Origin of the sequence: Aurantiacibacter luteus, assembly GCF_001010945.1 — a bacterium.
GTDB lineage: Bacteria > Pseudomonadota > Alphaproteobacteria > Sphingomonadales > Sphingomonadaceae > Alteraurantiacibacter > Alteraurantiacibacter luteus.
Genome location: NZ_LBHB01000002.1, coordinates 982,501 through 1,033,479 on the forward strand (window position 1 = coordinate 982,501; position 50,979 = coordinate 1,033,479).

Annotated in this window: 64 protein-coding genes, 1 tRNA gene, 1 pseudogene and 1 riboswitch (2 of these 67 cut by a window edge); of the genes and pseudogenes, 22 read left to right on the plus strand and 44 right to left on the minus strand. The window is 67.4% G+C overall.

Annotated features, from left to right (window positions below):
• Together AAW00_RS11195 and AAW00_RS11200 are read right to left on the minus strand one after the other, a co-directional pair.
• Positions 1 to 1,055: the 5' portion of a helicase HerA domain-containing protein gene (locus AAW00_RS11195; protein ID WP_241461728.1), read on the minus strand. Its footprint begins 373 nt before the window's first position; only the first 1,055 of its 1,428 coding nucleotides appear in the window; it begins with the start codon at positions 1,053 to 1,055; its stop codon lies beyond the left edge, outside the window.
• 137 nt (positions 1,056 to 1,192) lie between these two features.
• Positions 1,193 to 3,163 carry a hypothetical protein gene (locus AAW00_RS11200; protein ID WP_047004362.1) on the minus strand — a complete coding sequence of 657 codons (1,971 nt, stop codon included), beginning with the start codon at positions 3,161 to 3,163 and terminating at the stop codon, positions 1,193 to 1,195.
• A gap of 146 nt (positions 3,164 to 3,309) precedes the next feature.
• On the opposite strand from AAW00_RS11200, the gene AAW00_RS11205 reads away from it, so the two are divergent.
• The gene (locus AAW00_RS11205; RefSeq protein ID WP_047004363.1) at positions 3,310 to 4,629 is read left to right on the plus strand and encodes an alkaline phosphatase PhoX; all 1,320 of its coding nucleotides are present in this window, start codon (positions 3,310 to 3,312) and stop codon (positions 4,627 to 4,629) included.
• Positions 4,630 to 4,632: 3 nt separating this feature from the next.
• Here the strand turns inward: AAW00_RS11205 and AAW00_RS11210 are convergent, their stop codons facing one another.
• From AAW00_RS11210 to AAW00_RS11240, 7 genes are all read right to left on the minus strand, one after another.
• The gene (locus AAW00_RS11210; RefSeq protein ID WP_047004364.1) at positions 4,633 to 5,685 is read right to left on the minus strand and encodes an enoyl-CoA hydratase/isomerase family protein; all 1,053 of its coding nucleotides are present in this window, start codon (positions 5,683 to 5,685) and stop codon (positions 4,633 to 4,635) included.
• The gene (locus tag AAW00_RS11215; protein WP_156170042.1) at positions 5,682 to 6,071 is read right to left on the minus strand and encodes a VOC family protein; all 390 of its coding nucleotides are present in this window, start codon (positions 6,069 to 6,071) and stop codon (positions 5,682 to 5,684) included. The genes AAW00_RS11210 and AAW00_RS11215 overlap by 4 nt, the downstream gene beginning before the upstream one ends.
• Positions 6,068 to 7,213, minus strand: coding sequence for an acyl-CoA dehydrogenase family protein (locus tag AAW00_RS11220; RefSeq protein ID WP_047004365.1), 1,146 nt, complete (start codon positions 7,211 to 7,213; stop codon positions 6,068 to 6,070). Before AAW00_RS11220 ends, AAW00_RS11215 begins: the two co-directional genes overlap by 4 nt.
• A gap of 75 nt (positions 7,214 to 7,288) precedes the next feature.
• The gene (locus tag AAW00_RS11225; protein WP_047004366.1) at positions 7,289 to 7,642 is read right to left on the minus strand and encodes a hypothetical protein; all 354 of its coding nucleotides are present in this window, start codon (positions 7,640 to 7,642) and stop codon (positions 7,289 to 7,291) included.
• Between the two features lie 69 nt (positions 7,643 to 7,711).
• A complete protein-coding gene (locus tag AAW00_RS11230; RefSeq protein ID WP_047004367.1) occupies positions 7,712 to 8,008 on the minus strand; it encodes an I78 family peptidase inhibitor in 297 nt (98 codons plus the stop codon).
• Positions 8,009 to 8,018: 10 nt separating this feature from the next.
• On the minus strand, positions 8,019 to 8,507 hold the full coding sequence (locus AAW00_RS11235; protein WP_047004616.1) for a hypothetical protein: 489 nt from the start codon (positions 8,505 to 8,507) through the stop codon (positions 8,019 to 8,021).
• A gap of 89 nt (positions 8,508 to 8,596) precedes the next feature.
• Positions 8,597 to 9,412 carry a M90 family metallopeptidase gene (locus tag AAW00_RS11240; RefSeq protein WP_047004368.1) on the minus strand — a complete coding sequence of 272 codons (816 nt, stop codon included), beginning with the start codon at positions 9,410 to 9,412 and terminating at the stop codon, positions 8,597 to 8,599.
• 215 nt (positions 9,413 to 9,627) lie between these two features.
• On the opposite strand from AAW00_RS11240, the gene AAW00_RS11245 reads away from it, so the two are divergent.
• The 4 genes from AAW00_RS11245 to AAW00_RS11260 all read left to right on the plus strand — a co-directional run bounded on the left by AAW00_RS11245 (position 9,628) and on the right by AAW00_RS11260 (position 11,415).
• Positions 9,628 to 9,701, plus strand: a tRNA-Gly gene (locus AAW00_RS11245).
• A gap of 30 nt (positions 9,702 to 9,731) precedes the next feature.
• On the plus strand, positions 9,732 to 10,289 hold the full coding sequence (locus AAW00_RS14430; protein ID WP_156170043.1) for a hypothetical protein: 558 nt from the start codon (positions 9,732 to 9,734) through the stop codon (positions 10,287 to 10,289).
• A 33-nt stretch (positions 10,290 to 10,322) separates the two neighbouring features.
• A complete protein-coding gene (locus AAW00_RS11255) occupies positions 10,323 to 10,946 on the plus strand; it encodes a 6-phosphogluconolactonase (RefSeq protein WP_047004370.1) in 624 nt (207 codons plus the stop codon).
• A 4-nt stretch (positions 10,947 to 10,950) separates the two neighbouring features.
• Positions 10,951 to 11,415 (plus strand): NUDIX domain-containing protein, encoded by a 465-nt coding sequence (locus tag AAW00_RS11260; protein WP_047004371.1) that lies wholly within the window; start codon positions 10,951 to 10,953, stop codon positions 11,413 to 11,415.
• On the opposite strand, the gene dinB is transcribed toward AAW00_RS11260, so the two are convergent.
• Positions 11,410 to 12,528, minus strand: a complete 1,119-nt coding sequence (gene dinB, locus AAW00_RS11265; RefSeq protein WP_047004372.1) for a DNA polymerase IV — start codon at positions 12,526 to 12,528, stop codon at positions 11,410 to 11,412. The two genes, AAW00_RS11260 and dinB, sit on opposite strands and share 6 nt — an antisense overlap.
• Positions 12,529 to 12,609: 81 nt before the next feature.
• Between dinB and AAW00_RS11270 the strand changes: the two genes are divergently transcribed.
• Positions 12,610 to 13,863 carry a multidrug effflux MFS transporter gene (locus AAW00_RS11270; RefSeq protein WP_047004373.1) on the plus strand — a complete coding sequence of 418 codons (1,254 nt, stop codon included), beginning with the start codon at positions 12,610 to 12,612 and terminating at the stop codon, positions 13,861 to 13,863.
• On the plus strand, positions 13,860 to 15,341 hold the full coding sequence (locus AAW00_RS11275; protein WP_047004374.1) for a glycerol-3-phosphate dehydrogenase: 1,482 nt from the start codon (positions 13,860 to 13,862) through the stop codon (positions 15,339 to 15,341). The genes AAW00_RS11270 and AAW00_RS11275 overlap by 4 nt, the downstream gene beginning before the upstream one ends.
• A 79-nt stretch (positions 15,342 to 15,420) precedes the next feature.
• Here AAW00_RS11275 and AAW00_RS11280 read toward each other — a convergent pair whose 3' ends face one another.
• From AAW00_RS11280 to crtY, 8 genes are all read right to left on the minus strand, one after another.
• Complete coding sequence (locus AAW00_RS11280) at positions 15,421 to 17,418, minus strand: acetyl-CoA carboxylase biotin carboxylase subunit (RefSeq protein WP_047004375.1); 1,998 nt, start codon at positions 17,416 to 17,418, stop codon at positions 15,421 to 15,423.
• Positions 17,408 to 17,806: a hypothetical protein gene (locus AAW00_RS11285; protein ID WP_047004376.1), complete on the minus strand. Its 399-nt coding sequence runs from the start codon at positions 17,804 to 17,806 to the stop codon at positions 17,408 to 17,410. Before AAW00_RS11285 ends, AAW00_RS11280 begins: the two co-directional genes overlap by 11 nt.
• Positions 17,806 to 18,273, minus strand: a complete 468-nt coding sequence (locus AAW00_RS14310) for a nuclear transport factor 2 family protein (protein ID WP_082125031.1) — start codon at positions 18,271 to 18,273, stop codon at positions 17,806 to 17,808. Before AAW00_RS14310 ends, AAW00_RS11285 begins: the two co-directional genes overlap by 1 nt.
• Positions 18,274 to 18,300: 27 nt before the next feature.
• On the minus strand, positions 18,301 to 19,323 hold the full coding sequence (locus AAW00_RS11295) for a phytoene/squalene synthase family protein (protein WP_047004618.1): 1,023 nt from the start codon (positions 19,321 to 19,323) through the stop codon (positions 18,301 to 18,303).
• Positions 19,324 to 19,439: 116 nt separating this feature from the next.
• Positions 19,440 to 20,021, minus strand: a complete 582-nt coding sequence (locus tag AAW00_RS11300) for an LOG family protein (protein WP_047004377.1) — start codon at positions 20,019 to 20,021, stop codon at positions 19,440 to 19,442.
• The gene (locus tag AAW00_RS11305; RefSeq protein ID WP_047004378.1) at positions 20,022 to 20,477 is read right to left on the minus strand and encodes a hypothetical protein; all 456 of its coding nucleotides are present in this window, start codon (positions 20,475 to 20,477) and stop codon (positions 20,022 to 20,024) included.
• Positions 20,478 to 20,499: 22 nt separating this feature from the next.
• Positions 20,500 to 21,996, minus strand: coding sequence for a phytoene desaturase (locus AAW00_RS11310; RefSeq protein WP_047004379.1), 1,497 nt, complete (start codon positions 21,994 to 21,996; stop codon positions 20,500 to 20,502).
• Positions 21,993 to 23,207, minus strand: a complete 1,215-nt coding sequence (crtY, locus tag AAW00_RS11315) for a lycopene beta-cyclase CrtY (RefSeq protein ID WP_047004380.1) — start codon at positions 23,205 to 23,207, stop codon at positions 21,993 to 21,995. The genes AAW00_RS11310 and crtY overlap by 4 nt, the downstream gene beginning before the upstream one ends.
• 95 nt (positions 23,208 to 23,302) lie before the next feature.
• Between crtY and AAW00_RS11320 the strand changes: the two genes are divergently transcribed.
• Both AAW00_RS11320 and AAW00_RS11325 read left to right on the plus strand, forming a co-directional pair.
• On the plus strand, positions 23,303 to 23,902 hold the full coding sequence (locus AAW00_RS11320; protein WP_047004381.1) for a DUF2585 domain-containing protein: 600 nt from the start codon (positions 23,303 to 23,305) through the stop codon (positions 23,900 to 23,902).
• A gap of 67 nt (positions 23,903 to 23,969) precedes the next feature.
• Entirely contained in the window at positions 23,970 to 24,845 is an 876-nt protein-coding gene (locus tag AAW00_RS11325; protein WP_052761894.1) for a MipA/OmpV family protein, read from the plus strand.
• 58 nt (positions 24,846 to 24,903) lie between these two features.
• On the opposite strand, the gene AAW00_RS11330 is transcribed toward AAW00_RS11325, so the two are convergent.
• The 3 genes from AAW00_RS11330 to AAW00_RS11340 all read right to left on the minus strand — a co-directional run bounded on the left by AAW00_RS11330 (position 24,904) and on the right by AAW00_RS11340 (position 28,304).
• The gene (locus AAW00_RS11330) at positions 24,904 to 26,949 is read right to left on the minus strand and encodes an alpha/beta hydrolase family protein (protein WP_047004382.1); all 2,046 of its coding nucleotides are present in this window, start codon (positions 26,947 to 26,949) and stop codon (positions 24,904 to 24,906) included.
• 95 nt (positions 26,950 to 27,044) lie between these two features.
• Positions 27,045 to 27,725 (minus strand): DUF6445 family protein, encoded by a 681-nt coding sequence (locus AAW00_RS11335; RefSeq protein WP_156170044.1) that lies wholly within the window; start codon positions 27,723 to 27,725, stop codon positions 27,045 to 27,047.
• Positions 27,726 to 27,788: 63 nt separating this feature from the next.
• On the minus strand, positions 27,789 to 28,304 hold the full coding sequence (locus AAW00_RS11340; RefSeq protein WP_047004384.1) for a hemerythrin domain-containing protein: 516 nt from the start codon (positions 28,302 to 28,304) through the stop codon (positions 27,789 to 27,791).
• Positions 28,305 to 28,405: 101 nt separating this feature from the next.
• Positions 28,406 to 28,511: riboswitch (TPP riboswitch) on the plus strand.
• Positions 28,512 to 28,556: 45 nt separating this feature from the next.
• Between AAW00_RS11340 and thiC the strand changes: the two genes are divergently transcribed.
• The 3 genes and pseudogenes from thiC to AAW00_RS15515 form a co-directional block, all read left to right on the plus strand.
• A complete protein-coding gene (gene thiC / locus AAW00_RS11345; protein ID WP_047004385.1) occupies positions 28,557 to 30,458 on the plus strand; it encodes a phosphomethylpyrimidine synthase ThiC in 1,902 nt (633 codons plus the stop codon).
• Complete coding sequence (gene arr, locus AAW00_RS11350; RefSeq protein ID WP_047004386.1) at positions 30,458 to 30,868, plus strand: NAD(+)--rifampin ADP-ribosyltransferase; 411 nt, start codon at positions 30,458 to 30,460, stop codon at positions 30,866 to 30,868. Before thiC ends, arr begins: the two co-directional genes overlap by 1 nt.
• Before the next feature lie 13 nt (positions 30,869 to 30,881).
• A pseudogene (locus tag AAW00_RS15515) lies at positions 30,882 to 31,178 on the plus strand (phosphomethylpyrimidine synthase ThiC); the annotation flags it as partial.
• Positions 31,179 to 31,340: 162 nt separating this feature from the next.
• On the opposite strand, the gene AAW00_RS15025 reads toward AAW00_RS15515, so the two are convergent.
• From AAW00_RS15025 to AAW00_RS14315, 3 genes are read right to left on the minus strand one after another with little or no spacing between them, the layout of a single operon-like run.
• Entirely contained in the window at positions 31,341 to 31,754 is a 414-nt protein-coding gene (locus AAW00_RS15025) for a hypothetical protein (RefSeq protein WP_156170045.1), read from the minus strand.
• A 6-nt stretch (positions 31,755 to 31,760) separates the two neighbouring features.
• Positions 31,761 to 32,093 (minus strand): hypothetical protein, encoded by a 333-nt coding sequence (locus tag AAW00_RS11360; protein ID WP_047004388.1) that lies wholly within the window; start codon positions 32,091 to 32,093, stop codon positions 31,761 to 31,763.
• Positions 32,094 to 32,148: 55 nt separating this feature from the next.
• Positions 32,149 to 32,652 (minus strand): helix-turn-helix domain-containing protein, encoded by a 504-nt coding sequence (locus AAW00_RS14315; RefSeq protein WP_277619346.1) that lies wholly within the window; start codon positions 32,650 to 32,652, stop codon positions 32,149 to 32,151.
• Positions 32,653 to 33,062: 410 nt separating this feature from the next.
• On the opposite strand from AAW00_RS14315, the gene AAW00_RS15255 reads away from it, so the two are divergent.
• Positions 33,063 to 33,218, plus strand: coding sequence for a hypothetical protein (locus AAW00_RS15255; protein WP_169747309.1), 156 nt, complete (start codon positions 33,063 to 33,065; stop codon positions 33,216 to 33,218).
• Here AAW00_RS15255 and AAW00_RS11370 read toward each other — a convergent pair.
• A complete protein-coding gene (locus tag AAW00_RS11370; protein ID WP_187331016.1) occupies positions 33,215 to 33,691 on the minus strand; it encodes a YaiI/YqxD family protein in 477 nt (158 codons plus the stop codon). The two genes, AAW00_RS15255 and AAW00_RS11370, sit on opposite strands and share 4 nt — an antisense overlap.
• A gap of 238 nt (positions 33,692 to 33,929) precedes the next feature.
• Here AAW00_RS11370 and AAW00_RS11375 point away from each other — a divergent pair, with 238 nt between their 5' ends.
• Positions 33,930 to 34,517 (plus strand): fasciclin domain-containing protein, encoded by a 588-nt coding sequence (locus AAW00_RS11375; RefSeq protein ID WP_047004389.1) that lies wholly within the window; start codon positions 33,930 to 33,932, stop codon positions 34,515 to 34,517.
• A gap of 57 nt (positions 34,518 to 34,574) precedes the next feature.
• Here AAW00_RS11375 and AAW00_RS11380 read toward each other — a convergent pair whose 3' ends face one another.
• Complete coding sequence (locus tag AAW00_RS11380; RefSeq protein ID WP_047004390.1) at positions 34,575 to 35,000, minus strand: ion channel; 426 nt, start codon at positions 34,998 to 35,000, stop codon at positions 34,575 to 34,577.
• Positions 35,001 to 35,139: 139 nt separating this feature from the next.
• Here AAW00_RS11380 and AAW00_RS11385 point away from each other — a divergent pair, with 139 nt between their 5' ends.
• Positions 35,140 to 35,679, plus strand: a complete 540-nt coding sequence (locus AAW00_RS11385) for a hypothetical protein (protein ID WP_047004391.1) — start codon at positions 35,140 to 35,142, stop codon at positions 35,677 to 35,679.
• A gap of 83 nt (positions 35,680 to 35,762) precedes the next feature.
• Positions 35,763 to 36,056, plus strand: a complete 294-nt coding sequence (locus AAW00_RS11390; RefSeq protein ID WP_241461718.1) for a hypothetical protein — start codon at positions 35,763 to 35,765, stop codon at positions 36,054 to 36,056.
• Positions 36,057 to 36,089: 33 nt separating this feature from the next.
• Here AAW00_RS11390 and AAW00_RS11395 read toward each other — a convergent pair whose 3' ends face one another.
• The 3 genes from AAW00_RS11395 to AAW00_RS11405 form a co-directional block, all read right to left on the minus strand.
• On the minus strand, positions 36,090 to 36,605 hold the full coding sequence (locus AAW00_RS11395; protein ID WP_047004392.1) for a hypothetical protein: 516 nt from the start codon (positions 36,603 to 36,605) through the stop codon (positions 36,090 to 36,092).
• A gap of 96 nt (positions 36,606 to 36,701) precedes the next feature.
• Entirely contained in the window at positions 36,702 to 37,031 is a 330-nt protein-coding gene (locus AAW00_RS11400; RefSeq protein ID WP_047004393.1) for an Mpo1-like protein, read from the minus strand.
• A 28-nt stretch (positions 37,032 to 37,059) separates the two neighbouring features.
• Positions 37,060 to 37,632 (minus strand): hypothetical protein, encoded by a 573-nt coding sequence (locus AAW00_RS11405; protein WP_047004394.1) that lies wholly within the window; start codon positions 37,630 to 37,632, stop codon positions 37,060 to 37,062.
• Between the two features lie 111 nt (positions 37,633 to 37,743).
• Here AAW00_RS11405 and AAW00_RS11410 point away from each other — a divergent pair, with 111 nt between their 5' ends.
• A complete protein-coding gene (locus tag AAW00_RS11410) occupies positions 37,744 to 38,184 on the plus strand; it encodes a COG3650 family protein (RefSeq protein WP_047004395.1) in 441 nt (146 codons plus the stop codon).
• A 6-nt stretch (positions 38,185 to 38,190) separates the two neighbouring features.
• Here AAW00_RS11410 and AAW00_RS11415 read toward each other — a convergent pair whose 3' ends face one another.
• On the minus strand, positions 38,191 to 39,615 hold the full coding sequence (locus AAW00_RS11415; protein ID WP_047004396.1) for a S41 family peptidase: 1,425 nt from the start codon (positions 39,613 to 39,615) through the stop codon (positions 38,191 to 38,193).
• Positions 39,616 to 39,851: 236 nt separating this feature from the next.
• On the opposite strand from AAW00_RS11415, the gene AAW00_RS11420 reads away from it, so the two are divergent.
• The 3 genes from AAW00_RS11420 to AAW00_RS11430 all read left to right on the plus strand — a co-directional run bounded on the left by AAW00_RS11420 (position 39,852) and on the right by AAW00_RS11430 (position 42,179).
• Entirely contained in the window at positions 39,852 to 40,454 is a 603-nt protein-coding gene (locus AAW00_RS11420; protein WP_047004623.1) for a YbhB/YbcL family Raf kinase inhibitor-like protein, read from the plus strand.
• Between the two features lie 49 nt (positions 40,455 to 40,503).
• Positions 40,504 to 40,755: an SWIB/MDM2 domain-containing protein gene (locus tag AAW00_RS11425; protein WP_063265978.1), complete on the plus strand. Its 252-nt coding sequence runs from the start codon at positions 40,504 to 40,506 to the stop codon at positions 40,753 to 40,755.
• 161 nt (positions 40,756 to 40,916) lie between these two features.
• Complete coding sequence (locus AAW00_RS11430; protein ID WP_047004398.1) at positions 40,917 to 42,179, plus strand: gallate dioxygenase; 1,263 nt, start codon at positions 40,917 to 40,919, stop codon at positions 42,177 to 42,179.
• Here AAW00_RS11430 and AAW00_RS11435 read toward each other — a convergent pair.
• From AAW00_RS11435 to dapD, 11 genes are all read right to left on the minus strand, one after another.
• On the minus strand, positions 42,152 to 42,580 hold the full coding sequence (locus tag AAW00_RS11435) for a DoxX family protein (RefSeq protein ID WP_047004399.1): 429 nt from the start codon (positions 42,578 to 42,580) through the stop codon (positions 42,152 to 42,154). The genes AAW00_RS11430 and AAW00_RS11435 overlap by 28 nt on opposite strands.
• Complete coding sequence (locus AAW00_RS11440) at positions 42,577 to 42,813, minus strand: DUF3253 domain-containing protein (protein WP_047004400.1); 237 nt, start codon at positions 42,811 to 42,813, stop codon at positions 42,577 to 42,579. The genes AAW00_RS11435 and AAW00_RS11440 overlap by 4 nt, the downstream gene beginning before the upstream one ends.
• Positions 42,810 to 43,283, minus strand: coding sequence for a pyridoxamine 5'-phosphate oxidase family protein (locus AAW00_RS11445; RefSeq protein WP_047004401.1), 474 nt, complete (start codon positions 43,281 to 43,283; stop codon positions 42,810 to 42,812). Before AAW00_RS11445 ends, AAW00_RS11440 begins: the two co-directional genes overlap by 4 nt.
• A 68-nt stretch (positions 43,284 to 43,351) precedes the next feature.
• Positions 43,352 to 43,786 carry a cupin domain-containing protein gene (locus tag AAW00_RS15300; RefSeq protein ID WP_047004402.1) on the minus strand — a complete coding sequence of 145 codons (435 nt, stop codon included), beginning with the start codon at positions 43,784 to 43,786 and terminating at the stop codon, positions 43,352 to 43,354.
• Positions 43,783 to 44,073 (minus strand): DUF427 domain-containing protein, encoded by a 291-nt coding sequence (locus AAW00_RS15305; RefSeq protein ID WP_047004403.1) that lies wholly within the window; start codon positions 44,071 to 44,073, stop codon positions 43,783 to 43,785. Before AAW00_RS15305 ends, AAW00_RS15300 begins: the two co-directional genes overlap by 4 nt.
• Complete coding sequence (locus tag AAW00_RS11460) at positions 44,070 to 44,513, minus strand: DUF1810 domain-containing protein (protein ID WP_047004404.1); 444 nt, start codon at positions 44,511 to 44,513, stop codon at positions 44,070 to 44,072. The genes AAW00_RS15305 and AAW00_RS11460 overlap by 4 nt, the downstream gene beginning before the upstream one ends.
• A 10-nt stretch (positions 44,514 to 44,523) precedes the next feature.
• A complete protein-coding gene (locus AAW00_RS11465) occupies positions 44,524 to 44,862 on the minus strand; it encodes a DUF3140 domain-containing protein (protein ID WP_047004405.1) in 339 nt (112 codons plus the stop codon).
• Positions 44,863 to 44,867: 5 nt separating this feature from the next.
• A complete protein-coding gene (locus tag AAW00_RS11470; RefSeq protein ID WP_047004406.1) occupies positions 44,868 to 45,053 on the minus strand; it encodes a DUF3008 family protein in 186 nt (61 codons plus the stop codon).
• On the minus strand, positions 45,053 to 45,280 hold the full coding sequence (locus tag AAW00_RS11475) for a hypervirulence associated TUDOR domain-containing protein (RefSeq protein WP_047004407.1): 228 nt from the start codon (positions 45,278 to 45,280) through the stop codon (positions 45,053 to 45,055). Before AAW00_RS11475 ends, AAW00_RS11470 begins: the two co-directional genes overlap by 1 nt.
• Positions 45,280 to 45,591 (minus strand): hypothetical protein, encoded by a 312-nt coding sequence (locus tag AAW00_RS11480; RefSeq protein ID WP_047004408.1) that lies wholly within the window; start codon positions 45,589 to 45,591, stop codon positions 45,280 to 45,282. Before AAW00_RS11480 ends, AAW00_RS11475 begins: the two co-directional genes overlap by 1 nt.
• Positions 45,592 to 45,666: 75 nt before the next feature.
• On the minus strand, positions 45,667 to 46,506 hold the full coding sequence (gene dapD / locus AAW00_RS11485; protein ID WP_047004409.1) for a 2,3,4,5-tetrahydropyridine-2,6-dicarboxylate N-succinyltransferase: 840 nt from the start codon (positions 46,504 to 46,506) through the stop codon (positions 45,667 to 45,669).
• A gap of 163 nt (positions 46,507 to 46,669) precedes the next feature.
• On the opposite strand from dapD, the gene AAW00_RS11490 reads away from it, so the two are divergent.
• Positions 46,670 to 49,090, plus strand: a complete 2,421-nt coding sequence (locus AAW00_RS11490; RefSeq protein WP_156170046.1) for a S8 family peptidase — start codon at positions 46,670 to 46,672, stop codon at positions 49,088 to 49,090.
• On the opposite strand, the gene gmk is transcribed toward AAW00_RS11490, so the two are convergent.
• From gmk to AAW00_RS11505, 3 genes are read right to left on the minus strand one after another with little or no spacing between them, the layout of a single operon-like run.
• A complete protein-coding gene (gmk, locus tag AAW00_RS11495) occupies positions 49,087 to 49,746 on the minus strand; it encodes a guanylate kinase (RefSeq protein WP_047004410.1) in 660 nt (219 codons plus the stop codon). The genes AAW00_RS11490 and gmk overlap by 4 nt on opposite strands.
• 59 nt (positions 49,747 to 49,805) lie before the next feature.
• Positions 49,806 to 50,225, minus strand: a complete 420-nt coding sequence (locus AAW00_RS11500; protein WP_052761923.1) for a hypothetical protein — start codon at positions 50,223 to 50,225, stop codon at positions 49,806 to 49,808.
• A 39-nt stretch (positions 50,226 to 50,264) separates the two neighbouring features.
• Entirely contained in the window at positions 50,265 to 50,768 is a 504-nt protein-coding gene (locus AAW00_RS11505) for an SspB family protein (RefSeq protein WP_047004626.1), read from the minus strand.
• Between the two features lie 111 nt (positions 50,769 to 50,879).
• On the opposite strand from AAW00_RS11505, the gene hisB reads away from it, so the two are divergent.
• Positions 50,880 to 50,979: the start of an imidazoleglycerol-phosphate dehydratase HisB gene (gene hisB / locus AAW00_RS11510; RefSeq protein WP_047004411.1), read on the plus strand. Its footprint extends 494 nt past the window's final position; 100 of the gene's 594 nt are visible here — the first part of the coding sequence; its start codon is at positions 50,880 to 50,882; the stop codon falls past the right edge of the window.

Genomic DNA, 50,979 nt, shown 5'->3' on the forward strand with positions numbered 1-50,979 from the left:
ACGGTGAAATCCTGGAACAGCGTGGCCGCGGGCAGGAAGGAACACCCGTCCTCTCCGGCCATTTCCGCCATTACCGCGCGCGCCACCTCTGCGGCCTCGGCCTCGGAGAGATCGGGCAGCGGGGCGAGGTCGTCGGCGCTGGGCGAAGCGTCGGCCTGCCGCTCGATTGAGGCCTGGAGGTTGGCGGCGGCGATGGGCGCCGTGGCTGGCGCGCCGTCGCCCCACAGGTCGGTCTGCGCGGGCGGTTCGGGCGCGGGGGCGTGGAGCAGCGCGGCCATGTCGTCGCCGGTGGCGAGCGGCGGCGGGGTCAGCCCGCCCACGGTGGACTTGGCGCGCGTCTCCACGCTGCCGATCCTGACCGACACCGGCCTGCGGCTGATCGCCGGGCCGAGGCCGAGGAAATGGCCGCGCTCGAGATCGCGGATCTGTTCGGCCTGCCGTCGCTCCATGCCCAGAAGGTCGGTCGCACGGATCATGTCGATGTCGAGAAAGGTTCGGCCCATGAGGAAGTTCGAGGCTTCCGCCGCCACGTTCTTGGCGAGTTTTGCCAGCCGCTGCGTGGCGATCACGCCTGCAAGGCCGCGCTTGCGCCCGCGGCACATGAGGTTGGTCATGGCGGCGAGCGAGGCGCGGCGCGCGTCGTCGGCCACCTCGCCGGATGCCGACGGCGCGAACAGCTGCGCCTCGTCGACGATGACCAGCGCCGGGTACCAGTGGCGGTCGGGCGCGTCGAACAGCGCGGCGAGGAACTGCGCGGCGCAGCGCATCTGGTTGTCGATTTCCAGCCCGTCGAGCGCGAGGACGACCGAGGCCCGGTGCTCGCGCGCGCGGGCGGCGAGGCGAACGATCTCGCCTTCCGAATAGGCCGCGCCGTCGATCACCACGTGGCCGAACGTCTCGGCCAGGCTGACGAAATCCCCCTCGGGGTCGATCACCACCTGCTGGACGATCGCGGCACTCTTTTCGAGCAGGCGGCGCAGGAGGTGCGACTTGCCCGAACCGCTGTTGCCCTGCACCAACAGGCGCGTGGCCAGCAATTCCTCGATATCCAGCATGATGGGCGACCCGCTGGCATCGTTTCCGAGATCGATCCGATTCGTCACCCGGTCTTGGTAGCAAGCCCGCCAGACGGCTCACGCCGCCACCGTCGGTTTTCCGCAGCTTTGCGGTCGGCTGCCGAAGGTCCCGCGGCTCAGGCCGGCAGCGCGATGTGCTTGCCGCCGAACACCGCCTGCCAGCTCTCGATTTCCGCAACGGTAATCTCGTCGACGGCGCGGGCGAGGTCGGCGACGCCGCGATAGTCGACGGCGTCCGCCGGGCCGTTCAGCAGCAGGCGGATGCGCCCGGCGAGCGCGTCCAGCTTCTCGGCGGTGACTTCCGAGATGGCTGCGAAGCGCTCGAAATCGCCGAAGTAGCGGATTGCCGCGAGACTAGCGCCGAGCGTGGGAAAGGCGACGCCGAGAAAGGTGAACACCTTGGCCACGCGGTACGGCAGGTCGGCGGGCAACACCCCGATGGCGGCAAGCGCGGCGATGGTGAGGTAGATGGATACGGAGACGACCGCGCAGACGAAGAACCGCGCGGCAATGTGGTCGAGCCGGTGATGCACCCGCGCGAGGCGCACCGCCTTGGCACGGTGATAGTCGCGCTGTGCCAGCGCGTGCGGCTCCAGCAGGGTTCCCAGTGCGGCGCGCAGGTACGCGCGCGAAATCCGGACCTCCGGCAGGCCGAGGCGGCGCAGGCGGTGACGGGCATGGTATTCGGGCCAGGCGACGGCGCTGCCGCGCGGCCAGCGCCCCGGCGGGCGGGCGATCCCGAGCGGAAGGAGGATTGGCGCGTGGCGCAGGTACTCGGCCACGCGCCGGGTGTCGAACCAGCGCTGGTGCCAGCGCTGTCGTCGGCCAGCCTTCAAGAAGAACACAATCTGAGCCAGCAGGAACAGTTCCATTCCCGCGAACACCCATTTCTCATTCTCGTATCCAAGGGGTTGGTACGAAATCCCCACGATCACCGCGAGCGCGGCGAGAAGGAAGCTGGCTATCATCCCGCTTCGATAGGCGTCGGAAAGCCAGATCGAGATACCGTCCGCCCACGCAAAATCCGGCAGTACCTCGTGTTCAATTTGGTCCACCAGCGACTTGTCGCCTCCCGGCAGGGCACGGCTTGCGGCGAGCACGGCGGCACCGCGGCCCACGGCAATGTCTTCCGGCTTTTCGTAGGTTAGCAGCAGCGGTCCGCTATTCTTCCACCCCTCGGCCTTATAGTCCGGGCCAAACGCCCGATCGATAAGGCGATAGCCAAGCCACATCGGGCTGGAGCGTCCGGTCCAGCGCTCGCGCGCCAGCGCATCGCCGCCGTGCCCGGCCTCGCCGCCCGCGGGGTGCAGCGCGTGGCGCACGACGGTCTTCAACGCCGCGGCCTGCTGGCTCTCGGAATAGGTGAGGTGGGCAAGGGCCTCGGGCGTGGCGACGACACGCCAACGTTCGGGGCACGCCGGGGCGATCAGCAGAACCGGCGTGCCGAGCGCGAGCGCTGGCGCAATTGCGTGTGAGGTGCCGCCCATGCGGTCGAGCGTCGTGCCGTTTTCAAATCCGATGACGAGATCGGATTGCTCGATCATTACCCGCTGTGCGAGTGCCACCTGCTCTGCATGCTGCAAGGCAAAGGCTCGCGCGCGTACCGGATCGCCGGGCTCTTCGAGCATGGCCGTGAACAGTGCGGCTAAGCTCTCGTCCTGATCGGCGATTTCGAACAGGCGCGCACGAGCTTCCAGCGCGGCAATCTCCTTGGCCCGCGCCTCCACGTCGGTGTCCTCCGGGGCTGTGTTCGCAAGCAGCGCACGAGCGTCTGCGGGCGATCGCGGCGCGGCTGCGATCGCCCGATTTAGGCGGCGTCCGTAAGGCAGGGGAGCGACGAGCTCCCACCCCGACGCCAGTGCGGTACGGGCGGCGACCCGGTCGATTTCGCTTGCGAGAAGGGTGTGCATGCGCGTGGGGGCGACTTGGGCGGGGTCGGCGCCGACCAGCGCATCGATGCGAGTTAGGATTGCTTGCAGCGCCGCGCTCACCGCCTCGCAGCTTGCGACCTTGGCCGGATAGCCGTCGTCGTGGCTGATCAGGCCAAGCGACAGTTGAGGAACGGGAGGCGGAGGGGGCGCTGGCATTGGCTGTCGATGTCGTCACAAACGCACTGCCCGTCAATCTTCGCGAGACCTCACCACGACATGGTCTGGCCGGAAAGCTGCGCTGGAGGCGAGCGCGAGGATCGGCTAAGGCACGCGCCGCGAGTCAAAAGTCAAAAGGTCGCCCCATGCATACCGATCGTCGCCAATTCCTCGCTGCCACCGGCACCGCCTTTGCCGGATTGCTGGTAACGGGATGCACCCTCTCGCCGCGCGTCGCTGGCGCTGGCCTGCCCGCGGGCGAGCGGTTCGGTGCGCTGGTGCCCGATCCGGCGGGCGTGCTCGATCTGCCGCAGGGCTTCTCCTACCGCGTGATCTCGCGGCTGGGCGATGCGATGAGCGACGGCTTCACCGTCCCCGACAATGCCGATGGCATGGGCTGCTTCGACATCGGCAACGGCGAGCTGGCGCTGGTCCGCAACCACGAGCTGGTGCCGCAATCGGATGGCGGCGGCGTGGCTGGCCGGGCCTACGATACCGTCGCGCGCAGCCTCGTGCCATTGCCGGGCGGCACGACGACGATCGTGCTCGACAAGGCGACGCTGGAGCGCAAGCGCGAATACCGCAGCCTCGCGGGCACCATCCGCAATTGCGCGGGCGGCATTACGCCATGGGGCAGCTGGCTGACCTGCGAGGAGAACACCGCAAGGGGCGACGGCCGCATCAACCGCGACCACGGCTACGTGTTCGAGGTGCCCGCCGATGCCGGCGGTCTCGTCGATCCGTTGCCGCTGACCGCCATGGGCCGGTTCAACCACGAGGCGGCCTGCGTCGATCCGGCGACGGGCGTGGTCTACATGACCGAGGACCGCCCGGATTCGCTGCTCTACCGCTATCTGCCGACCTACCCGGGTCGGCTGGAGCGCGGCGGCACGCTGCAAGCCCTTGTGCTGGAGGGCATTCGCGATACCCGCAATATCGGCACCGCATTGCTGGCGGTGGGGCAGCCGGTGCGCGGCACCTGGATCACGCTCGACAATCCCGAGGCGCCCGAGGACGACCTTCGCACACGCGGTGCGGCCATGGGCGCGGCGGTGTTCGCGCGGGGCGAGGGCATCTGGATGGGCGATGGCGAGATGTATTTCACCGCCACCAGCGGTGGCGCGGCGCAGCAGGGGCAAATCTTCCGCCTGAAGCCGAACATCCATGAAGGCGACGTGCTCGACCTCTTCTACGAGAGCCCGGCGCTGTCCGAATACAGCTTCGGCGACAACCTGTGCATCACCCCCTTCGGCGACCTGATGGTGTGCGAGGACCAGTACGGCGATGCCATCGATAACCACCTGCGCGGCGTGACCCCGACGGGCGAGGCCTATGCCTTCGGCCACGTGCGCGTGCAGAGCGAAACGGCGGGCGCCTGCTTCTCGCCCGACGGGCGCACGATGTTCCTCAACGTCTACAGCCCGGCGATGACCTTGGCGATCACCGGGCCCTGGCCGCAGACATAGGGCTCAGCCCGGGAACGGCGTCCACTCGCCGCCGTCGGGATCCTCGGCAAAGATCGCGTCGATCAGCGCCGGGTGTACGTCCGCAGGGCGGGCCGGATCCCACACCGGGTCGTTCGTCTTGTCGAGCAGGACAGCGCGCACGCCCTCCGCGAAATCGTGCCGCAGCATCATCCGGCTGGCGACGCGGTATTCCATGCGCATGTTATCGGCAAAGGTCTCGCACGCGGCGTTTTCAGCGAACTGGCGCAGCGCGACCACGCCGGTGGTGGGGCACTTGGCACGCACCGCGTCCAGCTCCTTTGCCGCCCACTCGCTCTCGTCCGCCTCCAGCGCGGCGATGATGCCCTCTAACGTGTCAGGGTTAAACAGGCGGTCGATCTTTACCGCATTGCCGGCGATGCGCGCCTCGGGCCGCTCGCCGGCATCCTTGCCGAGCACCTCGAAGACCGTCTCGCCCGCGACGAGCCGCGCCTTGATGTCGCCCAGCGCGTCCGACGGCAGGTAGTGGGTCGCAAGCCCCGCCCAGAGACATTCCGCCCCGTCCAGCCGCGCGCCCGTCAGCGCCAGGAACTTGCCCGTCGCGCCCGGCAGGCGCGGCAGGTACCAGCCCGCGCCGACGTCGGGAAACAGGCCGATCGCGCCTTCGGGCATGGCGAACTTCGTGTTCTCGGTCGCCACGCGGAACTTGCACGGCTGCGAGATGCCGACCCCGCCGCCCATGGTGATGCCGTCCATGAAGGCCACGGTCGGCTTCGGGTAGGTGAACAGCAGGTGGTTGAGCCGGTATTCCGCGTGGAAGAACGCGCGGCCCGCCTTGCCGCCGTCGGTCAGCGCGCTGTCGCGCACCAGCGCCACGTCCCCGCCCGCGCAGAAGCCGCGCGTGCCCGGCTCGTGCTCGATCATCACTGCGCGCACCGCGTCGTCCCCGCGCCAGGCGAGCAGGGCTTCGGACATGGCCTCGACCATCTCCAGCGTCAGCGCATGAATGGGCTTGGGGCGGGTGAGGGTGATGCGGCCGATGGGGCCATCGATACGGGTGCGAACCTGGTCGGTCATGCGGCTTTCCTCTGTTCGATCAAGTCCCAGCGGTTGCCCCAGGGATCGGTGAAGACGGCGACGGTGCCGTATGCTTCATGGCGCGGCTCTTCGACGAAACTGGCCCCGTGGGCGAGCAACTGCGCGTGGCTGGCGGCAAAGTCGGATGTGTGAACGAACCAACCTACACGGCCGCCCGTCTGACTGCCGACCGCTGCGGATTGCGCCTCGTTCGTGGCGCGCGCCAGCAGGAGCTTGCCCCCGCCGTCGCCGCCGACCACGACCCAGCGTTTTCCATCGCCGAGATCGGTGTCCTCCTCCAGCATGAAGCCCAGCGCGGCGGTGAAGAATTCGATCGCCTCGTCGTAGTCGGGAACGACCAGCGCGGTCATCGCGAGGGTGTTCACTGCCGCAGCAGGTCCCGGCCCACGATCATCCGCATGACCTGGTTCGTGCCCTCGAGAATCGAGTGGACGCGCAGGTCGCGCCAGAAGCGTTCGATGGGGTAGTCCCTGAGGTAACCGTAGCCACCGAACAGTTGCAGCGCGTCGTTGACCACCTTGCTGCCGATGTCGGTGGCGAGGCGCTTGGCCATGGCGGAGAAGCGGCTCTTGTCGGGTGCGTTCTCTGTCACCTTAGCGGCGGCGAGATAGAGCAGGGCGCGCGCGGCCTCGAGGTCGGTCGCCATGTCGGCGAGCATGAACTGGGTGTTCTGGAAGTCCGCGATCGGCTGGCCGAACTGCTGGCGGTCCTTGGTATAGGCCACCGCTTCGTCGAGGCAGCGCTGCGCTCCGCCGAGCGAGCAGGCGCCGATGTTGATGCGCCCGCCGTCGAGACCGGCCATGGCGAAGCGGAAGCCCTCGCCCTCCGCACCCACGCGGTTGGCGACGGGCACGCGGCAATCCTCGAAGATGACCTGCGCGGTGGGGCTGGCGTTCCAGCCGAGCTTCTTCTCCGGCGCGCCGAAGCTGAGGCCCGGCGTTCCCTTTTCGACCACCAGGCAGCTGATGCCGCGCGCCTTCTCGTCGCCGGTGCGGACCATCACCAGGTAGACGTCATTGACCCCGCCGCCGCTGATGAACTGCTTGGTGCCGTTGAGGACGTAGTGGTCGCCGTCCAGCCTTGCGGTCGTCTTGAGCGCCGCCGCGTCCGATCCGCTGCCGGGTTCGGTCAGGCAGTAGCTCGCCAGCTTCTCCATCGAGATGAGGTCCGGCAGGAAGCGGTCCTTCAGCTCCTGCCCGCCGAAGGTGTCGATCATCCAGGCGGCCATGTTGTGGATCGAGATGAAGGCGCTTGTCGTCGGGCAGCCGTAGGCCATGGCCTCCATGATCAGCGCCGCCTCCAGCCGGCCGAGCCCGATACCGCCCGATGCTTCGCTGACGTAGATCGCGCCGAAGCCCAGCTCGGCGGTGGACTTGATGACGTCCACCGGGAAATGATGCTGCTCGTCCCATTCGCCCGCGTGGGGGGTGATGGCATCGGCGGTGAACCGCTGGGCCATCTCCTGGATGGCGAGCTGGTCGTCGGTAAGCTGGAATTGTCCGGTCATCGAAGGGCGTCTCCTGCCCGCTCCCATGTCAGGAAGCGGTTGCAGGCGCAACCGGATGCATGGGCCGTGGGCCTATCAGCCGCCCCAGTCGTCGGCCATGCCCTCGCCGTCGTCCATCGGCACGGGGTCGAAACCTTCGGTGGTATCGACGAGGTCGTCGGGCGAGGCATCGTGGACCTGCGGCTCTCCCTCGCCCGGAGGCGCGCCGGCGGCGCTCTCCTCGGCAAGGCTGCCGGCGCTGGTCGGCTGGGCCGAGGGCTCGCGCCCGAAGCTGCCGCCCCCGCCGCCCCGCTTGCGCAGGACGATTTCCTGCTCGCCGTCGCCGCTGGAGGCCATCACCGCATCGTTGCGGCTGGCAAGGTCGTCGCCGCATCCGGCAAGCAGCAGCGGACAGGCGATAAGCAGGACGGTTTTCGTGACGGTGGCCATGACGAGAGCTTCCGAGCGCTGGGGCGAACGCCGTCGGCCTAGCGCAAAATGGTTACCATCGTCCTGCCGCTACCCGCAGGAGATGCGGTCCACCATCAGCGACCGGTCATAGCTGACGGTCAGCCTGTCAGGCCGGAAATCCATCGTCATCGCGCTGTCGGGCGGGGCCCAGCGCAGCTGGCGGGCACGCGTGACGCGCAGGAGTTCGGCACCGAGCTCCTGCGTGGCGCGCTGGCCGATATGGCGCTGCGCCGCATCGGCGCTGCACTCGCCCGACGGCTCGCGCACCGCCATGCCGTCGTCGGCGGTCGTGGTGCAGGCGGCGAGCGAGCCGAGCGCCAGGACGGACAGGACTACAACCTTCATCGTCTTCTCCTCAATTGCATTTCGAATAGCTGCGCGGCCCCGGCGGAGCGTCGTCCCCGATTTCCTCCAGCACGAGGGTGTCGGGCCCGGAAAGCGTCAGCGTAAGATCGCGCGACCACTGCATTCCCTCGCCCTCGTAGTCGAAGGTGCCGCGCAGCGCGTTGTCGCCGGCAAGCATGGCCTGGCCGATCTCGGCAACGGATTCGTAGAACGTGAGCGTCGTGCCATCGATCGTCATCAGGCCCTTATTCGCGGGCTCGTTGGGATCGCAATCGGCCTCGGTCATGCCCCAGCGGCCCTGCATGGCGGCGGGAATGGCGGTGACGGGTTGTGCGGCCGGTATGCTGGCATCGGAATTCGGCGCTGGCGTTTCCACATCGGCGGCGGGCGCGTCGGCTGCGGGATCGGGTGCGGTCGCCTCAGGTGCGGCGTCGCAGGCGGACAGCGCCAGTGCCAAGGTTGCGAGACAGGCCAGGACAGGCATGCGGGCGCGGCTCATCGGCATTTCTCCTGATAGATGCCTCTCTCCTACGCTCGGAAACCGCAGAGGTGCCCAGCCAAACACAGAACCCGGCGGGGCGGCAGCATTCAAGCCCACTCCGCCGGATCGAGCGCGAACAGCGTCGCCAGCTCGGCATAGAGTGCGGGTTCCTCGCGCCGGAAGGCGGCGGGCTTCTCGAAGAAGGTGACGGTCGCCTCGGCGAAGAACTCTTGGTGATTGGTCGCGCCGTAGGGGTCGATCAGGGTCGCGTGCCCGGCCTCGACCCGCCGGACGTGACCCTCGTAGGCGTCCAGCATCGCCCTTTCCCAATTGTCGAACCGCTGACCTTTGCGCAGCAGCGGCACGCCGTTGGCCTGGCCGGTCAGGCTGTCGAGCTGGTGGGCAAATTCGTGCATGACCACGTTGTGCCCGTCGTCGGGGTCCAGCCCGCCGCGCAAGGCATGGTCCCACGACAGCACCACCGGCCCGCGCGCCCAGCTCTCGCCAGCGGCGTGCGCGCCGTTTTCGTGGACCAATTCGCCATCGTGGCGTGGTCGGCGGGTATCGAAGGCGGACGGATAGACGAGCACGGTCCGCAGCGTCTCGAACCAGTCGGGACTGTTCACCACCAGCAGGCAGGCCTGCGCCGCGACCGACAGCCTGAGGCCATCGTCGATCTCCACCCCGCCGTAGCCGTGAAAGGTGACCTGATCGAGGAAGCGATTGATCCGGCCCTCCAGCGCCGGGCGCAGCTCGGCAGGGAGGCGACGGACCATGGGCACCAGCTTCATGACGATGGCGCGCTGCTCGTCGGTGAGCGGGCTCGCCAGCAGCCTATCTCGGTGCCGTGCCTTCGCCCAGCCGCGGTATGACAACCCGCCCGCCACGAGAAGGAGGGCGAGCAGGATCCACACGAGCGTCATCCGCGACGATATCGGCAGGGCTGCGGCCTCCGACAAGAGCGGCACGCAAAACGGTCCCGAGCCCTCTTCACGGCGTATCCTTCGCGGGCAATTCAATCAGCGCCCTTATCCATGGCGAACCGCCATGGCAGTCCATGGCGATCGCGCCGGTTTGCCAGGGCCGCAGGCCTGGATTGACGCAAGGCTCGTGCAGCGCGTAATGGCGCTTGAACCGTGCGGGTGTAGCTCAATGGTAGAGCAGCAGCTTCCCAAGCTGACGACGAGGGTTCGATTCCCTTCACCCGCTCCAGACTTCGCCTTGCCGAAGGAGCGCGCAACCTTGCCCGCTTTTCTCCTGACCTTTCTCACCGTGGCGCTGGCGATGTTCGCCGGGCGCGAGGCGGTGCGGACGGCGCGGCTGGCGGCCGGCGGTGCGCCGCTTGGCGGACTGCTGCTCGCCATCGCCGGGGCCGCCGTGCTCGCCTCGGCCTTTGCCGCCTGGCTGGCGGGGTCCTTGGCGAACCTAGTGACCGGCGACTATCGCAGCTGGTTCGTTGCGGCGGCGCTGGCACTGGCGGCGCTGGAGGTGGCGCTGCTGTCCACCGCCAAGACACCGCGCGAACCCACGGCATCGATCGGCGCGACCGCCCTCGTGCTGCTTTCGGGCATCGCCACCGATGCGAGCGGCCTGCTGATCCTCTCGCTGGCGCTGGCCACCGGAGCCCCGGCGCTTGCCGCGGCGGGCGGAGCGCTGGCGGTGATCGGCGTGCTCGGCTTTGCCGCCATCGCCGGGGAGGACTGGGAACGGATGCCGCGCCGCGCCCTGCGCTGGCTGGTCGTGCTGGCGCTGACGGTGGGCGCGGGCGTGGTGGCGCTTGTCGGGCGCGCGCTGTTCTAGGCACCGCGCGCTATCCGGGCTAGGGCAGGGCGCATGCAGAACGTCACACTGATCGAGAATGTTGCCGGCGATGCCATCGCCGACTGGCTCGAGGAACGGCTCGGCGCGGCCCTTGCGGCCGACGAGGGGAGCGTATCGGTGGCGGTGCCGGGCGGCTCCACCCCGTTCCCCATCATGCAGCAGCTCGTCACGCGCGACCTGCCGTGGTCTCGGCTGCTGGTGTGGCCGGGGGACGACCGCGTCGTTCCCGAGGATCATCCCGCCAGCAACACCGGCAAGCTGCGCGCGCTGTTCGAGCCGGTCGGGGCCGAAGTGGTGACGCTCTCCGTGATGGAGCAGGTGCCGCCTTTCGCGCTGGTCTGGCTCGGCATGGGGGAGGACGGCCACGTGGCGAGCCTGTTTCCCAACACCGATCCGCGGGCGGACGATGCGCAGGCCGTGCGCCGTCTCACGCCCGATCCGCTGCCGCCCGAGGCGCCGTTCGACCGCGTGACGCTGACCATGCCGAGCCTGCTGGCGAGCGACGAGATCGTCTTCACGCTCGGCGGCAGCGTGGCCAAACGCGCGGTGTTCGAGGCGGCCCTGCGCGGCGAGCACGACCTGCCCGTGGCGCGGTTGCTGCGGGCTGCCACGCAGAAGGTGACGTGCTTCGCCTGATGCCATGCTGAACTGGATCCCGGCGCCGATCCACCGCGCGCTGATGCCGCTCGCCCATGCGCTGCGCAAGGCGTGGCTGCGGCTTGCCAAGCCGGACATCCATGGCGTCGCACTGATGGGCTTCGATGCCGAGGATCGGCTGCTGCTGGTGCGCCACAGCTACGGCCCGGACCGCTGGTCCATGCCCGCGGGCGGCATGGCTCGGGGCGAGGATCCGGAGCACGCGATCCGCCGCGAAATGCGCGAGGAGCTGGGCCTGACGCTGGAAGGGCTGGAGCTGGTCTCGCAGCGTGTCGAGACGATCTACGGCGTCACCAACCACGTTTGGCTGTTTACCGCGCGGGTGCTGGAGGAACCGCGCCCGGACCGGCGCGAGGTCGTGGCGGCGGCCTTCTGCCCGGTGGACGAGCTTCCCGAGGCACTGGAGAAGCGCGTGCGCCCGCGTCTCGAACTGATGGACAGGCTATAGCAGCGAGAGCTGCGCATCCTCGCGGCGCGGTTCGGCCTCGTCGCCGCGATCGAGGTTGCTCAGCGTCAGGCCCATCAGGCGGATGGGCATGGGCAGGGGCAATTCGCCTTCCAGCAATTCGTGCGCGACGGCGGCGAAGCTCGCCTTGTCGGCCACGGCCTGCACCTGCGAGCGGGCGCGGGTGATGATCTGGAAGTCGTTGAACTTGAGCTTCAAAGTGACCGTGCGCCCCCGCGCTTCCTTGGCCGCGATCCGCTCCCACACGATCTCCACGATGTCGTCCAGCGTATCGCGCAGGGCGGGGCCGGAGGAGATGTCCTCACTGAAGGTGCGCTCTCCGCCGATGGATTTGCGGATGCGATTGGTGCGCACGGGACGAAGATCGATCCCCCGCGCCGCGCGGTAGAGATAGTCGGCGAAGCTGCCGAAGTTGGCGCGCAGCCAGGCGAGGTCCCTGGCGGCGAGGTCCGCCCCGGTCTCGATCCCCAGCCGTGCCATCTTTTCCGCGCCCTTCGGCCCCACGCCGTGGAAGCGGCGGATGGGCAGCGACTGGGCAAAGGCCGCGCCCTCGCCGGGACGGATCACGCAGATACCGTCGGGCTTGTTCTGGTCGCTCGCCATCTTGGCGAGGAACTTGTTGTAGCTGACCCCGGCGCTGGCGGTGAGCCGGGTCTTTTCGCGGATTTCCCGGCGGATGGCCTGCGCGATTGCCGTGGCGCTGCCGATGCCGTGAAGGTCCTCGGTGACGTCGAGATAGGCCTCGTCGAGGCTGAGCGGCTCGACGTGCGGCGTGTGGTAGTGGAAGATCGCACGGATCTGCTCGCTCGCCTCGCGGTAGGCATCGAACCGGCTCTTCACGAAGATAAGGTCCGGGCACAGGCGCTTGGCCGTGACCGATGGCATGGCGCTCCTGACGCCGAACTTGCGTGCCTCGTAACTTGCCGCAGCCACCACGCCGCGCCCGCTGCTGCCGCCGACTGCCACGGGCTTGCCACGCAGTTCCGGATTGTCGCGCTGCTCGACGCTGGCGAAGAAGGCATCCATGTCGACGTGGATGATCTTGCGCAGGCCCTGCGATTCGTCCGCTTCCTCGATGTGGTCGGGTTCGTCCATGGCCGCCGTGCACTCTAGCAAGGCGCGCGGTTCGACTTAATCCTTTTCTCGGCCACGGGCGCTGTGTAGTCGCGGGCTGACATGGCGACAGCTCCCAGCCCGATGGACGACCTGAAGCTCGGCAAGCGCGAATTGGTGGTGCTGCTGGCGCTGCTGATGAGCCTCAACGCGCTCGGCATCGACGCCATGCTGCCCGCGGTGGACGAGATCGCCCGCGACCTGGGCGCGGCGGACGGCAACGACCGGCAACTCGTCATCGCCGTCTACACCATCATGATGGGGGTGGGCTGCCTGGTGCCGGGCAGTTTCGCCGACCGCTACGGCCGCCGCCCGATCATCCTGTTCGCTTTGGCCGCGGCCTGCGTGCTGAACCTGCTGGTCGCCACGCTCACCCATTTCGGAACCATGCTGTTCGTACGCGGACTGACGGGCCTGCTGTGCGCAGGCCTGCTGGTGGCGCCGATGGCCATCGTTCGCGACCTCTACGAAGGCGACCACATGGCGCGGCTGATGTCGACCATCGCCGCGGTCTTCATCACCGTTCCCGTCTTCGCGCCCAGCATCGGGCACGCGATCATGCTGGGCGGCAGTTGGCGGCTGATCTTCGTGGCGCTGGCCGCAGTGGCGGCGCTGGCAGCAGTCTGGGTATGGTTCCGCCTGCCCGAGACCCTGCGCCCGGAAAACCGGCAGGAAGTCATCCTCCCGGTCATTGCGCGCAACATGCTTTCGGCGCTGCTGAACCGTTCGAGCATCGGTTACACGCTCGGCACGCTGCTGGTGATGGGCGGGGTGTTCGGATACGTGAATTCGGGCCAGCAGCTCTACCAGGAAGCCTTCGGCGTGGACGAGGCGACCTTCCCGGTCCTGTTCGGCGCGACGGCGGCGATGATGGCCTTCACCAACATCGTCAATTCGCGCATCGTCACCCGCTTCGGCGCGCGGCGGGTGAGCCATGCGGGCGTCATCATGTTCATCCTGGTGAGCGCGGTGCAGGTCTGGTCGAGCTACGTGCACTTCGGCGACATCACCTGGTTCCTGCCGCTGATGAGCGTGAACCTCGCGCTGCTGGGTTTCCTCGGATCGAACTTCGGCTCCATCGCCATGCAGCCCTTCGCGCACATCGCGGGTTCGGCCAGCAGCGTGCAGACATTCTTCCGCATGTTCGGCGCGGCATTGGTGGGCATGGCCATCGGCCAGGCCTACGACGGCACGGCCATTCCCTTCGCCTGGTCGCTGCTGATCTGCTCCTCGCTGGCGCTGCTGCTGGTGCTGTTCAGCGAGAAGGGGCGGCTGTTCCGCCGCCTCAACCGGCCGCCGCCTAAGGATGCCGCGTGACGACCTACGACCTCATCGTGATCGGCGGCGGGGTCAACGGGGCGGGCGTGGCGCGCGACGCGGCGGGGCGGGGCGCGAGCGTGCTGCTGCTGGAGAAGGGCGACCTTGCCAGCGGCACCTCGTCCAAGAGCACGAAGCTGGTCCACGGCGGGCTCCGCTATCTCGAATACTACGAGTTCGCACTCGTGCGCGAGGCGCTGGGCGAGCGCGACGTGCTGTGGTCCATCGCCCCTCACATCGTGCGCCCGATGCGCTTCGTGTTGCCGGTGACGCGCGGGATGCGCCCGCGCTGGATGCTGCGCGCCGGGTTGTTCCTCTACGACCACATCGGCGGGCGCGACGCCTTCCGCAACGCACGCAGCGTGCGGCTGGACAGCCATCCGGCGGGCGCGCCGCTGGAGGCACGATGCACCCACGCCTTCGAGTACTCGGACGGCTGGGTGGACGATGCGCGGCTGGTGGTGCTGAACGCGCTCGACGCCGCCGAACATGGCGCAGACATTCGCCCGCGCTGCGAGGTGCTCGCCGCCCGGCGCGAGGGCGGCGAGTGGGCGGTCGAGACCACGGGCGGCAGATTTCGTGGCCGCGCGCTGGTCAACGCCGGCGGACCGGGGGCGGACGACGTGGCGGGCCTCGCCGCCGAGCGCCCCGCCTACGGTATCCGCCGCGTGCGCGGCAGCCATATCGTGGTGCCCCGGCTCTTCGACCACGACTACGCCTACATCCTCCAGCAGCCCGATACGCGCATCTGCTTCGCCATCCCGTGGGAGGGCGACTTCACCCTGATCGGCACGACCGATGCCGACCACGCGGGCTCGCTGGACGAGGTGGAGGCCAGCGCGGCGGAGGTGCGCTACCTGTGCGATGCGGCGAACAGGTATTTCGAGCGCGACGTGACGCCCGGCGACGTGGTGCATAGCTTTGCCGGGGTGCGCGCGCTGGTCGACGACGGCACCGGGCGGCCCGAGGCGGCGACGCGCGGTTACCGCATATCGCTGAGCGAGGAAGGCGAGGGCGCGCCACTCGTCGGCATCTGGGGCGGCAAGATCACCAGCTATCGCCACGTGGCCGAGGACGCCTGCGACAAGCTGGCGCAGCGCCTGCCGGTGCTGGACAAGGCGCACTGGACCGCGGAGGCCCCGCTCCCCGGCGGCGACTTCGGCCGGACCGCGCAACACCACCTGATCGGCGCGCTGAAGGAGCTCTACCCCTTCCTCGATCACCGCGACGTCGTCCGCATCGGCCGCGCCTACGGGACGCGAGCGGGAGACTGGCTGGGCGAGGCGGCGGGCTGGGACGACCTCGGCCGCCAGTTCGGCTGCGGCCTGAGCGAGGCCGAGGTCGAGTATCTGCGCCGCAACGAATGGGCCGTCAGCGCCGAGGACGTGCTGTGGCGGCGGACCAAGCTGGGTCTGCACATGAGCGCGGCCGAGGTTGCGGGGCTGGAGAGCTATCTCGCCGCAACCCGCTCACCCTGAGCTTGTCGAAGGGTTGCCTTTCCTTTTGGCAAGGCAAAGGGGAAAAGGCAGTCCTTCGACACGCTCAGGACGAGCGGAATTAGGCGTCCATGCCATCCGCACCGCTCCTCTCGACACTCTCCTGTTCGATTCTGGCCAGCAACGCCTCGACCTGCACCTGCGCCCCTTCGCTGGCCGACAATTCCGCCACCACGCCATCGAACGGCGCGGTGAGCGCGTGCTCCATCTTCATCGCCTCGAGCACCAGCAGCCGCTGGCCCGCGGTGACGGTGTCGCCCTCGGCCACATCGACCGCGATGACTTTGCCCGGCATGGGGGCGGAAATGTCGCCGTCAGCGGCGGAGGCGTGGCCGGTGCCGCGCTCCCGGGCGAAGCTCACAGTGTGCGCATTTCCTCGGTCGAAGATCAGGATCGTACAATCGGGCTCGACCTCCGCTGTCGGACCATGTGTGGTCGGCAAATATTCGATCTCGTCAAACTCGCGAACACCGTCAATTTCGACGTCCCATCGCTCGCCGCCATCGAGCGGCATGAGAGTAACGGTGCTCCCGTTTCCATCGACGCTTAAAGCAAATCGGGCTGGTGCACTTGGAGCATTGAGCCGAAAGCCGAACATGCCGCTTGGAGACATAGCGTGATCGCCATCGTATCGCGCCGCTTCAAATGTTTCGGCTCGCCACAGGGCGGCCGCAAGTTTCACTGAGTGCGGAGCGTGGGCTTCGATGAGACCACCGATCTTCCGCTCGATCAGTCCGGTGTCCAATTCTCCTGCGCGAAACTGCGGCAGATCTAGAAGCTTCGCGATAAAGGCTGCGTTGGACTTTACGGGATAGACCTCCACATTTTCCGCGATCGCTATCAGGTCGTCGATCGCGTTCTCTCTTGATCCGGCGAAGGCGATGAGCTTGGCAATCATCGGATCGTAAAATGGTGAGATTTCGCTGCCCCGAGAAACGCCGGTTTCGATCCTACCGTCTTCACCCAGATTGAAATGCTTGAGTTGCCCCGTACTCGGCAAGAACCCTTTCGCCGGGTCCTCGGCGTATAACCGCGCCTCGATGGCATGCCCCTTGATGCTCAGCTCTTCCTGCTTCAGCGGCACCGGCGCCCCGCTCGCCACGCGCAGTTGCCATTCGACCAGGTCCACCCCGGTGATCTCCTCGGTCACCGGGTGTTCGACCTGAAGCCGGGTGTTCATCTCCATGAAGAAGATGCGGTCGGCGCGCAGTCCTTCGCTGGCATCGGCGATGAATTCGATCGTGCCCGCGCCCTCGTAGTCGACGGCCTTGGCGGCGCGGACGGCGGCGGCGCAGATGGCTTCGCGGGTGGCCTCATCCATGCCGGGGGCGGGGGCTTCCTCGATCACCTTCTGGTGCCGGCGCTGGAGCGAGCAGTCGCGCTCGAACAGGTGGACGACGTTGCCGTGGGCATCGCCGAAGACTTGCACCTCGATGTGGCGGGGCGAGGTGATCCACTTTTCCAGTAGCACCTCGTCGTTCCCGAAGCTGGCCTTGGCCTCGCGCCGGCAGCTTTCCAGCGCGGCCTCGAAGTCTTCCGGCGCATCGACCTTCCTCATGCCCTTGCCGCCGCCGCCCGCGACAGCCTTGATGAGCACGGGATAGCCGATGGCCTCGGCCTCGGCCTTGAGGCGCTCGACCGACTGGTCCTCGCCCTCGTAACCGGGCGTCACGGGCACCCCGGCGGCGCGCATCAACTTCTTGGCGGCATCCTTCAGACCCATCGCCTCGATGCTGGCGGGCTTCGGGCCGACCCAGATCAGCCCCGCGTCGATCACGGCCTGCGCGAAGGCGGCATTCTCGGACAGGAAGCCGTAGCCCGGGTGGATCGCGTCCGCGCCCGTCTGCTTTGCCGCGGCGATGATCTTGTCGCCGACGAGATAGCTCTCGGCGGCGGGGGATGGGCCGATGTGCACCGCCTCGTCCGCCTGCCGCACGTGCAGCGCCTTGGCGTCGGCATCGGAATAGACCGCCACCGTCGCCACGCCCATGGCGCGCGCGGTGCGGATGATGCGGCAGGCGATCTCGCCGCGGTTGGCGATGAGCAGTTTATCGATCACAAAAACCCTGGTCCCATTTTCTCGGTATGTAACTTTCCCGCCCGGCGAGATAGTCGCCGAAAATCGTCTGCACTTCATCGAGTGTGAAGGCACATTCGGATGTGATGTACAAACCGCTGAACCATACGCGTTTCCACCACGCGGGCTTGGGCTTTACGCCGGGCAACTTGGCATGCCGGGGGACGGCGTGAAAGTGTGTTTCCTCGCCGCCTCCGTCCCGCCGCTCCACTACGAAGCCGTTGTCGAAAATTGCGGTCTGAAGATAAGTATGGGCATCGCGGCTCAGGATCGCCCTCGCGTTGTCATCGCTTCCCAATCGTGCCAGCTCCCGGTGCAACTCCTCGGCTGTTACATCAGCAATTTCGGTCAGATCGGTTTCGAGCCGCATTACCGCCCTGCATCCCCGCAGCCTTCCGAGACATGGCTGTAGGTGATAGTAGCTATCTTCCAGGTGCCGTCGGCGCGGATCAGGGTGAAGATGTCGATGCCGCAGTGGCTGCGCTCTCCGTCGACCATGAACTCGTAGGGCGCCCAGACCATGGCCACTGCGCCGTTCACCAGCACCGTCGCCTCGCCCAGCGGTTCGGCGATGTCCATCGGCACGTTGGCGAGACCTTGGGCGGCGGCGGCGAGGGGCATGGACTGCACGCGGTCCTCGCCCTCGCGCTCCTGCACCAGCGCGAGGTAGGCATCCTCGGTGATGAGCGCGGTCATCGCGTCCGCGTCCTTCGCGGCGAGGCCCTCGGTGAAGCCCTCGACCACGGCCATCACCGCGTCACGGTCGGTGGTCGGCTGCGCGCTGGCACCGACAGGCACAGCCAGCGCCATCAGCGCTGCCAGGGCAAAGTTACGCATGGACTTTCTCTCCCGAGGCTCGTGACCTCAGTCCTCCTTGCGGCGGACATCCTCGTCGCGCAAGGGGGTGAGCGGGATATCGGCGACGGGCTGCGCCATGCGCGCCATCACCATCAGCCTCCCGCGCGTCCACTCGGGCATTTCCTGCGGCTCCCACGACCCCGCCATCGCCTCCTTGAAGGCGGCGGCGACGTGGCCGAGCTTGTCGAACGCGCTGGTGTGGACCCGGTGATCCCACGCCAATTCGGCCTGGCTGACGACCTCGTGCCCGATGGCACCGTAGATGTTAGCTGCGGCGAGAACGGCCCAGCGCTGGCGGAACTTGAGGTGCGCCGCGCCCACGCGCGCCGCCGCCTCGTGCCGCTCGGCCATGCGGACCAGGCGCTGGGCGATCTTGACGAGCTGCTTGCGATAGGCGGGCTTCATCAGTTCGCCGGGGGGGATATCGTATTCGGCCAGCCACTCCTCGGGGATGTAGCAACGGCCCGCCGCATCGTCCTCGGAGATGTCGCGGGCGATGTTGTTGAGCTGGAAGGCGAGCCCGAGGTCGCAGGCGCGGTCGAGCGTTTCGGTCGCGTCGCCGGGCACGCCCATGACCTTGGCCATCATCACGCCGACGGCACCCGCGACGTGGTAGCAATAGCGCATCAGGTCGCCCTCGGTGCGCGGGCGCCAGCCCTCGGCATCGAGCGCGAAGCCGTCGATTACGTCGTCCGCCATCTCGCGCGTCAGCCCGCATTCGCTGGCGACCTGGCCGAGCGCATCGAAGGCGATGTCAGCGGTCGGCTGGCCGTCCAGTGCGCGGTGGGTGAGGATGCGGATGGCGCGCACGCGGTCCTCGGCGCTCGACGCATCAAGCTTCAGCGTCCCGCCGTGATCCTGCCCGTCGGCGATGTCGTCGCAGCGGCGGCACCAGGCATAGAGCAGGTGGCTGCGGTCGCGCGTCTGCTTGTCGAACAGCCAGCTGGCGACGGTGAAGCTCTTGCTGCCCTTCGCGATGCTCTCGTGCGCGCGCTTCACCAGCGCCGCGCGGCTGCGCCCGCCGCCCATCTGGCGCGGGGTGTTCTTGACTACCTGGCTGGCCACGAGCGGGCGCGGGCGCACGCGCTGCAGGCCCAGTTGCCGCGCCTCGCGCTTGGCGATCCGGCCTGCGCGGGGTGGCGGGGTCACAGGTCCTCCACGCGCATCTGCACGATGGTCTTGGCAGGCTCGAAATGGTCCATTCGGTCCAGCAATTCCTCGATCGTTTCGCCCACGATCATGATGCCGCGGTGCGCTTCCCTGACAAAGCCGACATCGGCCATGTGACGGTTGAACGCCACAAGCCCGTCATAGTATCCCAAGGCGTTGAGCAGCCCGACGGGTTTCTGGTGATAGCCGAGCTGCGCCCAGCTGATTGCCTCCCACAACTCGTCGAGCGTACCCACGCCGCCGGGCAGGGTAACGAAGCCGTTCGAAAGATCGGTAAAGGCCTGCTTGCGCTGGTGCATGGTCTGGACGACGTGCAGTTCGGTGCAGTCGCGGTTGGCGACTTCCATGTCGACGAGCGCCTGCGGGATCACCCCGATGACCTCGCCGCCCGCCTCCAGCGCGGCACTCGCCACCGCCCCCATCAGCCCGGCCTTGCCGCCGCCATAGACGACGCCGATGCCGCGCTCCGCCAGCGTGCGGCCGACATGGCGTGCAAGTTCCAGGTAAGCCGGATCGGCGGGCGAGGCGGAGCCACAATAGACGGCGAGACGGTTCATTCAGTCAATTACCTCAATTTTTACCTGCGCCTCATCGGGCAGGTCGCGCAGCTGCTTTGCCAAATCACCCGAGAGGAAAGCAACTTCCGTTAGCGGCAGAACGACCATGTGCTCGGCGCTGTAATCACCATCGATCCAGTGCATTGGCGCAAGGGTGAAAACGTGGCCCGCGGCGGGTGCGCCAAGCCGTTCGCGCGCGGACCGCACCAGTTCGCCGCCGCCCCATAATTCTAACGTTTCCGGATCGGCCATCGCGGCTTCTGCCGACGCTTTGTCACCCAGCGGGCTGAGCTGCATCCCATCAGTATCAAGATAGAAATATCGCTCCATTTCATCAGAGAGCAGCATGTGACCCATTGGGCTCACGGCATGGACGGTTGCGATAACGACGCCAGACCAGCCCCAACCGGCGTTGATGGCGTCCAGCAACCGTTTCTCGTCTTCAATCGCCGACATTTCAACAAGGCGAGCTAAACGGTCACTGCGACAGATCGTCGATCATCAGCCCCGCCGTCGCCTTGGCGCTGCCGACGACGCCAGGGATGCCCGCGCCGGGGTGCGTGCCTGCGCCCACGAGGTAGAAATTCGAAATCTTGTCATCGCGGTTGTGGCCGCGGAACCAGGCGCTCTGGGTCAGCACCGGCTCGAGGCTGAAGGCGCTGCCGAGGTGGGCGTTCAGGTCCACCGCGAAATCGAGCGGCGAGTAGCTGAACTTGGTCACGATGCGGTCGTGGATGTCGGGGATGAGGCGGCGGCCCAGCTCGTCGAGGATGCGCTTTTCCAGCTGCGGGCCGACGGTATCCCAGTCGACCGGCATCTTGCCGAGGTGCGAAACGGGAACGAGCGCGTAGAACGTGCTCTTGCCGTCGGGCGCCATGCTGGGATCGGTCACGGTCGGGTGGTGGAGGTAGATCGAGAAATCCGCCGGCAGCACGCCGCGGTCGTAGATGTCGGTCAGCAGCCCCTCGTAGCGCGGGCCGAACAGGATCATGTGGTGCGGGATGCCGGGCCAAGTGCCCTCGAGGCCGAAGTGGACGACGAAGAGGCTGGGCGAAAAGCTCTTGCGCGCGAGCTGCTTGCCGTAAGTCTTGCCGCGGTAGTTGCTGCCCAGCAGATCCTTGTAGGAGTGCACGATGTCGGCATTGCTGGCCACGGCATCGAACTTGCCCGACCAGCCGGCCTTGGTGGTCACGCCCGTCACGCGGTCGCCGGTGGTCTCGACGCTCGCCACCTCGTCGCCAAGGCGCAGCGTGCCGCCCAGCCGCTCGAAATGGCGGACCATGCCCGCGATCAGGCGATTGGTGCCGCCCCTTGTCCACCACACGCCGCCGTCCTTTTCCAGCTTGTGGATGAGGGCGTAGATGCTGCTCGTCTTCATCGGATTGCCGCCGACGAGCAGGGTGTGGAAGGAGAGCGCCTCGCGCAGCTTCTCGTTCTGGATGTACTTGGAGACGATCGAATAGACGCTGCGCCACGCCTGGTTCTTGGCGAGCGCCGGGGCCGCCTTGATCATCGACTTGAAGTCGAGGAAGGGCACGGTGCCGAGCTTGAGATAGCCTTCCTTCCACACCTCCTCGGAATACTTCAGGAACTCATGGTAACCGGCGAGATCGCCCGGCTCTAGCTTGAGGATTTCCTTGGTCAGGTTCTCCTCGTCGTTGGAATAGTCGAAGTTGGTGCCGTCGGGCCAGTTGAGGCGGTAAAACGGCATGACCGGCATCAGCTCCAGGTCCTCGTCCATGTCGTGCCCGGTGATGGCCCACAGCTCGCGCAGGCAATCGGGATCGGTGACGACCGTCGGTCCGGCATCGAAGGTGAAGCCGTCCTTCTGCCAGTGGTAGGCGCGTCCGCCGGGCTTGTCGCGGCCTTCGACGACGGTGGTGGCGATGCCGGCGCTCTGCAGCCGGATGGCGAGCGCGAGGCCGCCGAAACCGGCGCCGATCACGCAGGCGGTTCGTCCTTCGGGGGTGGTCATGAATGGTCCTTGCGATGGGGGGCGAGCAGGCGGGGCGGATTTGCGATGAGCGCCCGGACGGCGCGCAACACGGGAACGGGCGGTCGGCCGACGAGGACGCGGGCCTTGTCGGCGAGGGTGGAACGGGCAGCGTAGAACCGCTCGATCAGCGGAGCGGACAGGCCGTAGAAGCGCCCGAACACCCGGTATCGTTCCTGCGGGCGCGCGGCGCCGAACAGCATGCGGCCGAGCAGGCGGTAGAAGCCTGTGCGGCGCCAATGGCGGCGGGCGAGTGCCTCCATCCGCGCGGCGAGCTGGTCGCCGGGCAGGTCCGCATCGCGCGCCACGGCGAGCGCGGTCTCGACCGCGAAGGGCAGGGTGTAGCTGGTGAGCGGGTGGACGAAGCCGCCGCGCGCCCCCACCACCGCTACGCCGGGCACGGCCTGCGCGCGCTGGAAGGCAGCAAAATCTCCGCCGGTCACCACCGGCAGCACGCCGGTCTCGAAGCCAAGGATTTCGCCCTCCAGTCCCCGTGCGCGCAGGTACTGGTCGATGCGGCCCGAGAGCGCGCTGCGGTCGAGCATGGGGCTGTCGGCGTAGTAGGTGTCCTCGACGAACACTTCGTGCGCGCCCAGCGGCAGGACGTATACGAAGCGGTAGGCCCCGCCGTTGCCCCAGGGCGCGAGCTGGTCGACGCATGCATCCATGATGACGGGGCGTTCGATGCCGTGCGGCTCGGACGTGCGGACATGGCGACCCATGAACACCTGCCAGCCGCCCGTCAGGTCGCCCGTGGCGGCGAACCCGCGCGCGTCGATCACCGTGCGCGCGCCGATCCGCGATCCGTCGCGCAGCGCCACGCCGTCTGCGGCAATGGCGGCGACTTCCTTGCCGACGAGCATGGTGCCGGGCGCAAGCTCGCGTTCGAGCGCGGCGGCGAAATCGGTGCTGGCGAGCGAGCGATAGGAGGTGGCGAGCGTGCGCTCGCGGGCCGGAAAGCGGACGTCGTAGCCTGCGTCCCATTCGGCCTTGCGGAAGCCCTTCAGCAGCGCCTCGCCGTCTGCCGAAAGATCGCTGGCGAACCAGCTCCAGCGGTGGTTGCCACCGATGCGCGGGCCGCCCTCCATCAGCCGCACCGACAGCTCGGGCCGGTGCCGGGCCAGCGCCAGCGCGATCAGCCCGCCCGAAAGCCCGCCGCCGACGATGGCGATATCGCAGTCGCGCCTGTCCATTCTGCCGGGTGCCTTAGCGCATCGGGCGGACCGCGCAATGGACCCTTGGTCGGTAGGCTTGCCAAGCGGGCGCGCCCGCGCGATGCCTTGTGCCGATGAGCCGCCTCATGCCACACCGCGCCGCGATCCTTACCAGCCTCGCCATCGCCGCGGCCGCCGTGGCGGTGCTGCTGGCGATGGGCCGTCCGCCGATCTGCACCTGCGGCCATGTCGAGCTGTGGCACGGCAAGGTGCAGAGCGCGGGCAACAGCCAGCACATTGCCGACTGGTACGCGCCCAGCCATTTCACCCACGGGCTGATCATGGCGGGCGTCGCCTGGTTGCTGTGGCGCAAGTGGCGCCTGCTGGGCGGGCGGCCCGCGCGCTGGGCGCTGCCGATCGCCGTCGCGGTGGAAGCCGCCTGGGAGATTTCCGAAAACACGCCCGCGGTCATCCAGCGCTATCGCGAGGCGACGGCGGCCTTCGGTTACAGCGGCGATAGCGTGCTCAATTCCGCTGCCGACATCGGCTGGATGGCGCTGGGCTTCCTCCTCGCGCTCAAGCTGCCCTGGAGGGCGAGCCTCGCGCTCGGCGTCTTCCTCGAGCTGCTGGCGCTGTGGGCCATCCGGGACAACCTGACGCTGAACGTACTGATGCTGCTTTACCCCATCGAGGCCGTGCGGGACTGGCAGGCGGCGGGCGGCGCGCTGGGCTGAGCAAGAGCGCTAGGAACCCGAACCGCGCATCGTCCGTTCAGCGGCAAAACACAGGGGAGCTTCCATCGTGACAATCCGTATCTTCGCGGCCGCCGCCGCCCTCGGCGCCATCGCCATCGCATCGCCCACTATCGCGCAGGATCAGGTGGCCGACGTGCCCATCGATCCCAGCGAGACCGTATTCTCGGGCGATTACCTCTCGCTCGGCGTCGGCGCGGCCTATAGCCCGTCCTATACCGGATCCGACGATTACGTGATCGACGTGCTGCCGATCGTCCAGGGGTCGCTGGGCGGCATCAAGATCAGCCCGCGCGCGGGCGGCATCACGCTCGACTTCATCCAGGACAGGCCCGGCGGCCCCGGCATCGACCTTGGCGTGGCGGCGCGCATCCGCGGCAACCGCGCGAGCCAGATCAAGGATGAGGTGGTCGAACACTACGGCGAGCTCGACACCGCCTACGAAGTCGGCCCGAGCGCGGGCATCAGTTTTCCCGCCGTGCTCAACCCTTATGACAACCTGTCGCTCAAGACGGACGTGCTGTTCGATGTCTCGGGCGCGCACGATGGCATGACGGTCTCACCCTCGGTCACCTATTTCACCCCACTCAGCCGGGCGATGGCGGCCAGCCTTTCCATCGGTACGGAATGGGCGGACGAGGATTTCCAGGACTACTACTTCCGCGTCGACAACAGCCTGTACACCGGGCCCGCCGGTCAGCAGCTGCCGGGCTATGAGCCGGACGGCGGCGGCTTCACAAGCGTGGGGGCCAACCTGCTGCTGGCCTACGACCTCGACGGCGACCTTGCCAACGGTGGGCTGGGGCTCGTGTTCATCGGCGGCTATTCGCGCGTGCTGGGCGATGCGGCGGACACGCCGTTCACCAGCATCCGCGGCAGCGAGGACCAGTTCCTCGCCGCGGTCGGGATCGGCTACACGTTCTGAACGCGCTTCCAGCGTAGAAAAAGGGGCGGCGCGCTTCGGCTCGTCGCCCCTTTTCGCGTCATTCGCCGCCCAGTTGCAGGTCCGGCCGCGGACCGGGCATGGCGGCGTCGCGGTCGCCGGTCTTCAGGTAGGTGTCGAACCACTCCATCATGCGCACGTTGTAGTCGTAGCGTGCGGCGGCCTGGGCATTGCCGTGGCCTTCGCCGGGGTAGAGCACCAGCCGCACCGGGGTATCGGGCTGGCGCACCTTGATGTGGCGATAGAGCTCGTAGCTCTGCGTCGGGCTGACGCGCGGATCGTTGGCGCCGTGCATGATGAGCAGCGGCGTTTCCGCCCGGTCGACCCAGTAGATCGGGCTGCGCTGCAAAGTCTGGTCGTATTCGTCCCACACGTAACGACGCGCGTGGACGTTGTATTCCTCGCCCGGAATGTCCGTCGTGCCCCACTTCGAAAGGATGTTGGAGATGCCCACGAACATCACGCCCGCGGCGAATTCCTCTGAGAAGTAGGTGCTGGCCCAGGCCGTGGCGTAACCGCCGTAGCTGCCGCCGGTCACGCCCACGCGGGTCTCATCGGCGATTCCCGCCTCGACCAGCGCGCGCTTGGCATCGACGAGATCGTCGAACTCGGTGCCCGCCGCATCGCCCTGGTGCTGGCGGCTGAAGGCGCTGCCGTAGCCGGTCGAGCCACGGTAGTTGGGGCGGAACACCGCGTATCCTTCGCCCGCCGCGACATGGCCGGGGCTGGAGTAGTTCGTCGACCAGCCGTTGCTGTCGTGCGCCTCCGGCCCGCCGTGGACGTTGAGAATCAGCGGTGCGCCGCCGGAAGGCACGCCGCCGACGGGCTCGATCAGCACGCCCTCGATCTCGGTCCCGTCGCGCGCGGTGTAGGTCCACGCGCGCTGCTGGCCGAAGTCGATGTCGGCAAGCCAGGGGTTGTGATCGGTCCAGCGTTCGAACCCGTCGGTGCGCGGGGTGTAGAGGAACAGCTCATTGGGAAAGGTCGGGGCATTGGCCTCGACGGTCAGGCGGTTGCCGCCCTGTTCGAGGCTGGAGAGGATGAGCTCGCCCGGATCGATTTCCTCCAGCATCCGCCCTTCGGCCGAATAGAAGCGCAGGCGCGTCTGCACGCCCACATCGATGATCGCCGCGAGGCGGCCGTCGGCCATCCACTCGGTATCGCCCGTCGCTTCCGCCGCGCCCTCGTTCAGCGCCCGCATGGCGCCGGTCGCGGCGTCGACGAGGTAGAGCGTGGTCGGCGCCGGGTCGTTGATGTCGGTGCCGGCCACCAGCGAGAGCTGCCGCCCGTCGGGCGAAATCTCGACATCGCCGATCTTGCCTGGCGTCTCGACCGCCAGCACGCTGCCGGTTGCAAGGTTAAGGATATTGGCGCGCTTGGAGGTGTAGCTGTCGTCCACCAGCGGCGAGGGCGCGCTGGTGATCAGCGCCCAGTCTCCGCCCGGCGCGATGGTCATGCTGTCGACGTAGCCCGGCACGGTGACGGCGACGGGATCGGCGTCCACCTCCGCGCCGACGTTCGCCACGAACATGCGGTTGAGCCGCTGCTCCTCCTCGTAGACGACGCTGGTGAAACCGGCCTCGGCCTCGGCATCGCGCGCCTCGTCGGGCGCGGCGCTGGCGAGCATGTAGACGCGGGCACCGTCGGGCGAGAAGGCATAGGCGGAAACGCGCGCGTCCGCGACGCCGGCGATCTGGCGGTGCGATCCGCCATCGACCGGAATGCCCCACAGCGCGCGGTCGCCACCGTCCTCGGCCCAGAGGAAGGTAATCATGCGCCCGTCCGGCGTGAAGCCGATGTTCGAGACGTTCATGTCCTCGGGCAGGAAGGCACGCGCCTGCATCGGCCCGTCGGCAAGGAACAGCTGTTGCTGCGCGGTCGAGGTGTCCTCGCCCATGGTCACGTCGGGATAGTGGACGCGGGTATAGGCGATCCGCGTGCCGTCGGGCGAGACGGCGACGGTGCCGGTATTCTCGATCCGGGCGATGTCCTCCGGCGTCAGGTCGCGCGCGGCGGCGGGGGCGAGGGGCAGGGCCAAAGGCATTAGGGTGGCCGTGGCGAGCAGGGCGGCGCGCAGCATGGTCATCGGGGCATCCTGTGATTGTGGTTTCTGTTGTGACCACTGCATAGCGAACCGCGCGCCGGTGGCAAACCGTGCGGCGTCAGCGCCGGATCGAGGGCTCAGCGCCCGCGCATGAACATGTTGATGGTCAGCCGCCCATGGGCCGGATCGCTCGTCAACCCCGCGGGATCGGGAATGACGCCCGAATGCAGCAGCCGCCCGCGATAGAGCACCAGCCGGTCCACTTGCGCCTCCACCCGGCCGATTTCCTCGAACCGTTCGCTGCTGCCGACATGGTAGCGGGCAGGCGGCATTCCGTATTCCCGCTCGTCCTCGGCGAGGCCCGCGCGGTAGGCGTCGACGCGGGCTTCGTCGATGGTCTCGAACCCGGTGCGGCAATGGCGGTAGAAAGCCGTGCCCCCGCTCTCCGGCCCGAGCAGGTAATGCATTACCGCGATGACCTCGCCGTCGGCATGATCGTAGTGCGGGATTCGCTGGAGCGGCGCGAGGTCGGCCTCCGGCGTGGTGACTATCGAATATGTCGAGACGTCCATGCTCACGCCCCTTCGGAAGCCGAACACCTGTTGCAGCGCCTGGAACAGCAGCGGGCGTACCCGCTCGAGGTAGTCCGGCGGGCACCAGGCGCGAATGCCGGGGTAGCTCGCCCCGCCGTCCTGGAATTGCGCCGAACGCCCCCGCGCCAGCAAGGCCTCGGGCTGACCACTGGCATTGTCGATCACGACGAGCGGCTGGCCTTCCCTGCCGAGGCGCCGGACGGAGACTTGGGGGGCTGGGGTCACGATGACGCCACCCTGCGCCGCGCCGCGCGCCGGGTCAACGGCGGCGCGGCGCGGGCAGCGGGATCAGGCGTCCTCGTGCTGCTCGATGTAGGTGTCGGGGTCCTTCTCCTTGCGCTCGAACCCGCTCACGTGGCTGAGTTCAAAGGCGAGGTACTGGACGCCCAGCTTTACCCGCTCTTCCAGCGGCACCTGGCGGCGGAAGTCGGTAAGGCCCTGTCGCTCTTCCTCGCTCAGGTGCTTGGAGTTCTGAAGGTTGGCCTGGTCGACGGCCTTCCACCATCCGTCCGAGCCGACCGCGTGCTCCTTGGCCGCCTCGGCCGCCTTTTCGATCTTGTTGTGATCGTCGATGGCGTCCTCGGTCGTCTCGCTAGCGCTGTCGCTGTCGAGCGCGCCTTCGCCGCACTGGAGCAGGCGCGGATAGAAGAACCGTTCCTCGGCCTCGGCGTGGGCTTCGAGGTGATCGCGCAGGTAGCCGAAGATCCGCCCCGCCGCATCGCTGTCGCCGCGCGCCTCGTCGAGGGCGGCGAACAGCATGCGCTGGCGCTGGTGGTCGGCAAGGATGCAATCGACGATATCCATGGGTGGTCTGTCCTGTTGTCTGTTGGGGTGTGCCCGATGAACGGGCGCACGCCGGGTGGGGTTCCGGGCAATGGACAGCGGGTGACGAAAGTCCTACATCGAGGCCATCCCCGGGGTGCCACGAGGCTGAGAGCGCGGTAGAAGTCCGCGAGACCCGTCGAACCTGAACCGATTAGCATCGGCGGAGGGAGTGGCTGGTCATCCGTTCCCGGCGCCAGAAATCCGCTCCTCGTCCGCCCAAGGAGAGAGCGCATGGCCGACATCAATTCGAAGTTCGACATAGGGGTCACCACCGGCCCCATCCGCGGCAGCCGCAAGATCCACGTCGGGCCTCTCGGCGTGGCGATGCGCGAGATCGACCTCGAGCCGTCGAGCGGCGAGCCGCCGGTGCGCGTATATGACACTTCGGGCCCCTACACCGACCCGGCGGCGCAGATCGACATTCGCGCTGGCCTCCCGCAGCTGCGCCGCGAGTGGCAGCTCGCCCGCGGCGACGTGGAGGAGTATGCCGCGCGCGAGGTAAAGCCGGAGGACAACGGCCAGCTCGGCCCCGACCGTTCGGGCGGCGTGCCCGGCTTTCCCAACGTCCGCCAGAAGGTCCTGCGCGCCAAGGGTGGTATTGGTTCAGGGGGCGCCAACCTCAGCCAGATGCACTACGCCAAGCGCGGCATCGTCACGCCCGAGATGGAATACGTCGCCATCCGCGAGAACATCGGCCGCGAACAGATCGCTCGCGAGATGGATGGCAACAGCTGGGGCGCGGCGATCCCGGAATATGTCACCCCCGAATTCGTCCGCGACGAGGTGGCGCGGGGGAGGGCCATCATTCCCTCCAACGTCAACCACCCGGAATGCGAGCCGATGGCGATCGGGCGCAATTTCCTCGTCAAGATCAACGCCAACATCGGCAACTCCGCCGTCGCATCGGACGTCGCGAGCGAGGTCGACAAGATGGTTTGGTCGATCCGCTGGGGCGCGGACACCGTGATGGACCTCTCGACGGGCCGCAACATCCACGACACGCGCGAATGGATCATCCGCAACAGCCCCGTCCCCATCGGCACCGTGCCGATCTACCAGGCGTTGGAAAAGGTCGGCGGCATTGCCGAGGACCTGACCTGGGAGATCTTCCGCGACACGCTGATCGAGCAGGCCGAACAGGGCGTCGATTACTTCACCATCCACGCCGGCGTGCGCTTGCCCTACGTGCCGATGACCGCCAAGCGCGTCACCGGCATCGTCAGCCGCGGCGGCTCGATCATGGCGAAATGGTGCCTCGCGCATCACAAGGAGAGCTTTCTCTACGAGCGCTTCGACGAGATCACCGAGATCATGAAGGCCTACGACATTGCCTATTCGCTGGGCGACGGCCTGCGCCCGGGCAGCATCGCCGACGCGAACGACGAAGCCCAGTTCGCCGAGCTCTACACGCTGGGCGAACTCACCAAGCGCGCCTGGGAGCAGGACGTGCAGGTCATGATCGAAGGCCCCGGCCACGTGCCGATGCACAAGATCAAGGAGAACATGGACAAGCAGCTGGAGGCCTGCGGCGAGGCGCCGTTCTACACACTCGGCCCGCTCGTCACCGACATCGCGCCCGGTTACGACCACATCACCAGCGGCATTGGCGCGGCGATGATCGGGTGGTTCGGCACCGCGATGCTCTGCTACGTCACGCCCAAGGAACACCTCGGCCTGCCCGACCGCGACGACGTGAAGGTGGGCGTGGTCACCTACAAGCTCGCCGCCCACGCCGCCGACCTCGCCAAGGGCCACCCGGCCGCCAAGGTCCGCGACAACGCGCTTTCACGGGCGAGGTTCGAATTCCGCTGGCGCGACCAGTTCAACCTCAGCCTCGACCCCGACACCGCCGAGCAATACCACGACCAGACCCTACCGGCGGAGGGCGCCAAGACCGCCCACTTCTGCTCGATGTGCGGGCCCAAGTTCTGCTCGATGAAGATCACGCAGGAAGTGCGGGACTTCGCGGCGAAGCAGAATTCGGAGAGCTACCTGGCAAGCGAAAACATCAAGCGCGAGACGTCAGCGGAAGAGGCCGAGGAAGCGCGCGAGGGGATGAAGGAGATGAGCCGCGTCTACGAGGAAACGGGACGGGAGCTGTATATCGGGCAGGGCAATCGCGAGCATGATTGATGAGTGAGGCCGATCCGTTCCCGCAGGTCTACCTCCATGGCACTCGCGCTGAGCTGAAGGCGGGCGACCTGATCACCGTGGACTACACCTCGAACTTCGACGACCGCGCGCTGTCGTGGGTCTATTTCTCCGCCGCCATGCACGCTGCCAAGTGGGGCAGCGCGCTGGCCAGGGGCGAGGGGGCGGAGCGCATCTATGCGGTGGTGCCCACCGGCCCGATCGAGGACGATCCCAACGTCACCGACAAGAAGTTCCCCGGCAACCCCACCCGCAGCTACCGCTCGCGAGATCCACTGCTGGTGGTCGGCGAACTGACCAGCTGGGAGCCGTTCTCTCCTGAAGAAGTGCAGCGGATGAAGGACGGACTCGCCGAGCTCAAGCGGCAGGGCAAGGACGTGATCATCGACTAAGCTGTAACGTTTCGACCCCGACACCGCCAGGCAATACCACGACCAAACCCTGCCCGCGAAAGGCGCCAAGACCGCGCACTTCTGCTCGATGTGCGGCGCCAAGTTCTGCTCAATGAAGATCACGCGGGAAGTGCGGGATTTCGCCGCGAAGCAAAATTCGGAAAGCTACCTGGCGAGCGAGAACGTGCGTTCCGAAACCTCGGCCAAACAGGCCGACGAAGCGCGCCAAGGAATGGCGGAGATGACCCGCGTTTACAAGGAAACAGGGCGCGAGCTCTATATTGGACAGGGTAGTCGCGAGCACGATTGATCGGCGCACACGACGGCATCAAGTCTTGCGGTAAAGCGGCGCGGATAGCTGGGCGCCGTGTCGAAGTGCGACCAGGTCTGCATTGTTGACGTGATTGGCCTCGACCCCTGTTTCCCCCCTATTGGCGTCTGCTGCGGAGGAGGGGGGATGGCGAAAGTGCAACTACCGCACCTTGTTCGTTATTCGCTGGTCCATCGACACCCCAATTACCAGCACCACAAGTGCGGGAAGGGCCCAGAACGCACTGGCGACCAGAAATAACGACCGCTCTCCATAGGGAAGGACCAAGGCGCAAATATCAAAAGTCACGACGGTTATCATGCAACCGGCAAACCAAATCGGCCAGTATCGATGAGAGCGGAATGCATGCCACCAGATGTAGCCCAACAGAAGAACATCGATGCCAGCTACCGCAAGTTGGGCCGTGTAAAAGTGCAAAAAGAGTTGCGCGGCGCAGGTGAGAATTGCGGCAGTTCCTATCGCAAGAATGGCGGGTCGATCCGCAGGATCACCCGCCCGCCCTCCGAATCCCAGTGCTATGGCTAGCAATAAGAGGAAGGCGAGCGGTGCAATCATGTGTTTTCAGACCAGTTCTGTCAGGCCGGTGGGCTCTACAGGGACTCCACCCGGACAACCAAATGCTGTTTCACGCAAAGTCGAGCGGCGCTGGATCAGCGTGAGTTCGCGTGTCGTTGCGCTAATTTCAGCGCGGCTGGCGATCAGTTTGGACAGGCCCTCGCCAGCACTGGCCAGCGCCATCTGAGCGGAGCCAACCGGCATCTTCGATGCCTTGCTGACTTCGACGATACTGGCACAGAGATGGGCGAGGGACATGACCGCGTTATCTACGGCATCGACCGATTCCTGCGTGTCCTTGGCGATCACCTGTCCCGCGGCCTGTTCGATTTTATGCATGGCAAAGCTCCTTGGAAACTGCGCCCAAGATCGGACGCGTTTGCCAATACAGGCTTCAGCCCGGGCCATTTGCCAACTCAGACACAGCGATAATGGACAATATTACCACACAGGTGCCGAGGATACAGCACATCGCAACCCGCAAGATATAGGCGCGGCGTTGACTCGAGGATACAGCGTTCGTCTCACCACCCAAGGGGGGTAGCCATTTGGTCTTCTCCGAATCTGCAATGGTGCTGGCAGTAGGGGCACCCGATCCATCATCTGACTGCGCGGTGACAAGCCATTCGTCGGCGGTCGCGGACGACCGCAACATGAAGCCATCCTGTTTCCCCTGTCTCTCAACCTCATTGTCGAGCTCGCTCAGACGCGCGACTGCCGCAAGGCGATTGTTGGCTCCCAGAGTTTCCATTGCGGTGGCGACATGCTGTTCGACCGTCCGATGGGATATCTCCAATTCACGGGCGATCTGCTTGGATGTCAGCCCCATCTTGACGAGCGTCATGCATTCACGTTGCCGCGCAGTCAGTCCGGCTGCATTCGCTGTGCTATCTGACACCAAGCTTACCTCCAAAACGGATGCAAAATATGGAGACTGCGGAGACTGCGGCAAGCGTATTGTGGCCCGCCGTCCATTCCCGCTGCTGAAGCAAGATGACAAGCGTGGTTCGTTTTAATGCAGAAGCGCTAGGACAGTCGCGCCGCGACAGACGCAACAAGGCGACAGACAAGGCAAATTGCCCCTCGGTCGGACTAAGCGAGGGCTGCGAAGCACCGGTCTCGAACGCAATCTCCGCGCCTTGGCTTTACGGGTTTCCTCGCCCGACTTGCGTCTGCTTTCGGCCATGATCGGTTCCAATTGGGGCGAAAGGTCCCTAGCCCATATGAGGTGGCGTATCGCAAAATCCGCGCGAAATGCGACGGACCTGGGGGCTGGCATGACGTGCGCTTCCCGCGCATAGGTGCGCTATGGCCGACCTTTACCTGAAGAACCTCGAATCCGAACGCCTCCAGCTGTGGGCGACCTGCCGCCTCAAGGGGCTGGCGCGGGACACGCCCGAGCGGCAGCGTATCGCGGCGCTCGACGAAGTGATCGCGGCGCACAAGGCGAAGGCCTGGGGCTAGCGCACGGCGCGGGAGAGCCGCACCAGTTCCCGGTCCAGCGCCTGCAGGAACCGCGAGCGGTCCTCCTTTCGGAACGGTGCCGGTCCGCCGCCGCTCCCTCCCAGCGGGCCGTCCATCCCCGCGCGCAGGTCGGCCAGAATCGCGCGGGTGGCGACCGCGCCGCCCATGCTGGCGGCGTCGAAGGGTTTGCCGGTGTGCGCCAACACGGTCGCGCCGGCCTTTAGCGCGCGGTCGGCGAGGAGGATGTCGCCGGTCACCACCAGCGTCCTCGGCCCTGCGGCTTCCGCGATCCAGTCGTCCGCCGCGTCGAAGGCGTCGGAGACCGTCACCCGCTTCACCCGCTCGCTCACGGGCACGCGGAACACTTGGTTGCTGACCACGCGGACATGCGCGCCGTGGCGCTCGGCCACGCGGTAGATCTCTTCCTTCACCGGGCAGGCGTCGGCATCGACGAGGATAGTCACAGGGTCCATACAACCGGGATAGCGCCGCGCGGGCGCTCACGCGAACTTCTTTCGCATGGCTGTCACGCTTAGGCGGGGCCGCTCGCGTCGCGGGGTCGCCGGGCGCACTACGGTCTTTGGCCCATGCGCCGGCAAATCTCGGAACACGCGCGCATCCACCCCGTTGGTTGGGGGACGGCGCGTAGCCCGAACGGGTTATCGCCTTTCGCCGTATATGCCCCAACAGACGTAAAACAGGACAGTTCCCATGAAATTCCATATGCTTGCCCTGACCTCGGCCGCCGCGCTCGCGCTGGCGGCGTGCTCGGATGGCGCCGAAGAGGCCACCCCCGCTGCCGAAGACACTGCGATGGCCGACACCACCGCCAACGACATGGCGACCGAAACCGGCACCATCGTCGAGGTGGCGCAGGGCAATCCCGACTTCTCCACGCTGGTGAGCGCCGTGACCTCGGCGCAGCTGGCCGAGACGCTTTCGGGCACCGGCCCCTACACCGTCTTCGCGCCGACCAACGCCGCCTTCGAAAAGGTGCCGCAGGCCACGCGCGACGAACTGATGAGCGAGGCGGGCCGTGAGGACCTGACGGGCATCCTCACCTACCACGTCGTCGAAGGCAATGTGGATGCCGCCACGCTGACGCAGGCCATCCAGGATGCGGGCGAGGCCGGTTACACGATCAACACCGTCAACGGCGGAACGCTGACGGCCATGATGGACGGCGAGAACGTGGTCCTGCGCGATGCCGCCGGCAACACCGCGACAGTGACGGCGACCGACGTGCCGGCTTCCAACGGCGTGATCCACGCGATCGACACCGTGCTGATGCCGAGCTGATCTCGCTTAGATGCAATAAAGAGGGGCGGCCTGCGGGTCGCCCCTTTTTGTTTGCGCCTAGCGCCGCCCCAGCCGCGCAAGCAGGCCCACGAAGAAAGCCGTCGACCAGCCCAGCAGCAGCACGCCATTGATTCCTTCGATCGCGGCGACCAGTTGCCAGGCGCGCGCCACGCCCTCGTCGTCGTAGCCCACGGTGCCGTAGGTGATGGTGCTGAAATAGACCGCCGTGTGCAGGTCGGGCAGGGCTCCGGCGCCGAGGTAGAGCAGGGCGTAAAGCCAGATCTCGATCCCGTGGATGGCGAACAGGCCGAGCACCACGGCCAGCGTCACGGTCACGCCGCGCGGGGAGAGGGGGGAGACGCGCTCGGTCTGCTCTTCCCGCTGCTCCAGCCGCAGCAACCGGGCGAGCAGCAGCAGCCCGCCGCCGTGGATCAGCACGGTCGCCAGCACCATCGCGGTGGCAATGGCGAGCTGGGCGATCATGCGCGCCGGGGCCGCAAGTCGGGGTTGCGCGAGCAAGGCAGGGGCGGTGTGAGCGGCATGGCCTTTCCGACCTACCCGCTGCACCGCTGCGCGCAAGTGCGCGGGGAACGGGGCGGGCAAGAGGCGCGTTTATCGGACCATGACCCGCCGACCCCTTTTTGCCGTGACCGTGCCGCTCGCACTCGTGCTCTCCGCATGCTCCGATGAACCGGTCGACGAGGCCCCCCAGCCTCCGGCTAATGAGGCCACGGCGGAGCCCGCCCCGGCGGCCAGCGCCTCCGCCGCATCCGCATTCCCCGCAGGCGAATGGGACATGGTTTCGAGCGGCGAGGGCGACGGGCTGTTCTTTGCCGCGCGCGAGGGCGAGCCGGGACTGGTGCACATCTTCTGCCCCGCCGAGGGCGCATTGCTGGTGAACGTCAACAGCTTCCGTCCCGTCGGCAGCGAGGAGCGCCTGAGCTTCGGCTCGGGCGGCGCGGTGCTGACGCTGGTGGCCGACCCGGCGGGCGATTCCTTGCGCGGCGGGGTGAGCGGCGAGGGCCCCGTGCCCGGCGAACTGCGCGCGGCGCTGACCGGGGTGGAGGGCGTTTCCGTCAATTACGGCGGCCAGAGCTTAGGCCCGCTGCCGCCGGTCCCGGCGCAGGTGGCGCAGGATTTCGACACAGGTTGCAACGATTGACGAGATAGCCGGGAGCCAAACCCGGCAGCACCCGTTTGTGCAGTGCAGCATGGATGGTCCGGCTGCATCTCACCGGAGCCACCATGATGCCTCAATCCGATACCGAAGCCTGGTCGCGCCTTGCCGTGGACACCTGGTCGCTCTCGTTCGAGGCGGCATCGGTCATGTGGCTGCGCGGTCTCAGGATGATGACCGGCGGCAAGCTGGCCGAGCGCGAGGCCGAGCGCATGGTGCGCGAAAAGGTCATGGCCAACATGATGCTGTGGCCCGCGCTGATGCTGGGCGGGGTGGCGCAGGGTCCGGAGGAGATCGCCCGGCGCACGTTGCAGCATTACGGGCCTTCGGTGCGCGCCAATCGTCGCCGGCTGACGCGGTGACCAAGCACGCCGAGCGGGCGGCAGGCTGATCGGCTAGCCGCCGCGACCGTTGCCGGCAGGGTCCGCCCGCGCGCCGCTGTCGCTGTCGGTGAGCCCGCTACCGCCGCGTCCGCGCCCCTGTCCCGCCGGGTCGGCGTAGCTACCGCTGTCGCTGTCCGAATACCCCGACGACCCCCCGCGCCCCCGGCCATTGCCGGCAGGATCGGCGTAGGAACCAGTGTCGCTGTCGGTCACGCCCGACTGCCCGCCGCGCCCGCGCCCGTTTCCGGCAGGATCGGCATAGGATCCGCTGTCGCTGTCGGTCACGCCGCTCTCGTATCCGCCACGCCCGTTTCCGGCGGGGTCGGCATAGGAACCGCTGTCGCTGTCGGTTGCGCCGGACTGTCCGTTGTATCCGCGGCCCCTGCCAGCCGGATCGCCGTAGCGTCCGGAATCGCCGTCGGTCACTCCGCCCACGGTCGCGCAGGCGGAAAGACCGCTGCCCAGCGCTGCGGCTCCGGCCACGCGGGCGATGAACGATCGGCGATCGGTGCGAAATGCGCGCTTCATGCCAGGTACTCCCCTAAGTACGATTTCCTGGCGACCCGCTTGGCGGATTGCGCGGAGACAGCTTAACGGCGCGCGAATGCGGCCGCGTGCAATCGTTCAGGAAAGGCCCGCCCGCTTCAGCTCCCCGCCAAGCCGCCCGGTCAGCCACAGGCCGAACATCCGGAAGTCCGAAACGAGGCTCCACAGCGGGTGGGTGAAGGTGGCGGGGCGATTGCGCTCGACGGTGAAGTGCGCGACCCAGGCGAAGAAATACCCCGCGACAGGCATCGCCAGCAGCAGCCACCAGTTGCCGGTGACGATCGCCGCCAAGGCCACCGCGATGACGAGCGCCGTACCGACATAATGAAGGGCGCGGGTGCGCGGCTTCGAGTGCTCGCGCAGGTAGAACAGCCAGAATTGGTCGAAGGTCTGCTTGTCGCTCGTCATGACCTGGCGAGCATTACACGCCTCTTGCTCAATTGCCCATCGCCAGGACCGCGCCGACATCGATCGTGCGGCCGTAAGGCGAAGCGGCCGGCTCGGCAGGCGCGGGAACCTCTATCACGTCGGCCGTGGGCTCGCCCGTGCGCGCCTCGCTCATGGCTGCGTAGTGCGGAGCCTGGGCATAGCGCACCGTGGGTTCGCTGCGGGCCAGCTGCGGCTGCCGGGCATCGAGCGCGGCGGCGGCATTGGCCTCGGACTCCTCGATCTTCCAGCGCGCCTCCATGCGGGCAAGCTCGGCATCGATGTCGTAATCGCCGGCATAGGGATCGCTCTGTCCCCAGCGCGAGCGGTCGCGATAGCGCCCGCGCAGCGCCAGTTCGGCCACCTCGACGCGGCCTTCGGGGGTCTCCATCGCGTAGTGATCGGGCAGCCGGTCGCGTGTAGGGTTGCCCGCGGCGCCGGCCTGGATGGCAGAGGTCTGCGGCAGCGAGGCGGTCACGTCAGAGCGGACGCCGATGGGGTCGGTGCTCATTGCGTGGCCGGCCACGGCTCCGGCGAGCGGGACCGCGACGGCAGCGGCCAGTATCCAGGGCGAGATATTCATCACTTGTGGCTCCGGCAGACGGGGCGAAGGGTTTGGATAATAAAAACTTGCCGCGACCATCGGTTCCGGGTGAGAGGCAGGTAGAAGGTTAACGCTAACGGGGGTTTATCCATGCGCCAGTCGTTCTTGCTGCTCCTCACCGCGCTGCTGGCGGCGTGTGGCACCGGGTCCGGAACGGGCACCGGGCAGGATGTGCCGGGGGACGGCTCGGACAGCCGCCCCTATGCCGGGATCGCCGAGGGCGCGGTGCTGCGCCTCGTCGGGACGGAACCGTTCTGGGGCGGGACCATCGCGGGTGGGACCTTCACTTACACGACGCCGGAGAACCAGGCGGGCGAGGCGGCGGCGGTGACGCGCTTCGCCGGACGCGGCGGGCTGTCGTTCAGCGGCACCATGGGCGCGCGCCAGCTAGACCTCGTCGTTACGCCCGGCGCGTGCTCCGACGGGATGAGCGACCGCACCTATCCCTTCGTCGCCACCCTGCAGCTGGGCGGCGAACAACGGCAGGGATGCGCCTGGCGCGAGGGCGATGATCTGGGCGCCGCCCCCTGATGCACCTTAGTAGGCGCCCGGCACCTCGTGCTGGGTGGCGGTCCGGTCGCCGACGGAGGGCAGCAGCAGCCCGCTGTCGCGCACGGCGGCCGTGCCGGTGCCCGTGGTGATCGGCGTGCACGAACGGCCCGCGAGGAAATCGAGGGCGACGCTGATCTGCGTCTCGCGCGGATCGCCGAGCTGGGCGTTCAGCGTATCCGCGGCGCGGCAGGTCGTCGGCACGAACGGTGCGAGGCCCGCATAATAGCCGCCGAAGTTCTCCGAATTGCGAACCTCCAGCGTCACCGCGCGGAACCTCAGGTCGCAGGCGGCGAGGTCGAAGGCCTCCTGCCCGACCGGTTTGCCAAAGGTGTTGTCGCCAATCAGCGCGATGTCGCGGACGTAGGGCTTGATGCCGTTGATCAGTAGTTCGCTGGCCGATGCGCTGGAGCGCGAGGTGATGAAGGCGATCTTGGTCGGCGCGATGGAATTGCCGTTGGGCGCGAAACGATAGACGGAATTGTCCGCCGCGCGCGACGGGCGGAAGGTGATCTGCTCGAACACCTGGCCCGACAGGTTGCGGCCCAGGAGGTCGGCGAAGCGTTCGGCGATGCGGATCAGCCCGCCGCCGTTGTAGCGCAGGTCGATGATCAGTTCGGTCACACCGGCGGCGCGGAACTGGGCGAAGGCGTTATTGAGGTCGGTCTCCGCCGAGGCGACCGAGAAGGTGCGCAGGTTGATGTAACCGACCTGCTTGCCGCCGTCGTTAATGATCCGCGCGCCGTAGCGGTCGGACACGGGATCGAGCGCGTAGTCCGTTTTGGTCAGCGAGACATCCCGCGTTGCGCCGGTCTGGTCGATGATCCGGAGCACGCGGGTCGTGCCCGCCGTGCTCGGCCCCAGGGCTTCGCTGACGGCAGCCGCGCCACCGCTGGCGAAGATGCTGTTGACGCTGACGATGTTGGCGGCCGTCGTGCCGATGCCGACGATCTCTGTCCCACGATCGACGTTGCCGGCCAGCGCCGCGGTGCCCTCGAAGGTCTCGATCACGAACAGCCGGCGGTTGTCGGTGTCGTAGCGCAGGCGGAAGCCGAAGCCCGCGCTGGCGCCGCTGTTCTGGAACGCGGTCTCCTCGGCGATCGAGGTGGCATAGCTGAAGAAGCGGTCGCGCTGCTGCGCGCGGGCCGGGGCGACGAGCGCGTCGATGTAGCTCTGCAGGTCGCTGTAGCTGGCCTTGTTGACGCTGAGGTCAAGCAGCTCGGGGAATAGGTAGTTCGTCTCCAGCGTGTTGCGCACGAAATCCTGCTGCGCCGAGAGCGAGCACTGCGCCGTCGTCGAGCTTGGCGTCGGCGTAGGCACGTTGCCGGTGTTGCCTCCACCGCCGCCCCCTCCGCCGCAGCCGGCGAGCAGGGCGATGACGGCGAGCGAGGCGGAGAATTTCGAGGCGCGCATGAAAGACCCTTTGAATTCAGAGCGATGGTGCGGACAAGACCGGAAGCTTGTCTACGCCTGCCACGCGGTGCTGGCAAGCTGGCAGGGCCCCTCGGCGCGGTCCGCGCAACTGGGCCGGTGATGTCACGCCGATTCCTTCGACAGGCTGAACGGACAGGGCGCTTGCAATGCGCAGACGCAATGGGCACATCGGCGGCCCGCTATCCGTAAATGCCGCATTTTTCGAAGGACCTTCCATGCTCGAACACGTACCCGCCTGGCTCGGCAAGCTCCTGCGAGGCGTGCGTGCCGGGCATGGCAAGCTGGTGCTGGCGCGGCTGGGCGACGAAGGTCTGGTGGGCAAGGGCGGCTTCACGCTGAAGTCGGCGGCCTTTGCCGATGGCGAGCCGCTCGATCCCAGCTTCACCGCGGACGAGGAAGACGCCGTTGCCCCGCCGCTGGAATGGAGCGCGCCGCCCGCAGGCACGCAGGAACTGGTGCTGGTGGTGGAGGATGCCGATTCCCCCACGCCCGAGCCGTTCTGCCACTGGCTGGTCTGGGGTCTCGCCCCCCAAAAGGGCCAACTGCTGGAGGGTGAGGTGCCGCCGCGCGTCGGCAAGAATTCGTTCGGCAACTCCGAATGGCTGCTGCCCGACCCGCCCACCGGCCACGAGGCGCACGACTATGTCTTCCAGCTCTACGCCCTCGACCTGCCGCTGACGCTGATGCCCGGCGCGAGTCGCAGCGACCTGGAAGCGGCGATGGCGGGCCACGTCATCGGAATTGCAACGCTGACAGGCACTTACGCGCGCGAAGAAGGCGGGGATTACGACTGGGACGATAGCGACGACACCGAATGAACGGTGCTAGGCTGCGTTCCATGATTTTTTGACTGAAAGGAAAGTACCAATGGCTGCCAAGAACAATGCTCTCAACAAGCCGGTCAACCTGACGCCGGAACTGGAAGAAGTGGTCGGCAAGGGCCCGATGACCCGCGCCCAGGTCACCAGCAAGGTGTGGGACCACATCAAGGCCAACAACCTGCAGGATTCCAAGGACAAGCGCATGATCAACCCCGACGCCAAGCTGGGCGCGGTGATCGGCAAGGACCAGATCTCCATGTTCAAGATGACGGGCGCCGTCTCCAAGCACATGAGCTGATCGGTCTTTCCGAACCTCCGGAAACGGACGAGGGCGGTGCGCGAGGAGCGCGCCGCCCTTTCCTTTTGCGCTCTTCGCACCGCGGTTCGCATATCCGAAGGTTTCGCCATTTGGAAAACGGTGGCATAGTTGCCGGCGAACCGAGAACCCGAGGACCTGTCATGGCAACCATCGTTGGCGGCGTCGCCACGTCGCACACTCCCACCATTGCCTTTGCCAAGGACGGCGGCAAGCAGGACGATCCCGTCTGGAAGCCGATCTTCAAGGGCTATGAGCCGGTGCAGGCGTGGTTTCGCGAAAAGGCGCCCGACGTTCTCGTCTACATCTACAACGATCACATGACGGCCTTCTTCGACCACTACAGCCACTTCGCGCTGGGGGTGGGAGAGCGCTTCGCCCCAGCCGACGAGGGCGGAGGCCCGCGTGACATCCCGGCCATCGCGGGCGATCCGGACTTCGCCGCGCACGTCGCCCGGGTGATGGTCGCCAACGAGTTCGACCTCAGCTATTTCCAGGGCAAGGCCCTCGACCACGGGGCCTTCTCTCCGCTCAGCGTGATGGTCGATCACGACCGCGAGACCGGCTGGGCCTGCAAGCTGTTGCCCGTGGTCTGCGGCGTGCTGACGGTCCCGCTTCCGAGCGCGCGGCGGTTCTGGAAGTTCGGTCGCAGCCTGCGCCAGGCGATCCTCAGTTATCCCAAGGACATCAAGGTCGCCATCGCCGGCACCGGCGGGCTTAGCCACCAGGTCCACGGCGAGGGATGCGGTTTCAACAACCCCGAATGGGACCACGAGTTCATGGAGCGGCTGGAAAAGGACCCGGAGAGCCTGCTCGACATGACCGTGGCGGACCTCGCCAGGCTGGGCGGCTGGGAAGGCGCCGAGGTCGTCATGTGGCTGATGATGCGCGGTGCGCTGAGCGAGAAGGTCGAGGTGACGCACAAGACCTACTTCCTCCCCTCGATGTGCCCCATCGCTACCATGATCCTGGAAGACCGCGCGCAGGATGCCCCGGTCGAGCCGGTCGAGGTGACGCGCGAGCGGGCCTGGCACGACTATGCCGGGGCGGAGGACATGGCGGGCACCTATCCCTTCACCATCGAGCGCAGCGTGAAGGGCTATCGCCTCAACCATTTCCTCCATTCGCTGACCGACCCGGACGTGCGCCGCGCCTTCCGCGACGACGAGGAGGCGACGATGGCGGGGGCCGGGCTGAGCGAGGAAGAGCGCGACCTGGTGCGCCGCCGCGACTGGATCGGCATGATCCATTACGGCGTGATCTTCTTCATGCTGGAGAAGCTTGGTGCCGTCACCGGCATCGGCAACATCGACATCTACGCCGCGATGAAGGGCATGAGCGTGCCCGAGTTCCAGAAGACCCGCAACGCGCAGATCAATTACGGCGTGGGCGGCAAGGAGGACTGAGGCCTGCGCCGAGCGAAGGGCCAGTCCGTCACCCGCGCCGTCCACAGCGCCAGCCAGATCACCAGCGGCTGCGCGATCATGCGCGGGACGTGGTAGGCCAGGCCCCAGCCGCCGTCGGGCCGCGCCATGTCCATCATCATGTGGTTCACGTTCGCGGGCCAGACGCACAGCGCGTAGAGCGCCAGCCCCACGCCCGCCGCCTGTCGCAGCCGAATGGAAAACGGCTGGAGCAGGCCCACCGCGCCCGCGATCTCGGCGATGCCCGTCCACGCGACGACCGGACCGGGCAGGGGCACCCAGCCAGGGGTGATGCGCAGGAACGGCGCGGGATCGACCAGGTGGCGATAACCGGCATAGGCATACAAGAGCGCGAGCAATGCGCGCAAAGTGCTTCGGATCATCGCGACCTGCCGATACGATACGGGCCTTCGGGCCTTGCCAGAGGGCGGCCCTTCCAGCTCAAAACCACGTCACCGGCATCAACCAGCCTGCCGCTGGCCTCATGCACGTCGTCCATTCTTGTGCGCCAGTCGCCCCCGGCGCCAGCCATCAGGCGTGCCGCCTCGCTAGGGCAGATGGTGGCGTCCGCCGCGCGGGCTTGCAGCAGCGCGGCGATCGCCTCCTCCGGCGTCACGCAGCGGCGGTGCCGGGCAGCTTGACCTCGCCCTCTTCCTCGCCGTCCCAGTAGTGGACGCGCTTGGCGACGACTTCCAGCATGGCGAGGCCCGGCGTATCCGTGCCCTGCGGAAACCAGCGGTCGAGGCCCTTGACCCAGTGCTCCTCGAAGCGGGCCTTGTCCTTGACGATATTGGCCTCGCCCTCGACGTGGATGAACATCCCCGGCGCACCGACGATGCCCTTGAGTCCGGCCTTGCCGGCGTAGCTGAGGCCGACCGACGGATCGCGGCCGATGTCCTCCACCATCCGCGTATCGTCGTAGGTGAAGAAATAGCTGGTGCCTTCGTATTCGACTTCGGAATTGTTGCTCATCGGGCGGGCACCGATCGAGCCGTCCTGCGCGCGGCTGGAGAGCATGCAGAAGTCGATATCCTTCATATCCTCGGAAATATCGGCGAGGGTCTTGGTGGGGGCCTTGTCGGTCATCGTGTTCTCCGTTTCGTGTCGGGAAAAGAGCGATTTGCGCAAGCCCTTGGTTCCCGCGCCGGACGAGACTATGCGTCGGGCCGCCATTCGGGCGGGGCTAGCGTGAAGCCTTCGAACTGGAAGCCGGGCGAGACGACGCAGCTGACGAGGGTGAAATCGTGCGCGCCCGCCATCGGCCGCGCCGACTGCCAGTCGCCCGGATGGACCACGGCCTGCAAGGCATGGCCCTGCAGCACCTCCGGCCCGAGGATCGTGCGCTCGACGTCGCCGCTGTCGGGTTCGCTGGTGGCGATCTCGAGCGGATTGCCCGCCTGCCACAGCCACAGCTCCGCCGCGTCGACCCGGTGCCAGTGCGAATGCTGGTCGGCCCCGAGCAGGAAATGGATGAGCGTGGCGCTGGCTCGCTCACCCGGAGGGGCATCGGCGCGCCAAGTCTCGCGGTACCAGCCGCCCTCGGGATGCGCCGCCAGCCCGAGTTGCTCGATGAGCCGGGCCGCGTTCAACTCTCTACGACCTCGACGCCCTTCCAGAAGGCGATGCGGTCGCGGATCTGCTCGGCAGCCTCCTTGGGCTGCGGATAGAACCAAGCCGCGTCGGTGTTGACCTCCTGCCCGCCGACTACCGAGTAATAGCTGGCATCGCCCTTCCACGGGCAGTGCGTGGTGGTATCGCTGGGTTGCAGCAGGTCCTCGCGCACGTCGGCGCGCGGAAAATAGTGGTTGCCTTCGACCACCACCGTATCGTCGCTGCGTGCGATTTCCTTGCCGTTCCAGCGGGCGGTCACCGTCATTGCCAGTCTCCTTGGGTTGCGATCCGGTCGAGCGTTGCCTGGTCGCGCTGCCCGTCACACAGGGCATCGAGCGCCTCTGCGAACAGACATCCTTCGCCGCAGACGGCATCGTAGAGCGTCATCGAGCTCTTGAATTTGAGCGCATCGATGGGCCCGAGGATGTCGAGCGGGCTGCGTTTTCCGGCGTGGGCCAACATCGCACCGGTCGCCTCGTTCAGACGCGGGCCGAGCAATTCATGGCCCAAGTAGGCTTGCGCCTCGTCCATGCCGTGGATGGCGTACAATCGGGCATTCTGGCTAAGGCCGAGTCCGAGTACCTGCGGAAAGACGAACCACATCCAGTGGCTGCGTTTCTCGCCGGCTTGCAGTTCCCCCAGGGCGGTGGACCAGACGCCGGCCTGTGCGCGCACGAAGCGGGCGAGGTCGAAGGCGACGGCCACCGCCCTTGCGTCAGTCGGACTTCATGGGGTCATGGCCCCAGTTCATCAGCGAATAGCGCCAGTCGCTGTCCTCGACATCGCCGTCGGGCCCCTGCGCCTTGTGGCGGTGAACGTAGCCTATGACCTTTTGCATGTGCTCGTACTGGCTGTCGGTGAGGTCGGCCTTGTTCGTGCGCTTGATCTCGACGATGCGGCGGCCCGAGGCGTGGCCCGTGCTTTCCCCGCCGCCGTCCTTCTGGCCCACCGACTTCGACTCCTCGGTGTCGAGCCAGTTCTCGAGCTCCTTGGGCGCCATGTTCACGGCTTCCTGGAAGTCCTCGTAGACCTCTTGCTTCTTTTCGTCGTCCATCGCGTTCAATCGTCCACGTGATCGGGCAGGCCGTCGAGCTCGGTCGACGCGAAGTCTTCGAGCTCGGCCTCGCTCATCGAATCGTACATCTCCTTCGATGCACCCTGCAGGTCGCCGACCTTGGTCTCGCCGCGCTTGGCGGAGAGCGCTGCCCCGGCGGCGCGCTGCTGTGCCTTCGACTGCGCGGGCATCAGCTGTCGGCCTTTAGCTCGGAGCCGAGCTTCAGGACCTTGTCGCCGTCCTCCTGCTTGATGAGGTAGGCGGGATCGTCCTCACTGCCTTTGCGGGTTACTTCGCTGCCCTTCAGCGTGCGCGTCACCTCGCGTTCGAAGCGTTCCTCGATCTGGCCCTTGGCGGTGCCGTTCCCCCAGTCCCACTTCACGTGCTGGCCGCTGCGATAGCTGTTGGAACTGGCCATCAGTTGTTCTCCGTCACCGGGACGCCATTCTCGACCGTGTCGTCCGACCCGAAACTGGCATCGCCCTCGTCGGCCACGACACTGGAATCGATATCGCCGACAGCGGAGCCGGGTGCCTCCGTGGCGGGATCGTACTGCGCGCTGCTTTCGGCCTCGTCCTGCGAGAACGCGCCGGTCATGGCGATAATGCCCATGACGACGACGGCCGCGATCAGGCTGATTGCCAGCACCCAGCGCATAACGCCGGACTTCTCACCGCCGCTCGCGTCTTCCTCGTCGATATGGATTTCGCCGTTACGAACTTCGCTCATTCCTTGTATTCCCTGTTTCTCGTTCGACCCTTTGGACGAGATACGGGCAAGGCGGCGACTTGGTTCCTACCGGCTTTAGTCCCGCAGCAGTTCGTTGATGCCGGTCTTGGAGCGGGTCTGCGCGTCCACTGTCTTGACGATTACGGCGCAGTAGAGGGCCGGGCCGGGTGAGCCGTCGGGCAGCGGCTTGCCGGGCAGGCTGCCGGGCACGACCACGGCATAGGGCGGCACCACGCCGCGGTGGACCTCGCCGGTCTGGCGGTCGACGATCTTCGTGGACGAGCCGAGATAGACGCCCATCGAAAGCACCGCGCCTTCGCCCACGCGCACGCCCTCGGCCACCTCCGCGCGGGCGCCGATGAAGGCGCCGTCGCCGATGATGACAGGTTCGGCCTGCAGCGGCTCGAGCACGCCGCCGATCCCCGCGCCGCCCGAGAGGTGCACGTTGCGCCCGATCTGCGCGCAGCTGCCGACGGTCGCCCAGGTATCGACCATCGTGCCTTCGCCCACGTAGGCGCCGATGTTGACGAAGCTGGGCATCAGCACCGTGCCGGGCGCGATGTAGCTGCCGCGCCGCGCCACGGCGCCGGGCACCACGCGAAATCCCGCTTCCTCGAACCGGTCCTGCCCCCAGCCGGCGAACTTGCTGGAGACCTTGTCGAAGGCCGGGCTGCCCCCCGATCCGCCGTCCATCACCCGGTTGTCGTAAAGGCGAAAGCTGAGCAGCACTGCCTTCTTCAGCCACTGGTTTACCTGCCAGCCGCCCGCGCCGTCGGGCTCGGCCACGCGCGCCTCGCCTTTGTCGAGCAGGTCGATCGCCGCGTCCACGGCCTTGCGCACTTCGCTGTCGGCGGCGCTGACTTCGCCGCGGTTCTCCCAGGCTTGCTCGATGACGGTAACGAGTTCGGCGGACATGGCGCTTCTCCTGCGGCTGTGGCGATATGCGGCCCTGCGGCTAGCCGCTGGTGAGGGCGGGCACAAGATCGCAACCATTTGGCGGGAAGTTGCGTTCACTGGCAGGTTCAGCCACCGTTAGGGTGGCGCCAAGCATTCCTGCGATACAAGAAGGGATCGCGCAATGGGACAGGATGGCGGGCGCTCGCGCCTCAAGAGCTGGCACGTGGGTGCCTCGCTGGGGGCACTGGCGTTGCTGGCAGCTTGCGGCGGTGGTGGTGGAGGCGCTCCGCCCGTGCTCGGCAGCCCCCCGCCCGCGCCGGCCCCGACGCCATCGCCCACGCCCACACCCACACCCACACCCACACCAACTCCGGCGCCGACACCCTCGCCGACCCCGCCGCCGGCGACCGGCAGCTTCCCGCTGCAACCCGTGCCGAGCCAGTTCAACACGCGCGAGCTGCGCGATTCCGACGGGCCGAGCCAGCACAATGCGCCCAGCATCTGGGCCGGCGGGCGCACTGGCGCGGGCGTGACCGTGGCGGTGGTGGACACCGGCATCGATCCCGACAGCCCGGAATTCGCCGGTCGTCTCTCGCCAGCGTCGAAGGACATCTATGGCACGCGCGGGGTAGAGGGGCCGGACGACCACGGCACGCTGGTGGCCATGGTGGCCGCCGCCGCGCGCGACAACACCGGCATCCTCGGCATGGCATGGGGCTCCACCGTCCTCGCCATCCGCGCCGACGAGCCGAACAGCTGCGGCGGCGACAATGCCGCCGATCCCACCACTGATTGCGCCTTCACCGACACGGCGATCGCAAATTCGATCGACTACGCGGTCGCCAACGGGGCGAAGGTCGTCAACCTCTCGCTCGGCGGGCCCGATCCGATCACCAGCCGGCTCTCGGCCGCCGTGCGCCGCGCGGTGGACTCGGGCGTATTCATGGTGGTGGCGGCAGGCAACGAGGGCCTGCCCGAGCTCGAGGCCTTCGGGCGCACAATGGTCGATGCGGGCAACGGCGGGCTGATAATCGCAGGCTCAGTGGGCGAGAGCTACATCATTTCGGACTTCTCGAACCGTGCCGGGGCCAACCCGACCTACTACCTCGCCGCGCGGGGCGAGCGGATCTGTTGCACCTACGAGAACGGGCAGCTTTACGTCGATGCCGACGGGTTCGCCTACCTCTTCTCCGGCACCAGCTTCGCCGCGCCGCAGATTGCCGGGGCGGCGGCCTTGCTGGCGCAGGCCTTTCCCAACCTCACCGGGCGGCAGATCACCGACATCCTGCTGCGCAGCGCGTTCGATGCGGGCGCGTCGGGGCCGGACGCGGTCTATGGCCGGGGCATCCTCGACGTGTTCCGCGCCTTCCAGCCGCTCGGCGCGACCGCCATCGCCGGGCAGACCGCATCGCTGCCGCTGGGCGACGGCACCGGCGTCGCCTCGACGGCGATGGGCGATGCCTTTGCCCGCGTGCGCCTGCCCACGATCGTCACCGACGAATATGGCCGGGCCTTTTCCACCGACCTTTCGGGCACGCTTGCCTCCGCCGAGCTGCAACCGCGGCTCTACGGCGCGCTTGGACAGCAGGTGCGCTCCGTCGCGGCGGGCAGCGAGCGGGCGAGCATGGCCTTTTCCATCGACGCGCGCGGGCGGCAGGGTCCGCGCATCGCCGCGCTCCGCCTGAGCGAGGAGGATGCCGAACAGGCGCGCGTGCTGGCGGCCCAGGTGGCCGTGCAGCTCTCGCCGCGCACCGAGCTGGCCATGGCCTATCGCCAGGGCGCGGACGGTCTCGCGGCGCAGTTGCGCGATGCGGAGCGCCCTGCCTTCATGATTGCTGGCACCAGCCGCGATACCGGGATGCTGGAAGGCACCGATGCCGCCTTCGCCCTGCGTCATCGGCTGGGCGACTGGGGCCTGACGGTCAGCGGCGAGAGCGGCTCCACCGTCACCGCCGCCAGCGTGCGCCACGCCGCCGAGATGCGCGGTCGCCGGGTGGACGAGGATGTGGCGAGCCTGGGCCTTGCGCTCGATCGCCGCTTCGGCGAGCTCGACACCGCGCTCGGCCTGACCTGGACGGCGGAGGACCGCACCGTGCTCGGGGCGCGCTTCCACGAAGGGTTCGGGCTGGAAGGCAGCGACACGCTATTCATGGATCTCGACCTCGGCTGGCGACCGGCGGACCGCTGGCGTCTGGGTGCATCGTGGCGGCAGGGCTTCACCACGCTGGCCGACGCGCCGCTCGTGGGTGCGGGCTCGCGGCTCGCCAGCAACGCCTGGGCGCTCGACCTGGCGCGCACCGGGGCCTTTGCCCCGAACGACACGCTGGCGCTGCGCCTGTCGCAGCCGCTGCGCGTATCGGGCGGCGGGGTGAACCTGCTGCTGCCGTCGGACTGGAGCTACGAGACCCTGTCGGCTTCCTACGCCGAGCACCGGCTCGACCTCACGCCCTCGGGCCGCGAGCTGATCGGCGAGCTGGCTTGGCGGGGCGCGCTGTGGGGCGGCGATGCGGGCGCGAGCCTGTTCTATCGCCACCAGCCCGGCCACTTCGCGGGCCGCCCGGCGGACCACGGCGTGGCGTTCCGCTGGGGACGCCGCTTCTAGGCCGAGCCGGGGTCCTGCCGCATCAGGCCGCGGGTGAAATCGACGAGGCCGGTCTGGCGCGCGCGGCGCATCCGCTCGGCATCGAGGATGGTGCGGACCTTGGCGAAACATTCGTCGATGTCGTCGTTGACTACCACGAAATCGTAGCCGTCCCAGTGGCTGATCTCGCTGCGGGCGCGGGACATTCGGCCCTCAATCACCTGCTCGCTGTCGGTGCCGCGTCCGCGCAACCGGTCTTCCAGCTCGTCAATGCTGGGCGGCAGCAGGAAAACGCGCACCACGTCGGTTTCCATGCGCTGGTAGAGTTGCTGCGTGCCCTGCCAGTCGATGTCGAACAGGAAGTCCTGCCCGGCCTTCAGGCCTGCCTTGATGTGCGCCTTGGGGGTGCCGTAGTTGTTGCCGAACACCTCGGCCCATTCCAGCATCTCGCCGTCCTCGACCATGCGGGCGAATTCGGCGCGGTCGACGAAATGATAATCCTTACCGTCGACCTCGCCGGGGCGCGGCGGGCGGGTGGTGACGGAGACGGACATGGCGATCTCCCCGTCCTCGGCCAGCAGGCGGCGCGCGACGGTGGTCTTGCCCGCGCCGGAGGGCGAGGAGAGGATGAACATCAGCCCGCGGCGGGCGAGGTTGTGACTATGCTGGTCGGCCATGCGGCTGCTTGCGCGCGGGGGCCGGGCAAATCAAGCCCCGTGCGGGGGCGGGGGAGCCGTCAGTCCTCGCCCTGCTCGCGCAGTGCCTTGTCGCCCGCGCGGCGCGAGGCGCGCAGCGACTTGCTGCGATCGAACAGCGTCTTCACCAGCAGGCCGCCCGTGACCAGAGCCGCGCCGGGAATTGAGCGGGTGGCGACCTTGGTCACCCCGTAGGCTGTCAGCGTGTGCATCAGCGAGCGGTTCTCCACCGCGTCCTTCGCGAACTGGCTGCCGTACCGCTTGCCCAGGATCGCCTTTTCCACCGTCATGCGCGCGAGGCGACCGACGCTGCGGAGCATGATGTCGTTGATGATGAGGTTGGTGGACGGATTGGTGCTGGGGCCGGGCACGTCGTTCTGGCCGTGATACCCCAGCGTGTCGCGCGTCTCGCTCACCTTGTTCGCGATGCGATCGGTGATGTGCCTGCTGCGTCGTGCCATCGTCTGCCCCTGCATTGCCGGGGGACGAGTGCCGCCGGTCTATTTCTTGCGGCCGAAATCGACCGTGACGACGTTCGATCCGTCCTCGCTCTTGGCAATGTCCGGGCGCTCGCCTTGTTCCGGCGCGTCGTTCTCCGCGTCCTCGTGCTCGGCGGGCTCGATGTCGGCGACGGACGCCTGGAACTGCAGTCCGAAATCGACCGCCGGATCGACGAAGGCGGTGATGGCGGAGAAGGGAATCGAGAGCTTCGACGGGATCTGGTTGAAGCTCAGCCCGACCGAGAAGCCGGTGTCGGTTACGTTCAGGTCCCAGAACTTGTTCTGCAGGACGATCGTCATCTCGTCCGGGAAGCGCGCGGTCAGCGCGGGCGGGATGACCACGCCCGGCGCCGCGGTCTTGAAGGTGATGTAGAAGTGGTGATCGCCCGGCAGCGCGCCGCCGGTCTGCTCCACCGAGCCGAGCACGCGGCCCACCACGGCGCGCAGCGCCTCCTGCACGATCTCGTCGTAGGGGATCAGGCTGTCGGGCGCGGTCTCGCTCATGGCGGCGTTCGTGGCCATGTGCGCGGGCGAAATCAAGCGGCAATCGGCTTTGGCATCCGAAAGCCCATGCCCGCTTGCACCCCGCGCCCGCCCGCCTATAGGCTCGAGCCCATGCGAACAGGCAGGATCGAGCGCAGGACCAAGGAAACCGCCATCACGGTCGAGGTGAACCTCGACGGGACGGGCGCCTACGACGTGAGCACGGGCGTCG

What these genes read in the sequence shown, in the direction of transcription:
- AAW00_RS11200 (WP_047004362.1), bottom strand. Translation starts at nt 3,163, where the DNA reads ATGCCAGCGCCCCCTCCGCCTCCCGTTCCTCAACTGTCGCTTGGCCTG.
- AAW00_RS11205 (WP_047004363.1), top strand. Translation starts at nt 3,310, where the DNA reads ATGCATACCGATCGTCGCCAATTCCTCGCTGCCACCGGCACCGCCTTT.
- AAW00_RS11210 (WP_047004364.1), bottom strand. Translation starts at nt 5,685, where the DNA reads ATGACCGACCAGGTTCGCACCCGTATCGATGGCCCCATCGGCCGCATC.
- AAW00_RS11220 (WP_047004365.1), bottom strand. Translation starts at nt 7,213, where the DNA reads ATGACCGGACAATTCCAGCTTACCGACGACCAGCTCGCCATCCAGGAG.
- AAW00_RS11225 (WP_047004366.1), bottom strand. Translation starts at nt 7,642, where the DNA reads ATGGCCACCGTCACGAAAACCGTCCTGCTTATCGCCTGTCCGCTGCTG.
- AAW00_RS11230 (WP_047004367.1), bottom strand. Translation starts at nt 8,008, where the DNA reads ATGAAGGTTGTAGTCCTGTCCGTCCTGGCGCTCGGCTCGCTCGCCGCC.
- AAW00_RS11235 (WP_047004616.1), bottom strand. Translation starts at nt 8,507, where the DNA reads ATGAGCCGCGCCCGCATGCCTGTCCTGGCCTGTCTCGCAACCTTGGCA.
- AAW00_RS11240 (WP_047004368.1), bottom strand. Translation starts at nt 9,412, where the DNA reads ATGACGCTCGTGTGGATCCTGCTCGCCCTCCTTCTCGTGGCGGGCGGG.
- AAW00_RS11255 (WP_047004370.1), top strand. Translation starts at nt 10,323, where the DNA reads ATGCAGAACGTCACACTGATCGAGAATGTTGCCGGCGATGCCATCGCC.
- AAW00_RS11260 (WP_047004371.1), top strand. Translation starts at nt 10,951, where the DNA reads ATGCTGAACTGGATCCCGGCGCCGATCCACCGCGCGCTGATGCCGCTC.
- dinB (WP_047004372.1), bottom strand. Translation starts at nt 12,528, where the DNA reads ATGGACGAACCCGACCACATCGAGGAAGCGGACGAATCGCAGGGCCTG.
- AAW00_RS11270 (WP_047004373.1), top strand. Translation starts at nt 12,610, where the DNA reads ATGGCGACAGCTCCCAGCCCGATGGACGACCTGAAGCTCGGCAAGCGC.
- AAW00_RS11285 (WP_047004376.1), bottom strand. Translation starts at nt 17,806, where the DNA reads ATGCGGCTCGAAACCGATCTGACCGAAATTGCTGATGTAACAGCCGAG.
- AAW00_RS14310 (WP_082125031.1), bottom strand. Translation starts at nt 18,273, where the DNA reads ATGCGTAACTTTGCCCTGGCAGCGCTGATGGCGCTGGCTGTGCCTGTC.
- AAW00_RS11295 (WP_047004618.1), bottom strand. Translation starts at nt 19,323, where the DNA reads ATGGGCGGCGGGCGCAGCCGCGCGGCGCTGGTGAAGCGCGCGCACGAG.
- AAW00_RS11300 (WP_047004377.1), bottom strand. Translation starts at nt 20,021, where the DNA reads ATGAACCGTCTCGCCGTCTATTGTGGCTCCGCCTCGCCCGCCGATCCG.
- AAW00_RS11305 (WP_047004378.1), bottom strand. Translation starts at nt 20,477, where the DNA reads ATGTCGGCGATTGAAGACGAGAAACGGTTGCTGGACGCCATCAACGCC.
- AAW00_RS11310 (WP_047004379.1), bottom strand. Translation starts at nt 21,996, where the DNA reads ATGACCACCCCCGAAGGACGAACCGCCTGCGTGATCGGCGCCGGTTTC.
- crtY (WP_047004380.1), bottom strand. Translation starts at nt 23,207, where the DNA reads ATGGACAGGCGCGACTGCGATATCGCCATCGTCGGCGGCGGGCTTTCG.
- AAW00_RS11320 (WP_047004381.1), top strand. Translation starts at nt 23,303, where the DNA reads ATGAGCCGCCTCATGCCACACCGCGCCGCGATCCTTACCAGCCTCGCC.
- AAW00_RS11330 (WP_047004382.1), bottom strand. Translation starts at nt 26,949, where the DNA reads ATGACCATGCTGCGCGCCGCCCTGCTCGCCACGGCCACCCTAATGCCT.
- AAW00_RS11340 (WP_047004384.1), bottom strand. Translation starts at nt 28,304, where the DNA reads ATGGATATCGTCGATTGCATCCTTGCCGACCACCAGCGCCAGCGCATG.
- thiC (WP_047004385.1), top strand. Translation starts at nt 28,557, where the DNA reads ATGGCCGACATCAATTCGAAGTTCGACATAGGGGTCACCACCGGCCCC.
- arr (WP_047004386.1), top strand. Translation starts at nt 30,458, where the DNA reads ATGAGTGAGGCCGATCCGTTCCCGCAGGTCTACCTCCATGGCACTCGC.
- AAW00_RS15025 (WP_156170045.1), bottom strand. Translation starts at nt 31,754, where the DNA reads ATGATTGCACCGCTCGCCTTCCTCTTATTGCTAGCCATAGCACTGGGA.
- AAW00_RS11360 (WP_047004388.1), bottom strand. Translation starts at nt 32,093, where the DNA reads ATGCATAAAATCGAACAGGCCGCGGGACAGGTGATCGCCAAGGACACG.
- AAW00_RS15255 (WP_169747309.1), top strand. Translation starts at nt 33,063, where the DNA reads ATGGCCGACCTTTACCTGAAGAACCTCGAATCCGAACGCCTCCAGCTG.
- AAW00_RS11370 (WP_187331016.1), bottom strand. Translation starts at nt 33,691, where the DNA reads ATGGACCCTGTGACTATCCTCGTCGATGCCGACGCCTGCCCGGTGAAG.
- AAW00_RS11375 (WP_047004389.1), top strand. Translation starts at nt 33,930, where the DNA reads ATGAAATTCCATATGCTTGCCCTGACCTCGGCCGCCGCGCTCGCGCTG.
- AAW00_RS11380 (WP_047004390.1), bottom strand. Translation starts at nt 35,000, where the DNA reads ATGATCGCCCAGCTCGCCATTGCCACCGCGATGGTGCTGGCGACCGTG.
- AAW00_RS11385 (WP_047004391.1), top strand. Translation starts at nt 35,140, where the DNA reads ATGACCCGCCGACCCCTTTTTGCCGTGACCGTGCCGCTCGCACTCGTG.
- AAW00_RS11390 (WP_241461718.1), top strand. Translation starts at nt 35,763, where the DNA reads ATGATGCCTCAATCCGATACCGAAGCCTGGTCGCGCCTTGCCGTGGAC.
- AAW00_RS11395 (WP_047004392.1), bottom strand. Translation starts at nt 36,605, where the DNA reads ATGAAGCGCGCATTTCGCACCGATCGCCGATCGTTCATCGCCCGCGTG.
- AAW00_RS11400 (WP_047004393.1), bottom strand. Translation starts at nt 37,031, where the DNA reads ATGACGAGCGACAAGCAGACCTTCGACCAATTCTGGCTGTTCTACCTG.
- AAW00_RS11405 (WP_047004394.1), bottom strand. Translation starts at nt 37,632, where the DNA reads ATGAATATCTCGCCCTGGATACTGGCCGCTGCCGTCGCGGTCCCGCTC.
- AAW00_RS11410 (WP_047004395.1), top strand. Translation starts at nt 37,744, where the DNA reads ATGCGCCAGTCGTTCTTGCTGCTCCTCACCGCGCTGCTGGCGGCGTGT.
- AAW00_RS11415 (WP_047004396.1), bottom strand. Translation starts at nt 39,615, where the DNA reads ATGCGCGCCTCGAAATTCTCCGCCTCGCTCGCCGTCATCGCCCTGCTC.
- AAW00_RS11420 (WP_047004623.1), top strand. Translation starts at nt 39,852, where the DNA reads ATGCTCGAACACGTACCCGCCTGGCTCGGCAAGCTCCTGCGAGGCGTG.
- AAW00_RS11425 (WP_063265978.1), top strand. Translation starts at nt 40,504, where the DNA reads ATGGCTGCCAAGAACAATGCTCTCAACAAGCCGGTCAACCTGACGCCG.
- AAW00_RS11430 (WP_047004398.1), top strand. Translation starts at nt 40,917, where the DNA reads ATGGCAACCATCGTTGGCGGCGTCGCCACGTCGCACACTCCCACCATT.
- AAW00_RS11435 (WP_047004399.1), bottom strand. Translation starts at nt 42,580, where the DNA reads ATGATCCGAAGCACTTTGCGCGCATTGCTCGCGCTCTTGTATGCCTAT.
- AAW00_RS11445 (WP_047004401.1), bottom strand. Translation starts at nt 43,283, where the DNA reads ATGACCGACAAGGCCCCCACCAAGACCCTCGCCGATATTTCCGAGGAT.
- AAW00_RS15305 (WP_047004403.1), bottom strand. Translation starts at nt 44,073, where the DNA reads ATGACGGTGACCGCCCGCTGGAACGGCAAGGAAATCGCACGCAGCGAC.
- AAW00_RS11465 (WP_047004405.1), bottom strand. Translation starts at nt 44,862, where the DNA reads ATGGACGACGAAAAGAAGCAAGAGGTCTACGAGGACTTCCAGGAAGCC.
- AAW00_RS11470 (WP_047004406.1), bottom strand. Translation starts at nt 45,053, where the DNA reads ATGCCCGCGCAGTCGAAGGCACAGCAGCGCGCCGCCGGGGCAGCGCTC.
- AAW00_RS11475 (WP_047004407.1), bottom strand. Translation starts at nt 45,280, where the DNA reads ATGGCCAGTTCCAACAGCTATCGCAGCGGCCAGCACGTGAAGTGGGAC.
- AAW00_RS11480 (WP_047004408.1), bottom strand. Translation starts at nt 45,591, where the DNA reads ATGAGCGAAGTTCGTAACGGCGAAATCCATATCGACGAGGAAGACGCG.
- dapD (WP_047004409.1), bottom strand. Translation starts at nt 46,506, where the DNA reads ATGTCCGCCGAACTCGTTACCGTCATCGAGCAAGCCTGGGAGAACCGC.
- AAW00_RS11490 (WP_156170046.1), top strand. Translation starts at nt 46,670, where the DNA reads ATGGGACAGGATGGCGGGCGCTCGCGCCTCAAGAGCTGGCACGTGGGT.
- gmk (WP_047004410.1), bottom strand. Translation starts at nt 49,746, where the DNA reads ATGGCCGACCAGCATAGTCACAACCTCGCCCGCCGCGGGCTGATGTTC.
- AAW00_RS11500 (WP_052761923.1), bottom strand. Translation starts at nt 50,225, where the DNA reads ATGGCACGACGCAGCAGGCACATCACCGATCGCATCGCGAACAAGGTG.
- AAW00_RS11505 (WP_047004626.1), bottom strand. Translation starts at nt 50,768, where the DNA reads ATGAGCGAGACCGCGCCCGACAGCCTGATCCCCTACGACGAGATCGTG.